Below are 57,671 nucleotides of genomic sequence, written 5' to 3'. Positions count from 1 at the left end.
CGGCTGCTGTATTAAGTGAGCTTCTTGGATTATTAATGATAAGAAAAATTATTAATATAGATATGTAAGAAAGGAGAGAGGTACATGCTTTATTTTGCATTTTTCATCTTCTTTTTGTCAATTTTTTTTCTTTCCTATGGAATACTAACAGCTATAAACGGTGACAAAATAAAAATTAAAAAGAGATTTACAGAGATTAATGAGCTGGATAATTTGAAAGAAGAAGAAATTGAAAATAAGACTTTTTCACAAAGAATGATAATGCCTTTTTATGAAAACTTTAGTAAGGTTATGCTTACCATAACGCCTCATCAAAAAATTGTAATGCTTAACAAAAAGTTAGAAAGAGCAGGGGTTTTAAAAAATAGTACTGCTCAAAAATGGATGCTTAAAAAGAGCATGATTATCTTGATTTTTTCTACAATTCTAGGAGTACTTGTGCTAATGGTTGATTTTAATATAATGAAAGTTATTGTTTTTACAATACTTATAGTGATAACTATTAATGCCTTCTTTAATTTTTATCTATCAAGAAGAATTCAAAATAGAAAAGATAAAATTTTAAAGGACTTACCTTATACTTTAGATTTAATTACAGTTAGTGTTGAGGCAGGTTTATCCTTTGACGGTGCTATAGCTAGAGTTATAAGTAATATAAATGGAGAACTTTGTGATGAATTTGCAAAGAGTCTTAAGGAAATTACTATGGGAATAGAGCGAAAAGCCGCCCTTAAAAATATGAGTGAACGTTGTGATGTAAAGGAACTTTCCATGTTTATTAGTTCGTTAATTCAGGCAGATGAATTAGGAGTAAGTTTAAGCAAAGTGATCAGAATTGAATCTGCAAATTTGAGAGAACATAGGAGACAGGTGTCTAGAGAAAAGGCTATGAAGGCTCCTATTAAAATGCTTTTTCCATTAATTTTTTTTATTTTCCCTACCATATTTATAATTATATTAGGGCCTGCCGTTATAAGGATGATTACTATATTTGCTAAGAGGTGATAATGTGGTCAAGACTTTAGTATATGAGTCAGAGGTTATAGCTGAAATATTTATAGCAGATAGTTTTGTTAAAAGATTTTTAGGGTTTATGTTTCGTAAAAAACCACATCATGAGGGGATTTTGATTAAGCCTTGTAACAGCATTCATACATTCTTTATGAAATTTTCTATTGACGTTTTGTTTGTAAGTGAAGACATGAAAGTGATAAAAAAAGTAGAAAATTTGAAACCTGGAAAGATTATAATGCCCCAGGGAAAAGCTAAAATGGTTATAGAAGGAATCACTGGAACATTTAAAAATGTTGAAGAAGGAAAATTAATAGAGATTCGTCAAAAAATTTACATAAAGTAAAAGAATATAATTTTTTTAGGATTCAGAATAAAGCTTCATGCCTTCAATGATACTTTTCTTTTTGATGTATGAAATAAAGTTATGAACAGCAGGAGGAAAAATCCTATTTTTCTTATAAGCAAGGTAAATTTTCCTAGAGTATTTAGGATTAGTAATTGTTAGTTTTTTTACTTTTGCATGTTTTAGTGCAGGTGCTTCTGCTATGATAGATATACCAAAGTTTGAAGAAACTAGAGCAGTAATAGCATATTCATCTGCGGCTTCACAAATTATTTTAGGTTTTATATTTATACTCTTCATTAAGTTAGAAATAAATTTTCCAAGACCAGAATCTTTGTCATATCCCACTAAAGGATAAGGTTTGATATCAACAAGATCAATATTATTAAGTTTCCCAAGAGGGTGGTTTAGTGGAACTATAACAAATAGTTCTTGTTCAATAATTGGCACAAAGGTTATATCTGGCTCCTCTTCTGAATAAGATGAAAAAATCAGGTCATATTTATCACTTTTTAAGCCTTTAATAAGCTCATTTGTAAATCCTTGGTTGAATGTAAAAGTAACATTTTTGTTCTCTTCTAAATCTAAAAAGTTACGTACTGTATTTGGAATGTACTGATGTGCTAAGGGAGAAATATATGCAATGTCAATATGCCCTGTATCACCACTGGCTAACTGCTTCATCTTTTTTTTTGCATTTTCCAATTCATCAAGTATTTTTTCTACATCTTTTAAAAATATACGACCATATTTTGTTAGTATGACATTTCTACCTTGCTTTTCAAATAAACAAAGACCAAGTTCTGATTCTAAATTTGTCATTGAATTACTTAAACTTGGCTGAGAAATATTTAGTTCAGATGCTGCTTTTCTAAAGTGTTCAAGTTTTGCAACAGTTCTAAAATAATATAATTGATTTAAATTCATATAATAGTTCCCTCCAATATACATTAAAAATAATATACCATAATTCATAGAAAAAAACTATCAATAATCATGAAAAGATGTATTAGAATTATCAAAGAGAATGAATTATAATATAATCATGATATGTTAAAAAAATAACTATTATGTCGTTAAAAATAATACGATTTTTGTAAATTAAAAAAATTACTTTTATTAAATTATAAATTTAGTTAAAAAATAAAAAAGATTGCATTTAATTTTTTTATGAGTTACGATAACGATTACTATAAAATCGGAAGGAATGAAAATATGAAAAGTATAGTAAAAGTTAAAAATGTAAAATTGGGAGAAGGAATTCCTAAAATTGCAGTACCTTTTATGGGAAGAACTAATGAAGAGTTAATAGATGATGTTAAATACTTAAAGGCAATCAGCCTTGATCTTGTGGAATGGAGAATTGATTACTACAAGGATGTAGAAGATATTGAAAAGGTAAAAGAAATTTTAACTAAGCTTAGAGTTCAATTAGATGATATTCCACTACTGGTAACTTTTAGAACTGCAAAAGAAGGTGGAGAAAAGGAAATTACTCCAGAATATTATGTTGAACTTAATAAGGCAATTGCATCAACTAAGAATGCAGATTTAATTGATGTTGAATTATTTATTGGTAGTAGCAAAGTAGTAAAAGAAATTGTTGATACAGCGCATGAAAATGGAGTAAAGGTAATTATGTCAAATCATGATTTTCATAAGACTCCATCAAAACAAGAAATAGTATCTAGATTGTGTAAGATGCAGCAACTAGGAGCAGATATACCTAAGATAGCAGTTATGCCTTCAAATCCTGATGATGTACTTGAGCTTTTAAGTGCAACTAATGAAATGAGACGTGATCATGACCAAACTCCAGTTATTACTATGTCAATGGGACCTCTTGGAGTTATAAGCCGTTTAGCAGGTGAAACTTTTGGTTCAGCACTTACTTTTGGTTCAGCTAAAGCAGCATCAGCACCAGGACAATTACAAGCAAATGAATTAGATAAATTACTTAAACTTATAACAGCAACTAAATAGTAGACTATAAGTAAAAATAAAATACGAATGGGAGAGGTTACTATGACAGAAAGAATTACAGGACATACAGAACTTATAGGATTGATTGCATATCCCATAAGACATTCAAGTTCACCAGCAATGCACAATGAGGCATTTGCAAAATTAGGACTTGACTATGCTTATCTTGCATTTGAAGTTGGAAATGAAGAACTTGAAGATACTATAAAGGGTTTTAGAGCAATGAAAGTACGAGGAGCAAATGTATCAATGCCCAATAAAACAGTAGTACATAAATATCTAGATAAATTGTCAGAGGCAGCAGAACTTTGTGGGTCAGTAAATACAATTGTAAATGATAATGGCGTTTTAACTGGACATGTTACAGATGGTATTGGATATATGCAATCATTAAAGGATAATGATATAGATGTAATAGGAAAGAAAATGACAATAGTAGGTGCTGGTGGAGCTGCTACAGCAATTCAAGTACAAGCGGCACTAGATGGAGTAGCAGAGATATCAATATTCAATAATAAGGATAAATTTTTTGAAAGAGCAAAGAAGACAGTAAAAGATATAAATGAAAGAACTAAATGCAAAGCTAAATTATATGATTTGGCTGATCTTGATAAATTAAAGGAAGAAATAGCAGATAGCTACTTGTTTGCAAATGCAACAGGAGTAGGAATGAAACCTTTAGAGGGTAAGACATATATTCCAGACAAAAGCTTTTTGAGGCCAGATTTAATTGTAACAGATACTGTTTATGCACCAAGAGAAACAGTACTTCTAAAAATGGCAAAAGAAGTGGGGTGTAAGAAGACAATGAATGGACTAGGAATGATGTTGTTCCAGGGAGCAGCAGCTTTCAAATTGTGGACGGGAAAAAATATGCCTATTGAACATATGAAGAAAGTATTAGACATTGAATATTAAAATAGAAATTGTATTTTAGTATTTTGCGAGAGGTATTGAGCTTTAAGCTCCTTACCCTTGCTATGTTGTTTTTTAAAGATAAGTTTCGGAAAATTCTGTATTTTAACTGAATATGTTTTTTCGTATGCACTTGAGAGCATCAAATTTTTTGTAGCATATACTTTTATCATATTTGTTAAGAGCAAAGTAGAATATATGAAAATGGAGGAATAGAAAATGACAAAATATAAAAATATTTTTAGTTCACTAAAAGTAAAAAATATGATATTAAAAAATAGAATAGTTATGCCACCAATGGGTACAAATTATGCAGCAGAAGATGGAGAAATCAATGAAGAACATATTAAATATTATGAGCAAAGGGCTAAAGGTGGAACAGGATTAATAATTATAGAGAATGTAGCTGTTGATTTCCCACTAGGTTCAAATGGAACCACACAACTTAGAATAGATCAGGATAGTTATATGCCTGGACTGTATAAATTAACTGAAAGATTACATAGATATGGTGCAAATGCTGCAGTACAAATCAACCATTCAGGTGCATCAGCAGTTCCATCTAGAATAGGTTGTCAGCCAGTTTCTTCTTCAAATATACCTTCTAAAACTGGAGGAGCTGTTCCAAGACCACTTGAAAAAGATGAGATATTAGATATAGTCCAAAAATATGGTGATGCAGCAAAGAGAGTTCAAATAGCTGGATTTGATGCGGTAGAAATACATGCAGGTCATTCATATTTGATAAGTCAATTTTTATCTCCTCTCTATAATAAACGTACTGATGAATTTGGAGGGAGCGTTGAAAATAGGACAAGATTTGGAAGAATGGTAATTGATAGTGTGAGAAAAGCAGTAGGCCCTAAATTTCCAATATTATTGAGATTTAGTGCAGATGAATTTTTAGAGGGTGGTAATACTCTAGAAGATACACTAGAAATATTAGAATACTTAAATGATGAAGTTGATATATTTGATGTATCTGCAGCTTTAAATGATTCAATACAATATCAGATAGACAAGGCAGATCTTAAAGATGGATGGCGTTCATATATGTCTAAAGCTGTAAGAGATAAATTCCATAAACCAACAATAACAGTAGGAAACATAAGAGATCCAAAAGTAGCTGAAAAAATATTAGCTGATGGAGAAGCAGATTTAATAGCTATAGGTCGTGGATTAATTGCTGAACCTAAATGGGTAGCAAAAGTTAAAAATGGACAAGAAGATATGCTTAGAAAGTGTATATCATGTAATGTTGGATGTGCAGGACATAGAATAGGTTTAAATAAGCCAATAAGATGTACAGTTAACCCGGATATTATATATGAAGATGCTTATAAAAAAAGAAAAGTTACAAAACAGACTAATGTAGTTGTTATAGGCGGTGGAACTGCTGGACTTGAGGCAGCTTGTACATCAGCAGAATTAGGATGTACCACATTTTTATTTGAAAAGAAATCCTATGTAGGTGGACTTGCAAGAGAAATATCAAAATTCCCAGCTAAGTACAGAATAGCTTATTTTCCTAGTTATCTAATAAAAAGAGCTGAAAACTTAAATAACCTAACAATATTTACAAATATCAAAGCTGATATTAAGAAAATAGAAAATCTTAATCCGGATTTAATAGTAAATGCAACTGGATCAAAACCATTACTTCCTCCAATAAAAGGACTTGAAGAAAATATAGGTAAAGAAGGAGGAAAAGTAGATTCAATTTTTGGTGTATTTAGTAAAATTAATGAATTTGAAAAAATGGATCTTATAGGTAAAAAAGTGGTTGTTATAGGTGGTGGAGCTGTAGGCTTAGATGTTATAGAATTTTTCTCAGAAAGAAAAGCAAAGACTTCAATAGTTGAAATGCTTCCTGTGCTTGGCAAAGATTTAGATGTAATATCAAAATCAGCTGTAAAGGAAATGCTGAAAAAATATGATGTTGATGTAAATACAAGTACAGCTCTTGTGGAAGTAAATGAAGATAACTTCAAAGTTAAAAAAGATGAGAAAGAAGTAACAATGAATTTTGATTATGGTTTCGTATGTCTTGGAATGAGATCACAAATTGAGGGATTAGAAGAAATACAAGAGTACTTTGGAGAAAAGGATGTTGAAGTAGTAAATATAGGTGATAGTGTTAGAGCAAGAAAAATAATTGATGGTGTTAGAGAAGGAAGAGATGTTATTCTCGCATTAGAAAAAATAGGTGTACTGTAAAGGTTTTATGATAATTAATCATATTTAATAACAAAATTTTTGATGGAAAGAGGAATGTATCATGACTAATGAATGCAAGAAAGGTACTTGTAAGCCGCCAATCACAGTAAGTTCATGGACATTAGGAGATCAATGTAAATTTGAAGAAAGAGTTAAAGTTGCAAAAGAAGCAGGTTATGATGGAATAGGTCTTCGTGCCGAAACATATGTAGATGCATTAAACGAAGGTTTGTTCGATGATGATATTCTTGATATTCTTAAAAAATATGATATGAAAGTTACTGAAGTTGAATATATTACACTTTGGGCTGAAGATAATCGTTCTTATGAACAAAAATACAAAGAGCAAATATGTTTCCATATGTGCGAATTATTTGGTGTCCAACATATAAACATTGGTTTAATGGAAACTTATAGTGTAGAACATACTGCACAGAAGTTAAGAGAATTATGTCAAAGAGCAGGCAAATATATTATTGGTGTTGAGCCTATGCCATACAGTGGTATTCCAGATATCAAAAAAGGTTGGGAAGTAGTTAAAGGTGCTGGTTGTGATAATGCCAAACTTATCTTGGATACATGGCATTGGGTAAGAGCAAATCAAGAAAATGATATTAAATTATTAGAAGGCATTCCAGCTGATAAGATTGTATCTATACAAATTAATGATGTTTATGAAAGACCTTATGCAAAATCTATATTAAGAGATGAATCAATGCATGACAGACTTGCACCAGGTACTGGAATTAATGCAACAGAAGGCTTTGTTCGTATGATCAAAGAAAAAGGAATCAAACCTGTATGTATCGGCGTTGAAGTAATAAGCGATGCTATTTTATCAAAAGGTGTTGCTGAGGCAGCTAAATTTACATATGACAATGCTAAAAAAGTGCTTGACAAAGCTTGGCCAGAGGTTTCTCCAAAGACAAAATAGTAAGTGCAATCAATCTTAAAAAGTGAAAGGATGATTTATTTTATGATATTTAAATCTATGTTTACGCCCATAAAAATTGGTCCTATAACAGTTCCAAATCGTTTTGTAGTTTCGCCTATGGGAAATAATTTTGCAAATACAGATGGGTCTATGAGTGATAAATCTTTGGCATATTATAGAGCTCGTGCTTGTGGCGGTTTTGGATTAATTACTTTTGAGGCTACTGTTGTTGATAAGAAAGCTAAGGGGGGAATTCGTAAACCCTGCTTATATGATGATAGTACTATAGAAAGCTTTAAACGTGTTATAGATGCATGTCATGAGGCTGGTGCAAAAATATCCATTCAACTTCAACATGCTGGAGCTGAAGGAAATGCAAAAGCTGCTGGGTATCCTTTAAAAGCTGCCTCTGCAATTCCAGCAGCAGTAGGTCGTGATATACCTATAGCTATGACAAACAAAGAAATTTATGAATTAATAGAGGTATATGGAGATGCAGCAGTACGTGCAAAAAAAGCAGGAGCTGATGCAGTTGAAGTACACTGTGCACATGGCTATTTAGTTAGCAGTTTTATTTCTCCAAGAACAAACAAGCGTGTGGATGAGTTTGGCGGATGTTTTGAAAATAGAATGAGGTTACCTCGTCTTATTATTGAAAATATACTTAAAAAAGTTGGACATTCTATGGCAATTATTTGTCGTATAAACAGTTCAGATGAGATGGATGGAGGGCTAGATGTTCACGACAGTGCAGCAGTTGCTGCTTATTTAGAAGAATGTGGTGCAGATGCTATCAATATTTCACGTGCGGTACATCTTCATGATGAGTATATGTGGGCACCTACGCTTGTACATGGAGGATTTAATGCTGAATTAGTTACAGAAATTAAAAAAGCAGTAAATATTCCTGTTATTGCTGTAGGACGTTTTACAGAACCATATTATGCAGAACTACTAGTTCGTGAAGGAAGATGTGATTTGGTAGCATTTGGACGTCAGAGTCTAGCTGATCCAGAAACACCTAATAAAGCTGTAGCTGGATGTTTGGATGAATTAAGTCCATGTATTGCTTGCCTTCAAGGATGTGTTTGTAACATGTATCGAGGAAAGCCAATAACTTGTCTTGTTAATCCTCTGCTTGGAAGAGAAGCTGAACTTAAGAAAGCAGATACTAGTAAAAAAGTAGTAGTTGTGGGCGGTGGAGTTGGTGGTATGCTTGCAGCATGGATATCTGCTAAGAGAGGACATGATGTAACTCTGTTTGAAGCAACTGATACACTTGGTGGACAAATGCGTTTAGCAGCTTATCCTCCAGGAAAAGGCGATATTACAAATTTAATACGCAGTTATATTACTAAATGCAAAAAGTATGGTGTAAAAGTTCGTTTAAATACAAAAGTAACTCCTGAACTTATAACTGAAGAAAAACCGGATGCAGTTGTTTTGGCTACAGGAGCAACACCGCTTATATTACCTATACCTGGGATTAATGAATCTGGATTAATTCATGCAGTTAATCTTCTTGACGGAAAAGATTCCTGTGGCAAAAATGTTCTTGTTGTAGGTGGCGGAATGGTTGGATGTGAAGTTGCTGATTTCTTAGCTGAATTAGGCCATGATGTTACTGTTATTGAGCTTCGTGATGAAGTTGGAGCTGATGTAATTTCAGAGCACCGTAAATTTTTAATGAAAGACTTTGATAAATACAAAATTAAGACTGTTACTGGAGCTAAAGTTGCAAAGTTTTTTAAAGGTGGAGTTTCATACACACTAGCAGATAATAATGAATACAAGTTAGAAGGATTTGATTCTGTTGTTCTTGCTATGGGATCACGTAACTATGATCCATTAAGTGAAGAAGTTAAAAAAGTTGTAAAAGAAACTTATGTTGTTGGTGATGCAACAAGAGCACGTAGAGCAATAGATGCAACAAGAGAAGCATTAGATGCAGCACTTAAAATATGATAACAAAATATTGAAGCAGTTTTAGGAGATTTTAAGTTGGGTTGGATTTTGTGTCCAACCTAACTATTGAAGGTAAAAAGTTAAGGAATTAACAATAAAGTAAAAATTACCAAGATGATAGATTTATATGAATTAAATAGATGAAACATTAAGAAACAACCTTTCCTTGAGAGAATGAAAGGAGAAAGTAAATGAATAATAAAAAATATTATTCGACGGCTTTGGCATTATATTTAGCCTATTTTATACATGGTATTGGAGTATCAATTTTAGGACAGTACAAGCAAAACTTTGTGGGTGTATGGGGTGCGAAAACATTAGCTAATGGTACTTTTGATGTAAGTGTAGTACTTGCTGTTATTGCCGCACTTGGATTAGGACGCCTTATTGGATATCCTTTTGCTGGGCCTGTTTCTGACAAGCTTGGAAGAAGAGTTTCTGGATTAATTGGTATAGTTTTTTATATCGCATATTTTGTAGGTATTATAATAGCACCAAATATGTATGTTGCGTATATATTTGCACTAATCGGTGGTGCAGCTAACTCATTTTTAGATACATGTATCACTCCATCATGTTTGGAAATTTTTATAAATTCAGGTGATGCTGCCAATATGTTTACAAAGTTTTCTATATCATTAGGACAACTTTTGCTTCCATTTGGGATAGGTTTTGTTTCAGCAAGCCATATGTCGTATAAAACAATCTTTATTGTAACGGCTATTTTACTTGTTATAGATGGTATTTTGATTGCAACTATGCCTTTTCCACCAATGAATAATAATGTCAAGGGTAAACCTAAAGAAAAAAGGATGAAATTTACAGTGACTAGTATTGCATTAATTTGTATAGGTTTTACATGCACTTCTACATTCCAGTTATGGTTAAATTGCAACCAAGAATTAGGAAAGTTATATGGACTTGCTAGCCCAGGACAAATTCAATCATACTATGCAGTAGGATCAATGCTTGCTGTATTAATAACAGCAGCTCTTGTAAAAGGATTTCTTAAACCAGTTAGAGTACTTGTTCTATATCCTTTACTTTCTACAATTATGCTTATAATTATATATTTTATACAGACAAAAACTATTTGTTTAATAGGTGGATTTGTAATTGGATTTACAGCAGCAGGTGGAGTGCTTCAGTTGGTTACGTCTACAGCAAATGCAATGTTTCCAGCAAATAAAGGTAAGATTACTTCTATAGTTATGATTGCATCTAGTGTAGCAAACTATGTTATTTTAAATATTGCAAGTGTTATAACAAAATCAGGTGGTGCAAATGGGCCAAGATATGTTGTATTATTCAATGCTGTAATCACTATTATAGGAGTTTTACTTGCAATATTTGTAAACAGGCAATATGCAAAATATGCAGTAGAACAATAGGAATAGAGTTCACTAAATAATATCTATTTCAAAAAATAATTGTTTGAAAATTTTTAAAACTTTAATTGTGAAAGTTAAAATTAATTCAAACAAATTTAATCAAGAATGGAGGAATAGCAATGGGATAATATGACACGAATAATTTAGAAAAAAGCAACTAAAGAAAGGTGGTTTACATGGTTTTTGAAATGTTTTGATGTTAAGTGAGTATGATGGTTATTGGTATAGGGATTGTATGTTAATTTTAAAATTATGTTAAATCAATAGTTAAATTAAATAATTTTTTATAAAGGAGGAATATATTAATGGAAACTTCAACAAAAAAAATACCTGGAGCAAGATGGCTGTATATTATGCCAGTATGTTTTATTACAACTTTTTTCTATTTTATAGATCGAAACATTATAAGCATAGCACTGCCAGGAGGTCTTCAGAAGGGGCTTGCATTAAATTCTACAATGGCAGGTTTAGTAGCAGGGGTATTTTCAATCGGCATATTGTTTCTTTCTGTACCAGCGGGGCAGATGGCTCAAAAAGGAAAAGTTAAAAAATTTGTTTCGTTTTGTATTATTGGATGGAGTGTATTTACTATACTTACTGGATTTGTTCAAAATGGATGGCAACTAGTGATAGTTAGATTTATTATTGGATTTTTTGAAGGTGCATTTTCTCCAGCAATCACTACTATATTTACATTTTGGTTTCCAGATAAACATGGGGAACGAAATAGAGCAAATTCAACCTATTTTACAGCTATTTCAATAGCAGCAGTTTCTATGGGACCTATTGGAGGAGCTATCATACAATTTTATGGATGGAGAAATTTATTTATCATACTTGGTGTATTAAGTTTAGTAGGTTTTGTTTTATGGCAACTTCTTATATTTGACAGACCTGGACAGGCAAAATGGTTGAGTAAAGAAGAAAGAGATTACATAGAAACAACTATACAGGAAGAACGTGAAGAGGCTAAAAAAGTAGCAGGGGATGTTAAGGTAAAAGGTGAAAAGTTGCCTTTAGGGCTTCTACTGCGTAACAAATATGTGTGGTGCTTATGTATCGTGGGTTTTACTGTGAATATTGGTCAGTTTGGATATACCATTTGGATGCCAACTATGATTAAAGCTATTACGAAAACTAATATTTTAAATGTAGGTTTTATATCTATAGTACCAAATATATTTACGGTAATTGGACTTTGGTTGTGGACTTATCTTGCAACTAAGATAAAGAGCAGGAGACTTACTACAGGTTTACCACTTATTATGTTTGCTGCATCTTTGGTAATAGCAAGTTTACCGTTAGGATTAAACCCGGTAATTAAAATTGCATTATTATGTCTTGTTAGTATATTTGTACAGGGACATATGCCAAGTTACTATTCAATACCATCTCTTGTACTGGTAAAAGAACTCGATGGCCCAACAAGAGGTTTGATGGCTGCGGCTATGGGATTAGGATCATTTGTTGGACCATATGCAGTAGGTTATTTAATTACATTAACTGGATCATCAAGTGTTGGAATGTACTTTTTAACAGCTATGCTTGTAATAGGAGGTTTGTCTACTCTAATATTACCAAAAAATATGGTAGCAGGTTCTTCAGAATCTAAATAAATATAAAGCTTATGATAACGTTTATAATCTATTGCCAAACTTTAATTATTAAGCGGTGATTATATTCTGTAATATTTATCCGATGGCTACCAGCCGTAATACACCCATCGCACACAGCGAAAGCGACTATCACCAAATCAAAGATTTGGGATATCTGCTTTTCTTATAAAGTGGGGGATAACGGCTGCTACGCCCCTGGATAACGATTTCTAAGTTTCAGATGGAGAAAAAACTCCACCTGAAATCAAGAACTCTGTTTATTTGCTGTGATAAGTATACAATAAAAATATTACTACAATTAGGAGGAGATTGTTATGTTGACTAATAATGATGGAATTGGTGTAGAAGTATCAAATGAGGCATTAATAATGTTGGATGTAGAAAAGGTTTTTAAAAAAACTTACTTAGATGTTCCATATGCCAATGAAAGTAAACATCAGAAAATGGATATAATTATTCCAAATGAAGGAGAAGGACCATTTCCAGTAGTTATTAATATTCATGGAGGTGCATGGTTCTTTGGAGATAAGAGAAATGTGCATACAAGATCAGCAATTCAGTTAGCTTTTGAAGGATATGCTGTTGTAACTATCAATTACAGATTAAGTGGTGATGCAAAGTGGCCTTCACAAATATATGATTGTAAAGCAGCTGTAAGGTTTTTAAGAGCAAATGCTGCTAAGTATAATATAAAAACAGATAAGATTGCAGTGTTAGGCAGTTCAGCAGGAGGTCATCTTGCTGCGATGCTGGGGGTCACAAACGGACGTCCTGAGTATGAAGATTTATCAATGAGTAATTCAGAATATTCTAGTGATGTACAAGCTGTAGCAACATGGTTTGGAGTTTTTGATTTTATTAATACAGAAAATCATAAAAGACAGCTTGTTAGAGAAGGAGAAACTTATAAATGTCAAGATGATGGTGTTGCAGATCGTTTAATGGGATGCAGCATGGAAGAAAACAAAGATAAATATATTTCAGCATCTCCAATTTATCAGATGAGAAAGAATATGCCTCCAATGTTAATTCAACAGGGTACATCTGATAAAGTAGTACCATATCTTCAAGCAATAGAGTTTTTTAATAAGTATATAAAGATTTGTGGAGATGAAAATGTACATATTGATTTGCTTGAGGGGGCTGGACATGGTGATGATGCCTTTAGAACTGATGAAAATATGTACAAAGTTCTCAGGTTTATGGATAAATATATTATGGGAGTTAAAGATAGGACATATGGTCCAATTCCTAAGATACCAATGGTTAAATCAAGTGATTCTTAGGTTCAGGTGGAGTTTGCTTATAAGGAATACTTTTTCTCCATCTGAACCTTAGAAGGACTTATCCAGGCGCGCAGCAGTGCTTATCCACCACTTTGAAGAAAAGCAGATATCCCAAATCTTTGATTTGGTGACAGTCGCTTTCACTGTGTTCGATGGGGGTGTTAGCAATGGTAGCAATCGGATAAATATTAGGAAGTTATTATTTAAGGGGTGACATATAATGAAAGTAAAATTACATCCTGGATACGAGGTTCTAGAAAATCTTCCATCTGATGTAAAAGAGGCAAACAAGTTGATTGAACCATTTAAGCATTGTGATATAGCGGATGATATTGAAATATATGATTCAAAAGTTCCTGGCATAGATGGTGAACCTGATGTGCCAATAAGGGTTTATAGAAAAAAAGGTAGCTCAAAATCTCCATTGGTTTTAGGAATACATGGAGGAGGATTTGTAGCTGGGAATATAGATAATGATAATGTTAGAGATGTGGGATTTGTAGATAATGTTCCATGTACTGTCATTTCAGTAGGCTACAGATTGGCGCCTAAGTATCCTTATCCAGCACAGCTTAAGGATTGTCTTGCTGCATTAACTTATGCACATGACCATCTAGATGAATTTGGTATAGATCCTGAAAGAATTGCAGTATTTGGGACAAGTGCAGGTGGTGCAATTGCAGCAGGTCTTTGTTTGTATTTGCGTGATCATAATGGTCCTAAAGTTTGTATGCAAATTTTAAATTTTCCTGCTATTGATTATTTAGCTAATACAACATCAGCTAAGCAGATGTTTGATGATGTGCCTATGGTTAAAGGTAATGGTTTATCTGGTGTATGGAAATTATATCTTGGTGATCATGGATTTAATGGAACTCAACCTCCATATTATGCAGTTCCTGCTTTAGCAAGAGATTTATCTGGTTTGCCAGCTACATTTGTTGTTACATTGGAATATGATCCACTTCGTGATGAAGGAATAGATTATGCTAGAAGATTGATGGAATTTGCAGTACCTACAGAATTGTATAGCCTGCCGCGTGTTTGTCATGGTTTTGATATGGTACCTGCTAATTTGACATTGTGGATAAGGGAAGGTATGTATAATTCCCTTAGACGTGAATTTAATATGCTATAAGTATACAAGCTTAAGAAGAATATATTAGAAATGATTTAAAAGATAAAGCTACTTTAAAAAATAAGGTGGTTTTATTTTTTTGTATAAATACACGTTATATTAATTGTCTTTTAATTATATAAATAATATAGAAAATTAAAAGGCAGAGTGATAGGTAAATGAATGTTCGAAACAAGGGTATATGTCCTTTAATCGTAGATAAGGAACGCAGTTCAAAGGCTTTTACTAGTGAAGCTATAGATTTAATTAAAAGGGGAAAGACGAAAAAATTAAATGCTATATGGCTTGAAGTAACAGGATGTTCAGGAAATATTATTTCTTTTTTAAATAGTGAAAATCCTGGACTCGATTATATTTTAGAAAAACTCATTAATTTAAAATACAACAATACTCTAATGACTTCAGAAGGTGAGTATGCTTTTAAACAATTCTTAGATACATTGGATACTGAATTTATACTACTAGTAGATGGAGCGGTATCTACTGCTCAAAATGGTTTTTATAATATTGTTGCCAATTATGAAGGAAAACCTGTTACTGCACTTGAAGCTGTAAAAATGGCAGGAGAAAAAGCAAAGTATGTTCTCTGTGTAGGAACTTGTGCATCCTATGGTGGAATTTCTGCCGCCAGGCCAAACCCATCAGAAAGCAAAAGTGTTAAAGAAATACTAAATCGTGAAGTCATAAGACTTCCAGGCTGTCCATGCCATCCGGATTGGGTAGTTGGAACTTTAGCACATTTAGTTGCTTTTGGCAAACCGCAATTGGATGAAGATGGAAGACCTCTTCTTTTTTATGGAATTACCATTCATGATAGGTGTACAAGAAGGGGATTTTTTGATAACAGAATTTTTGCAAAAAAATTTGGAGAAGATGGATGTATGTTTAAACTTGGATGCAGGGGGCCTGTAACTAAAACAGATTGTCCTAGGAGAAAGTGGAATGGATATGTGAACTGGCCTGTTGAAGACAATACCAACTGTATAGGATGTGCAAATTCTAGATTTCCAGATGGTATGGAACCATTTGTAAGGTATTAGTAAGGAGGGTGCTATGAAAAAGAAAATTACCATTGATCCAATTACGAGAATAAGTGGTTTTTTGGAAACTAAAGTGCAAGTAGAAAAAAATATTATAGTAGATGCTGAAACTAGTGGATTGCTTTTTAGAGGATTTGAAAAAATGTTAAAAAACAGACAGCCGCTGGATGCAGTATATTTTACAGAAAGAATTTGTGGGATATGTTCAACAGCTCATGCTGTGGCAGCTGCTACAGCTCTTGAAGATGCTTTGAAGATAAAAATTAGTGTAAATGATTCGTATATGCGTAATTTAATACATGGTTTTGAATTTATACAAAATCATATAAGACATTTTTATAATTTGACTATACCAAGTTATGTGAAGATGCCCAATATAAATCCTCTTTTTTCAGATCAATATGAAGATTATAGATTACCTTATAACTTAAATAAAAAGATAAGTGAAGATTATATTGAAAGTATTAAATACAGTAGGTTAGCCCATGAAGGATTGGCTACTCTTGGAGGAAAGGCTCCCCATAATCACGGAATTTTTGTTGGAGGAGTTACCATAAATATAGATCCATATAAACTTACAAAAGTTAAATCTATTATTTCTCAAATTAATGAATTCGTAAGTAGTGTTATGTTAGAGGACATGAACATAATTTCAAAATACTATGCTGATTATTTTAAAATGGGAAAAGCCTATGGAAACTTTATGACTTATGGAATTTTTGATAAGTATGCTGATCCTGAGATAAGTTATGTAGGACCTTCTGTCTTAATAAATGGACAAAAGCATAACTTTAATAGTAATAAAATTACAGAGAATATACTTTACACCTGGTACATGAATGATGATGAAACAATAAATTTATCTAAAGAAACAGGTTACAGCTTTATAAAATCGCCAACTTATGATGGCTATTCTATGGAAGTAGGACCTCTAGCAAGATTGATACTTTCAGGTGAGTATACTGGTGGAAGTTCATGTATGGACAGAAATGTTGCCAGAGTACTTGAAACAAAAAAGATTTTAGAAATTATGCAAGGACTTGCAGATAGAATTAAGCTTATTCCAGCAGAACAAAGAATATATGAAATCCCAGATAAAGCATTTGGTGCAGGATTAATTGACACAACTAGAGGATCCTTGGGACACTGGATAAGTATAGAAGATAAATTTATAAAGCATTACAATATTATAACTCCTACAGTGTGGAACATGGGGCCAAGAAATCAATCAGGTGCGCTTGGAATTGGAGAAAAATCTTTACTTGGAACGAAAATAAAAGATATAAAGCAGCCTATAGAAGTTGGGAGAATTATGAGGTCCTTTGATCCTTGTGTTTCCTGTGCAACTCATTTGATAAGTGATGCATATGAACCAGTGGACGTACAGGTTATAGTATGAAAGCAAAAGTTATTGCTCTAGGAAATATATTAATGGAAGACGATGGCATTGGAATTAAGATCCTGGAAAATATAAAAGAGGAACTTGCACATAACCATATTCAATCTATAATAGGAGAAACAGATGTGGAATACTGCATTTCCCAAGTAAAAGATGGTGATTTTATATTTATAATAGATGCTTCTTATAATGGAAAAGTTCCAGGTACGATAACAGTTGCCAGCTTACAAGATTATAAGTGCAAAAACAAATATTATACCCAGCACAGCTATAGCTTCATAGACATTATAGGAGTTTACTACAAATCATTAACTGGGTTTATTATTGAAATTGAAGCAGCTAGTGTAAGCTTTAAATTGGGACTTAGCCATAATTTACAAAGTAAGCTTAAGGATATTTCAAAAGATGTATTGAAAAATATTTTTCTGAGATTGAATGATAGAGCAGAGGAGGAAAAATAGTTGGATTTTTATTTAATGAAAAAGTTGAAGATAATTAGGCGAAAAATAACTTTTTATAAAAAAAGTAGTATGTTTGCTGTATGCCCTTTTATAAAAAGCTATTATGGACATCTCATGAATATTCAAATAGGGGAATTAGAAAAACTAATGAATACAATGAACAAAGATATAGTAAGACAGGAAAAACAATTTACTTTGGAAGAACTTTCAAAATACAATGGTGCTGGTGGCTCTCCGGCGTATGTTGCTGTAAATGGAATAGTGTATGATGTGAGTTTGTCTCCTGTATGGGGTGGAGGGACGCATTTTGGTCTGTATGCTGGAAAAGACTTAACTTTACAATTTAGGGCATGTCACAGTGGAGAAATAAAGATATTAAATGGTCTACCTAAAGTGGGAGAGTTAAAAATTTAATAACAAATTAGTTTTGAAAAAGGGGTAAATAATAAATGCATGATATGATTTTATTGAGTAAAATATCTAGGGCTTTAAGTGAATGCTGCAGTTCAAATAAGATTTTAAAGATAGGTAAAGTAGTTATAGCTGTAAATAGTTACAGTCATGTTAATGAAAATAATCTTTATGATTATTTGAGAAACTATAATGAAGACATAACTGATGAATCAACAGAAGTTAAAATTGAAATTGAAAATTTGCCTGATCAAATGGCAATAATTAAAAATATAGAAGGTTACCAATATGAAGATGAAAAGTAGAAATGATATTAGCAATTTGGAGGGCATAATTGAAGAGATTATTTGTGCTATTGTAAAACTATTTCTATAATCAAAAGTTGACAGGAAAACAGAAAGCAAATTATACTTATAATGAAAAGATGGTGAAACATATGAAAATATTGCTTATGAAAATTACCTTGAGAGCATCTTGGGTTCATTCATTAAAAGAAAAAAGAATGGTAGTAAAAAGCATAGTTCAAAAGTTAAAAAATAAGTTTAACGTATCTGTGGCAGAAGTTGATGAGCAGGATGTTCATCAAATGATAGTTATAGGAGCTGCAGGAATATGTGGAACTTCTGCACAAGTAGATTCAACAATGGAAAATATCATAACTTTTGTAGAAAATAATACTGACGCAGAAATAATAGATATTCAAAAAGAAGATGTTGAAGGTATATGAAGCAGCGTTTAATTAATAGTTAAGAATGAAGAATTAATAGTTAATGTGGATTTTTCTCCGTTACACTACAAAAAATATTTGATTAAGCTTTTCATCACTCGTTTCGCTAAAGCGAAATATTGATGAGTTATATAAATTTAAAGATTTTTTGCGATAGCTAAAAATCATCCTTCACTATTAATTTTTCATTATTAATTCTTAACTTGCGAGCTTTGCTTCACAAGGTTTTTATATTAAGTCAAAATATCGTATGTGTGAAAGCTGATTACTAAATAATAAGGGGTGTACATATGAAGAAAAAATTAATTGTTTTACTTTCTGTTTTTATGTTTGTATTTATATTTTTGGGAGTGAAAGCTAGTGCTGCTTCACCGGAATCTATAAGATTAGGTGGACAAGATAGATATGGAACCTGTTCACAAATAGTAAATCAAGGCTGGAAAAATTCCAACTATGCAGTTATTGTGAATGGATATAACTTTCCAGATGCTTTAAGTGCATCAACCTTAGCTAAAAAGTATAATGCACCAATACTTTTAAATGGCAGTGATAGACTAGAGAATACTACAATTGAGCAAATAAAGAGATTAAATGTTAAACAAGTTTTTATTGTAGGAGGCACTGGAGTTATAAGCAATGAAGTTGACGATGAACTTCATGAAATGAATATACCAACTGAAAGATTTTCTGGACTTAACAGAACTGAGACCTCTGTATCAGTGGCAAATCAAATAGGGATATATAATGGAATAATCTTAACTACAGATAGTGATTATACTGATGCACTTTCTATAGCTTCTATAGCTGCAAAATTGCAGATGCCAATTATATTAGTCCCAAAGGATTCAGTACCAGATTCAGTAAGTCAATTGGTAGAAAGTAAAAATATACCGGTAACTTATGTATTGGGTGGACAAGACATAATAAGTGATGCTGTGTCATCTAAGTTTCCAAATGTTAAGAGGATTTCTGGAAGCGATAAATATGAAAGAAATATAAATATAATAAATGCTTTTTCTGATAAATTTGATTTTAGTTCGATTTGTCTGGCTTATTCAGAAGACTTTGCAGATGCTTTAAGCGGATCAGCTTTTGCTGCATTAAATTCAAATCCGATAGTTTTGGTAGGAAGCAGTACAGCTCCTGTAACACAATGTTTTATAGAAAATAAAAGCTTTAGTAAGTTATATGTATTTGGCGGTGAAGCTGGGATAACTGGAGACATAGTGGCAACTTTGACAAATGGCAAAACGTCGGACAAGCCTCAACCATCACCTGAGCCACAACCGCAGCCGCAGCCAGAACCAGTTGACCCATCACCTGAGCCGACTACACCAACAGATACTTCTGCTTCCCATTCTGAGTTGCAGAAAAATCTTTATAATTATCTTAGCGATGAAGATTATAGACAATCAGTTTTAAATAGAGCTATTGAGCTTCACGGTGGTGACACAAGCAATAACTGTGTATATTTTCAAAGTGAAGCTTTGAGAAGATCAGGACTTACTGATTTGCCAGAGTGGGTATGTAATACTGTACAATTTACATCACAACTTTTACAAAGAGGGTGGACTAAGTGTGAGGATTTAGCAAAACTTCGACCTGGTGATATATGCTTTACAACGAATGGTCCAAGCCATACCTATACTTTCATGAAGTGGTGTGACCCAAAAAGTTATGATTATGCTTATATATGTGATAATCAATCTAATGAATATGGAGGAAATGTTTATCATAAGAGAAATGTGGATTTTGCTACAGTATTAAAAGATGCTATTGCTTATTTTATGTATGAAAACTAGATTCGTGGTATTTCTAAGTAAAAGACTCATAAAAGTGAAAAATATATGTGCCATTTTACAATAATGAATTTCCAAATTACGAATTGCAGGGCATTAAGTAGCATACTTGACATGAAAGAAATATTGTGAGAAAATTGCATTAAATAGTTATATATCATAATTAGAAAAGCAATTATTGATAAAAGAATATAAAAAAGATATAGGTGCATTATTATGCTGAAAAGGGAAGCCAGATGGAAAGTCTGCACGGTCCCGCCGCTGTGAAAAGAGGAGTCCTTATTATATGTCACTGGGAAACTGGGAAGGCTATAGGGATGATGATCTTAAGTCAGAAGACCTGCCTATGTTGCTTTAGGAACCATTAAACTCTACGAGTGATAGGGAGGTGACCTTTGTTATAGTATATTATTTCAGTTATTATAATTTACCCTTCCTAGGTTTCTCTAGGAAGGGTAAAATCGTTTACGAAAAGATTATTAAAAATTGGACGTCCTGTAACGTGATGAAGAATTAGGTGTTTTTTCTGCAGGATTGATAGTTGGACATTACTGGGGAAAGATGTTCGGCAAATTAAAGTCAAAGGGGAAGAATAAAATTATGGAACTAGCTTCATTTAGAAAAATGTATGATAAAAATAGTTTTTTACATTGTTTAGATGGGAGAGTCAAAACAGTTTTGTTTTTAAGTGGTATTATTATTGCTACTTTCCTTTCACATTGGTATTTGGTAACTTTTTTATGGGTGCTATCTTTATTTGGGTATTATACATTACATTTGCCATTGAAAAGGCTTGTAAAAAGATTACTCATACCTTTTGGAATAGCCTGGATTGTATTTATAAGTATGCTTTTTACTAATGGTAGTCATGTTTTAACTTATATCTCATTTGGAAGTTATCATTTATATATTTATAAAGAAGGACTTGACCTTGGAATTTTACTAATGCTTAGAATAATGGCAGCTGTTAGTTTAGCTTGTGTACTATCATTTTGTACGCCTATGATTGAAATACTTGAAACCCTTAGAATATTTAAAATGCCATCTATAATAGTGGACTTGGCAGATATGATGTATAGGTATATATTTATTATTGAAGAGACGGGAAAAAGTATGAGACATGCTCAGTTGAGTCGTATGGGATATAAGTCTAGTTGGTTTCATCAGATTAAAGATACTGCGGAAATAGCAGTCTATGTTATAATACAATCTTTAGATCGAAGTATAAGAGTTTATAATGCCATGCTGTCAAGGGGATATAATGAAGATAGTATAGAAGCTAAATTTTTTACATATCCAGTACCTTCTAAGGATTTTGGACTTGGAGTAGTAGGTGTAATTTTATTGATTGTTCTAATTATTGCAAATGTATTGATTTAAAGGAGAATGTTTATGGAAATTATTGATGTGTCTCAAGTTAGTTATGCTTATGGTGATGGGAGTATGGCACTTAAAGATATTAATATGAAAATAAAAGGTGGGGAGAAGGTAGCAATACTTGGCCCAAATGGTGCGGGAAAGTCTACACTTTTTCACCTATTTAATGGGATTTTAAAACCTACATCTGGAACTATCACTGTAAATGGTATGGAAGTATGTAAAAGAAATTTAGTAGAGATTAGGCGCAGTGTGGGAATGGTATTTCAGGATTCTGATGACCAGCTTTTTAACCCTACAGTCAGGCAGGAAATTGCCTATGGACTTTTAAACATGGGAGTTAATGGAAAAAAGTTAGAGGATACTATAGAGTGGGCTTTAAAAACAGTGGGAATGTCAGGTTATGAAGATAAAAGCCCTCACAATTTAAGCGGTGGACAAAAAAAGAGAATTGCACTTGCAAGTGTACTTGCTATGAAACCAAAAGTTATGGTATTGGATGAGCCAACCGCAGCACTTGATCCACGAGGAGTGCATAAATTAATTAGACTTTTGGATTCTATAAATAAAAAACTTGGAATTACTTTAATTTTTGCAACACATGACGTGGATACAGTTCCACTTCTTGCGGATAAAGTTTATCTTCTAGATAGAGGAAAGATTATAATGGGGGGAACTACTGAAGAAGTATTTAATAAAAAGGAAATTATTCGTAAGATTAATTTAAGACTTCCTAGAGTAGCACATTTAATTGAAATTTTAAATAAAGATGGAATTTTAAATGTGGATGATTTGCCCCTTACAATTGGACAAGCGAAAAACTTGTTGGAAAAAAGTAAAAATATTTTTTGAATTTTAATAATTTACAATTTTCACAGAATATATTTTATAGCTTATCTTATTTAAGAGAAGTTGTATGAGAATACTTAGTTGTGGTATTTTTATATAACTTCTCTTTTACTATTTAGCACACTTTTTTGTAAAATATTTTTAATGTTTAAGCTTTGAATTTAAATTAAATTAAACCTAAAGCTCAAATATACGAAAATAGAATTAATAGATTCAAATATGGAAGGAGAGTATTATGTCTATAAAAAGAAAAATACCAATACTAATAGCAGCTATTATTGTTGTTCTAATGTCCATAACGACTTTTTTTGTTAGCAATCGATCTAGCGGCATAGTGGAAGAGAAAACTAATAGTGAAATACTAGGGATAACTGGAAGCTCTTCAGAAACTATAAGTGTGATAATAGAAAAAGAAGCTTTGGCAGCTAGAATTTTTTCAGAAAAAAATGTAGTTAAAAATTTAATGAAAATAAATGAAGATTCTCCGAATAGTGAAGATTTTAATAAACAACAACAGGATATGAATTTAACGTTACAGGACTATGTAAAAAAATCTAAAAATCTTGAACACGCATTTTTAGTAGATACTAAAGGAAATATAATTTCAGATAGTGACAAAAGCTACATAGGTAAAAGTTTAAGTGATAGGTCCTATAATAAGCCTACCCTTGAAGGTAAAAGTTCTATAAGTGAGATAGTTCTATCAAAAATAAGCAATAAACCTATAATAGTTTTTACAAATCCGATTAAAGCAAATGATCAAATTTTGGGATATGTTGGAATGGCCATATATGGAACTAGTTTTTCAAAATATTTATCTGGTATCAAAATAAGTGAATTTTCATCTAGTTACAGTTTATTGATGGATAACAAAGGTAAAATAATTTATCATCCAACTAATAGCAAAATAGGTAAACCGATTGAAACACCTGAAATAAAAGCTATAGCTGATAAATTGAATAGAGGTGAAAGTATAAAAGGGGGTTTAGTGAAATATGTTTTTAACAAAGAGGAAAAAATAGCAGGTTATGGAGTTATACCTGAAACAAACTGGGTTATAGTAATAACTGCTGACAGGTCAGAGATGCTCAAAGATATAAGAGCTACAACTTATGCTATAATACTTATAGCAATGGTGTTGTCAATTATAGCTATAGGAATAGGTTATGCATTTTCATTAAAAATTACAAATCCTATTATAAAAATAGTTGATCTTGTAAATAAAACAGCTAATTTGGATTTAAAATATGATAAAAGTTTTGAAAAACTATACAAATATAATGATGAAGTTGGAACAATGTTTCGTGCTATGACAAACATGAGAAAAGTATTGAGGGAAATGGTTGAAAATATGAAAGAAGCTTCAGGCACAATAAGTTCTAATGCAATTATGGTTGAAAATTTAATTGCTGAATTAAAAGGGTATGCTGAAGAAACTGCATCAGAAAGTGAAAATCTTTCAGCAGGCATGCAGCAAAATGCAGCTACAGTAGAGGAAGTTTCAGCATCTTCTGATGAAATGAGTGGGACAGTGGATTCTATGGCTAAAAAAGCTGCAGATGGTTCAACTAATGCTAATAGTATTGCACAGAGGGCAGAAAATTTAAAACATGATGCTGTTAGATCGAATGAAAGTACTAATGAAATATATACAGTAGTGAAAAGCGATTTAGAAAAAGCTATTGAAAAATCTAAATCTATAGAAGAAATAAATTCCCTCTCTATTGATATACTTTCAATAACAGATCAAACTAATTTACTTGCTTTGAATGCTTCTATAGAAGCAGCTAGGGCTGGTGAAGCTGGTAAAGGCTTTGCTGTAGTAGCTGAAGAAGTTCGCAAACTAGCTGAAGAATCTTCGGCAACAGTTAGTAACATTCAAATTGTAGTTGGTAAGGTTACAGAAGCAGTAGAAAATTTGTCAAATAATTCTTCAAAAATTCTTAATTTTATTAATGAAACTGTTTTGAAGGATTATGATAAATTAGTAAAAACAGGTAATCAGTATAACGAGGATGCTGAAATAGTAAGCGATTTCATGGTTGACTTTAGTGCTGTAGCAGAAGAACTAAGTTCCTCTATTGAAGGAATAACTAATGCTATAGGAGAAGTAGCTAATACTGTGAGTGATGGTGCTAGAGGTGTCACTGAAATAGCTAGTAAGGCAAGTAGTATAAATGAAAAATTAAGTGACATAAAATCTACTGCTGAAGATAATAAAAAGAGTGCAGATAATCTGCAGGATATTATAAACAAATTTAAAATTTAACTTTTTTGTTATTAATTCAATAGAGTATTAATTTTGAAATTGCACAAAATTTAAATACACAACTAATAAGTACTTCAATAAAAATCTATCAAAATCCTAAAGGGGGAATTAATTATGGCAAGTAGAAGTAATAGAGCATTAGTTCCAGAAGCAAAAGAAGGTCTGGATAGATTTAAAATGGAAGCAGCAAGAGAAGTTGGAGTAGATTTAAAAGATGGATATAATGGTGATATTACAGCAAGGGAAGCTGGATCAGTAGGAGGACAGATGGTAAAAAGGATGATAGAATCCTATGAGCAGAATTTAAAGTAGTAAAATATTAAAAAATAGACCGGGCGATTGAAAAATCTCCCGGTTAATTTTTTATATGAAAGGTTTTGTGGTGGTATAATATATATATTTCAAAAATTAATTACTCAACTTTCGCAGTTTAAAAATATTGTGTCGCAATATTTTTAATTAATAGTTAAGAATGAAGAATTAATAGTTAATGTGGATTTTTTTACGTTACACTACAAAAAATCTTTGATTAAGATTTTCACTACTCGTTTCGCTAAAGCGGAACATTCCTAATCTATATAAATTTAAAGATTTTTGGCGATAGCTAAAAATCATCCTTCACTATTAATTTTTCATTATTAATTCTTAACTTGCGAAGCTTTGCTTCGCAAAGTTTTTATATTGAGTCAAAATTTTATATGTGCCAAAGTTGAGTTAAAGTTAAATTAAAGGAGGGATATGGGTTTATGCCTGAAAAATATTGGCCTGAAACGGTAGTATTATGGGGAGCTGGTGCTACTAAAAATTTGGGACTTCATCCTACAAGTGAGTTAATACAATTGGTCCTAAAAATTAGTAAAAATGATTTTTCATTTTTGGAAGATAAAGACGAAAAACTAGCAAGTGCTTTTAAAAAATTAGTAACAGAAGATCTAATTAAGGATTCTAAATTGTCAAAAGTTTATGACTTTAAGGCCCTTGAAACTATAATAAGTACAAATACTAAGTTTAATATGCATGAATTATTTACTATGCTGGATCAACTTATTGATAATAACATGGGCTTTAATGCATTTTGTGGTGGGAAAAGGAAATTCTTAAGAGTTGAGAGAGTACAGGCAGCTAAAAGATGTCTTATACTTCTTATTGAAGAATTGGAAAGATTGAGTATACAAAAGGTACCGGGATATATGGATGAAGAAAAAATGGAACCTTATTATCAATTTGGAAAAATTCTTGCCGAACTTATGGTAGAGGAGGCAAAAACATTTGAAAGCAGAGGATATAAGATGGATACAAGGAAGTTTTACCTTTATTCCTATGCTATAATATCCTTTAATTGGGATCCTGTAATACTTTGGAACATATTTAATGTGCACAAAGAAGTGAACATGGATCCTACCTATTTAGAAAATGGATTAAAGCTTCAGCTATATGATGATTTTGGAACTCAAATAGCTTCTGCTGGATTAGACGGTAATGAATGCGAAATACGATATACGACAAATGAATCTCAGTGCAAGGTTATAAATGATTATAGCTATCCTTCTAGAACAATGAGAATAGGTAAAGTATTATTTCCTCATGGAATGTTTGGATCAAGGATTTGTCCTGAATGTGGGAAATCTATAGTAACTTTTGCAGAAAAATGGGATAGATTATCTTCAGAAATTTTTGGCCCCTCTATTTTAAAACCTTTACAAAAAAATTGGAAGTATAGGACGCCTAAGGAAAAGTTAAATAAAAGAGGAGCAATAGAATGTCCTTATTGTGGACAGATAACCTATCCCTATGATATGACACTTATAATACAGAGCCTTTCTAAAAAAAAGAATATACCTGCCTTAGAAGAGTTAAAAACCGAGATGGGGCTTCTTATAAAGAATGCAAAACATATAATTTTTGCAGGATATAGTTTGCCTATAGATGATATTATGGTTAAAACTTTTTTTATGTCATCTATATCGGGAAATGATAAAGAAAAATTAAAATGTACTGTTATAAACTATGATGACAAATATAAAGGGACTGATTGGCTAAAGGGAGAAAAAATAGATGAGTACATAAGAAAATCTAAAAATAATTCTGTTGTAGAATGTATAAAAAATGTATGTGACATATTTCCTAAAGAAAATGTACGGGTTTATTTGAAAGGAATACCTGATGTATTTATGAAAAACGGAAAATGCAGTAAGGAAAAGGTAATAAATTTACTATATCCTAAAGAATGTTTTAAAGATGGCTTTCCAATAAAACGAGATTAATGATATATTTATGATTTATATATTGAAGTTTTGGTTAAACATGATAAAATTAAATCGTCAGTATTTATTAAAATAAAACTGAACTAAATTTTATAAAGGAGGGTCCGTGTTGTATCTACATAAGGCATTTTATTTCAAATGCCTAAGAACAACAACGGAAAAAATTATGGAAAGACAAATAAAAAGTCATTCAAAGTTTGGAATTAGACAGATTACTGTAATTGGAATGCTGTCTGGAATTTCTATTGTACTGGGAATCACAGGACTGGGTTTTATACCTATTCCACCGGTAAAAGCCACTATAATGCATGTACCTGTTATAATAGGTTCTATTTTAGAAGGACCTATAGTTGGTGCCTCAGTAGGGCTTATTTTCGGCATATTTAGTGTGATTCAGTCTATAACTGCACCTACACCAGTTTCTTTTGTATTTATGAATCCACTGGTATCAGTTTTACCTAGAGTACTCATAGGTATAATACCTTATTATGTATACAGGTGCTTGCGTATGAAGAAAAAAATTATTCCTATAGGAATAGCTTCAGCAGTAGGCTCATTTATGAATACTATTGGGGTTTTAGGAATGATATACGTTATATATCTTGGATCTTATGCAAAGGCTTTGAATATAAGTTCAAGTGCTGCCCAAAAGGGAATTATAGCTGTAGGTGTTACAAATGGTATACCTGAAATGATTTTATGTATACTTATTACAATATCTGTAGTTACTGCAGTTACCAAGATAAAACACAAATAGATGCAATTATGTTTTATCTTAAATTGATAATATAGAAATAAACCCTAAGCTTTTAGCTTAGGGTTTTGATATAGGAGGAAAAAAATGAAGGAAATAATATTTAATAGCATAGAGGGAATGAGAATAGGAAATTCTCAAAAATTAAATGGACCTACAGGTTGTACTGTACTTGTGTTTGAAGAAGGAGCAAGTGCTGGAGTTGATGTAAGGGGAGGTTCTCCAGGTACAAGGGAAACTGATCTCTTAAATCCTGTAAACTTAGTAGATAGAATTCATGCCGTAGTACTTGCAGGAGGAAGTGCTTTTGGGCTTGATGCAGCAGGAGGAGTAATGCAGTACTTAGAAGAAAAGAGTATTGGTTTTGATGTATCAGTTACAAAAGTGCCTATAGTTTGTGAAGCTGTTTTATTTGATTTGAATATAGGAGATTTTAGAGTAAGACCAGATAAAGCTATGGGATATGAAGCCTGTAAAAATTCAGAATTAAATTTATGTGAAAATGGAAATGTAGGTGCTGGAGCAGGTGCAACTGTAGGAAAGATACTTGGAAATGAACATGCAATGAAGGGCGGACTTGGAACTTTTGCAATTCAGGTTGGAGAACTTAAGGTAGGAGCTGTAGTTGCAGTTAATTGTCTTGGAGATGTAATAGATAGCAAGAGCCAGCATATAATTGCAGGAGCCTTAAATGAGGATGGAAAATCTTTTGCAGGCACTGAAAAAGTAATGCTTGAAAGATATTCTGAAAAGAAGAATTTGTTTAGTGGAAATACTACTATTGGGGCTGTGGTGACCAATGGAAATTTCACAAAAACACAAATGAATAAAGTTGCTTCAATGGCACATAATGGCTATGGAAGAGCGATAAGACCTGCCCACTCTATGTTTGATGGAGATACTATTTTTGCTGCGTCATGTGGAAAAGTGGAAGCTGATTTAAGTGTAGTTGGATTTTTAGCTGCTGAAGTTATGGAAAAAGCTATTGTAAGAGCTGTAAAAAGTGCAGATTCAATTTTAGAATATAAAAGTTATAAAGACCTTTAAGTATGTATAACTACATAAACAAAGTTCTTGCCATCAGATGGAGTTTTGACTCCACCTGATGCTTAGAAATCGTTATCCAGGGACGTAGCTGCTCTAATACTCCTACTTGGAGAAGTAGGAGTATTAGAGCAGGTAGTCATCGGATAAATGTAACTTTATATAGCATTTGTGATAGAATATAATTGTTAAAATGGTATAGTGATTTTAAGTAAAAATTAAACTATAACTATAACAGAATGGGAGATGGAATTTAATGGACAATGATAATGAATTAAATTCAATGAATGAAGTTATGGATCAAATTGATTCATCTATGAAAAATGTGAGAAATGGAGAAGTAGTAAAAGGTAAAGTAATTTCTGTAACTGATGAACAGGCTACGGTAAATATTGGTTACATAGTTGATGGAATATTGCCTAAAAATGAAATATGTAAAAATGAAAATGCAAATGTGGATGAAGTCCTAAAAGTTGGGGATGAGATATACGTTTATGTAATTAAAACAAATGATGAAGATGGAAATGTACTTTTGTCAAAAATTAAAGCAGATAGGGAGATATGCTGGGACAGACTTACTGAGCTGCTAAAGGATGATAAAGCATTTGAAATAGTGGTAAAACAAGTGGTAAAAGGTGGAGTAATCACTGATTTATATGGCCTTAGAGCATTTATACCGGCTTCACAACTTTCAGTTAAATACGTTAGTGATTTAAACGAATTTTTAGGAAAAACTCTTTTGGTGAAGATAATAGAACTGGATAAAAGTAAATCAAGAATTGTGTTATCTAGGAAAGAAGTAGAAAAGCTAGAGGTTGAAAAGAAAAAAGAAAAACTTTGGAGCAGCATATCTAAAGGAGATAAGGTGAAAGGAGTAGTAAGTAGGCTAACTGGATTTGGAGCTTTTATTGATTTAGGTGGTGTAGAAGGACTTGCACATATTTCAGAACTTTCTTGGAGAAGAATAAAAAATCCTTCTGAAGTAGTGTCTGTTGGGGATTGTGTAGAGGTATATGTGCTGAACACAGATAAAGATAAAAATAGAATATCACTTTCCTTAAAGGATACGAAAAAAAATCCATGGGATAATATAGATGAAAAGTATAATGTAAATGATATGATAGAGGGAACTGTAAGCAAGATTATAAATATAGGTGCATTTGTAGAAATTGAACCAGGAGTAGAAGGACTTGTCCATATTTCAGAAATATCTGAAGAACATATTGCAAAGCCATCTGATGTATTAAAAGTAGGTGATAGAGTAAAAGTAAGGGTATTGGACATAAATACAAAAGATAGTAGAATATCTCTTAGTATAAAAGATACAGTGGATAAGCCTAAAGATAATTTTAAACAGTATTTAGATGAAGATGAAAGTGGAGTTACCCTTGGGGATTTACTAAAAGATAAATTAAAAAACATAAAATTTGAATAAAAGTGTTTTCAAAATCATGAAATGATTATATAATTTAAAGACAATATACAAATTTATTAACACTTCCAAGTAAGATTTTGCAATATGATTATAATAGTAACAATTTAAATAGTAAAATATATTTTACAATCCCTGTAAATAAATGAGGATGAAAGTTGGTGCCCATATGGCCTTTGTATTAGCTGATATGATAAATATATCCGAACTTAAAAATTTAATGGAAAGATTTTATTCTATAACTTCAATAGCCTGTTATGTAAAAGATGTAAGTGGAGAAGTACTTAATATAAATTCACAAAAATACATACATATATTTGATAAATTAGGTGATAACAAAAAAGAAGAATATATATTAAATCAAATTAGAAACGAAAGGAAAATAGGAGTTTTCGAGGGATATAGTAATTTAGTTTACATAGGTATACCAATTACCATAAACGAAGAGAATATTGGCACAATTTTTTTAAACCCTGTTTTTCTTGAACAGTCTGATAAAGATTGTTTTAAAGTTAAATTTGAAGAATCTAACTTTGATGAAGGAAAATATAAGCTTCTAATAAAAAATACACCTGTTATTTCGGAAAGGTACATTGAAAAAATTACCCAGTTTTTTCATTATGGATTGATATTAGCACAAAAGACAGAAGATGGATTTATCACGGATTTGGATACAAATAAAAAGCTAAATCAAAGTTATGTAGAACTTTTTGGTATATATGAACAATTATGTGCATCAGAACGGCAGCTTAGATCTAAATATGATGGGATAAAAAAATTAGCCTATTATGATCAATTAACTAACTTACCTAATTGGAATCTTTTCAAAAAGGAAGTTGAAAAGAGAATAGAAAAAAGATCAGGGGATAATTTTTCTATATTCCAAATAGACTTGGATAATTTTAAAAATATAAATGATATCTTTGGGTATGAGTATGGAGATAAACTGTTAAGAAAAACAGGAGAGGTTTTAAGCCAATTGCATTTGGGTATGGTTGCAAGGATGGGCGGAAGTGAGTTTTTAATTTTAAAAAGTGGATATGATAATAAACAGCATTTGGAAAGCATAGCTCAGTGTATGATAAATACTATAAGTGGACTTTGGAATATAGATGGAACGGAAACCTTAATATCGGTTACTGTAGGAATAACTGTATATCCTAGAGATGGAGAAGAAGTTGCCACTTTACTTAGAAATGCAGATATAGCGTTAAATAGAACTAAATTGCTAGGTAAAAATTCTTATAAATTGTTTGAAGAATCCATGTACAATGAAATTTTGAAAAAAGTTGAGATGGAAAAAGAATTGAGGAAGGCAATAAAAAATAATGAATTTATTTTATACTACCAACCTCAAGTGGATATGGAAAATACAAAAGTAGTAGGGTTTGAAGCCTTAATTAGATGGAATAGTCCTAAGCTAGGATGGGTTATGCCTTTAGAATTTATAAATTTGGCAGAGGAAACAGGACTTATAATACCTATAGGAGAATGGGTCTTGAAAACTGCTTGTTCTCAAAATAAGATATGGAAGGATAATGGATATTCTTATGATTTCATATCCATAAATGTATCGCCAATACAACTTAAAGAAGATAATTTTGTATATACGGTGAAGAAGGTTCTGGAGGAAACAGAATTAAAACCAGAATACCTGGAAATAGAAATAACTGAAAGTGTTATGATGGAGTCTCTTAAAAGTAATCTTAAAGTGATAAATGAACTTAAAAATATGGGAGTAAAAGTTGCACTTGATGATTTTGGAAGTGGGTATTCTTCTTTGAACTATTTAAAAAGTATTCCAATAAATACGCTTAAAATTGACAAAACTTTTATAGATGGTATATGCAGTGATTATTATGAAGACATTATAACGGAAGAGATAATAAAACTTGCCCATAGAATGAAATTGGAAGTAGTAGCAGAAGGTGTTGAAGAAGAAAATCAGATTAAATCTTTGAAAGGTAAAAATTGTAATAAAATTCAGGGATATTATTTCGGAAAACCAATGCCGTCAGAAGATATAAAAGATTTTTTAAAAAAACAGCTTTAATGTAATAAATGCCATCGTATTTATTACATTAAAGCTGGCTTACCTTCTGGTAAGTCAATGACTTAACGTAGATTTTTAACTGTCACAAATAGTTCCAACACCAAAATCAGTATTATTCCAAAGCACTTCTATATTTTTTTCTCCATCCAAAAAGGAATAATTTTCTTTAAACCAATTTATCAATTTATCATCTCTTTCTATGCTTGTGGAATTTTGTGTAAATATATTTACGCATCCATATTGAAAATATTTAAGTAAGTAATCTATATCTTTTTTTATCATTTCAGTAGTCTGTCCTTTTATGCCAACTAAAAGGCATATGGACTTAAAATATTTGGCAACTTCAGCTGGACCAGAAAAAACAGCACCTTTACGTAATACCTTATTTCTAAAATTATCGTCAAAGGTTTCGATACCACATTTAAATATTATAGGTACTTTAAAAAAATTCTCCATTTCATGAAGCCTGTCTTTGTAAAGCCAGTGGCTTTCAAAAAATAACTTTTTTATGCCTTTTGAAACTACCACAGATTTAATGTACTCCAGTGTTTGAATTGGTAATTCAAAGCAGCTTCCTGAATTTATGATTTCCAGAGTTTTATATTTTCCTGTAACTTTTTTGAGAATGTTCTCATTAAAAATTATATTTGAATTAGTGTCTGTGCTGTTGTCATCTATGTAATCACAAAAACTGCAGTGTCCCCATATACAAGGAGAGGCTTTAAGTAAAACAACCTCCCTGGGATTTTTTTGTGTTACTAAGCTGTATCTTATCATATTAAAATCCTCCCTATTTAGTGCATTTATCTTAAAAATATGTTCAGCTTTAAAGATTTGCGTGTCTATAATACTACAAAATTAATAAGAATGTAAAGAAGAGTTATTTGCGTGATTAGAAAATTACTAACTGTAAGTTTTTGACTGCATTTTAAGTAACATTTATCTAAAAAATTATTTTTTTAGATAAATGTTACTTTTTTTTATAAATTGAGGAAGGAAAAAACAATATATTGTAGAATATATAAAATGAGCTATATAATTACAAAATTTTTACTAAGGAGTGGAGTATAAAATGAAAAATTTAAAAAAATCTTTATTAAGTAAGACAATGAAGGCAGTAGGTTCATTATCTTTATTTTTGGCAGCAATAGTTATAACTCCTGCATCATTGGGAATGGGACATCAACCAAAGTGTCCTGAAGATCTCTTAAAATAATACAGTAGGATATTTATAAATATTGTAGTTAAGATTTTAATATGATGTTAATTTTTAACTACAATATTTATTAAAAGGACATAAGCAGAGGAGATGGCATATGGATGTGGTAAAAGAAATAATATTAGATGGAATTGAAGCTTTACTTTTTTTGGGTATCTTTGAAACGCTTTATAATGAAAAAAAATTTGTGATGAACAATAAAATTAGAACCACTTTATTTTGCATAGTATATATTTTTGTAACTTATTGGAGTACATTTTATATTCCAGATGTTTATCATACACTTTTTCTTTCGATATTTGACATTTTACTATTATCATGCATTACAAAAATAAAAATATATTATTCAACGGTCGTGTATTGTTTATTTGTTACAATAATTCTGGCTACTGAAACTTTTGTGGAAATTATCGAAATGTTTATATTTAATGTAAATATAAATCAAGTTTTTTTAAGATCTGAATATGTGCGGATATTTTTGTCATTTTCTAAAATTCTACAAATAACCGTTGTAGTTATACTTTTGAAATTTAATTTTTATTTTACAAAACTTAAGCTATTTGAAAAAGAAGGCCATGTTTTTTCAAATTTAATAATTGAGATAGGGGTAGTTACTTTATTTGTATACAGTGTTAATTTAAGTATCTTTGATATAAAAAGCATACAAACTTATAATATCTTAATTTTTACCGTATATTTCGTATTTTTAATTTTAAAATTTAAGAATTTAAAGGAAAAACAGACCCTTGTAAACATAAATGCTAAGTATAAAGTTCAAGAAAGCCAAATTAAAAATATGGAAGAAATAATTAGTATAATAAGGCAGGAAAAACACGATTTTGCCAATCATATAAATGTCATACAAGGCCTATGCATGTTAAATAAGCCTAATACTGTTGAAAGAATAAATGACTATGTGTTAAAAATCTCAGATACTGTACATTCCTCTTTTAAATATCTAGATACAGGAAATGATTACATAGATGGATTGTTATCCATCAAAAACAATCATGCCATGAAAAATAATATAGATTTTGAAGTAATGATTGATGAACCTTTTGACTTGATAAAAATTAGACAGGATGAGTTGATAAGCATTATAAGTAATCTAGTAGACAATGCTTTTGAGGCATTCCAATCTAAAATATATACAGATTATAAAGAGATAGCTGTAAGTACCTTTAGGGAACATGAGGATTTTTGTATTGAAGTAGCTGACAATGGAGATGCTATTTCAGAAAATATGAGAAAAAAGATTTTTGATAAAGGCTTCTCTACGAAAACCAGCAAAAAAAAGTGATCATGGTTTTGGGCTGTATATTATTAAGCAGCTAGTTGAAAAAAATAATGGAAGTATATGTGTGGAAAGTAGTCCGGAAATTACTAAATTCACAGTAAGATTTAAGATAGAAGGATAGATAAATGGATAAACTTATAGGGGCTATAGTAAAAAAAATTTCTGAAACAAATCCTCAATTTTCTGATTTGGAACTAAAAAAGATGGAATATGGATTGCTTTGTATTTTTGATGAAATAACAAAAATTATTCCATATTTTATTATATTTTGGCTGTTTTCATTGCAGCGGTATTATATAGTTATTCTTATATTTTTTTGCCCAATTAGGATATTCTCAGGAGGGTATCATGCAAAAACCTATTGGGGATGTTTTTTCATTAGTTTTATTGTATTTTTATCTATAATAATTGTTGGAAAGTATGTTTCATTTAATACATATATATTGTTGATGTTGGAGTTTGTTTCCTTTGTACTTATTTGTATTTTTTCTCCTGTAGATAATATTAATAAAAGGATAAAAAGTAAAGAACGAAGAATGAAGCTTAAATATGTCTCTATGATAATTACGTCCTTTTTAATTATATTATGCTACTTTTTACCACATAAGTTTTTAAATACTGCAGTAATATCTATTGCTAGTGCAGCAGCGTTTATGATTGCTGGTAAATTTAAATAATTCATAATTTTATTTAGAGCTGGTATTTACCAGTTCTTATTTTTTTACTTTTAAATACAGTTAGTGAATACTATGGGGGTATTCCCAATAGATTAATATTTATAAGAATTTCCTTCCTTTCTATACTAATTTGAGAGAGGAGGGAATAATATGAGTGAAATTGAAGAAATATTGCAAAAAATAACTGAATTAAGAAAAGAACTAGAGAATTTAATTGAGCAAAAGAAAAATTTGATCGATCCAGAAGTGGTTGTTGCAAGTCAAATGTTGGATTCAATTTTAAATGAATACAATAAAATAGTAAAAAGTAAAACCGATAGTTAATAGAGCTGGCACATTAATTAATTAGTGTGCCAGCATTTATCTATAAAATTGCTATTGCAACAGCGACATATAAAAGTTAGCATACTAGGAAATAATAAAGGGTATCAAATTTAAAAACAAAAAAACTATTGACATTATATTTGTTATGTTTTATAATATATCTTGCAGTTACAAAAAATTCCCTAGTTTTTATAGGTAGAGGAATAAATTAGTACACTTAAGTATATAACCTGTAAATTAATGATTTCTAAAGTGTTTTTATTTTATGGATACTTATTCATATATAAGAAGAAGGAAATCTGTTTAACGTTGGGGTGTAGCCAAGTGGTAAGGCAATGGACTTTGACTCCATCATTCGTAGGTTCAAATCCTGCCATCCCAGCCAATGGTTTACTAGCTCAGTTGGTAGAGCACATGACTTTTAATCATGTTGTCCGGGGTTCGATTCCCCGGTAAGCCACCAATTTAATCAAGGTTGTAGTTTTGTGGTAAAGTTGTAACGAGGGAAAATCCTAATATTTATTTTTTATATATGCAGGTGTGGCGGAATTGGCAGACGCACTAGACTTAGGATCTAGCGCTTTACGGCGTGGGGGTTCGACTCCCTTCACCTGCACCATTGATTTACAAGAAAGTTCAATTTATAAATGATAAGAATGGCTTGTAAGTTACATACAAGTATAATAAAAGGATTTTATGCAGGAATTAGACTTATCATCTAATTCCTATTTATTTTATTATCTAAAAAATAGATGAAAGGACGATTGTGCGCATGGATGTTACCTGGCAGAGTATAATATTCGAACTTATGTTGCTATTAGTACTCACGGTGATTAATGCATTTTTTTCAGCCATAGAAATGGCTATAGTTGCTTTAAACAAAAGTAGAATTAATTATTTAGCAGAAGAGGGGAATAAAAAGGCAAAGAGGATATTGAAGTTGTTAAAAGAACCAAACAATTTTCTAGCTACTATACAGGTGGGAATAACTCTTGCTGGATTTTTAGCTAGTGCGTTTGCAGCTACTACCTTATCGCAGAAGTTTTCGTTTTTTTTGGTTAAACTGGGCGTTCCCTATAGTGACAAACTGTCTGTAATTATAATTACAGTGTTATTATCTTATGTTACTCTTGTATTTGGAGAATTATTTCCAAAGAGAATTGCGCTTCAAAAATCAGAAGCAATATCAATGGCATTAATAAATCCAACTTTGTTTATAAGTAAGTTGATGTTACCTTTTGTAAAATTACTATCAGGTTCTACCAATGTCCTTTTAAAAATATGTAATATAAGTACAGAAAATACTGAAGACGAAGTATCTGAAGAAGAAATTAGATCCATGATAGAACTTGGACAGGAAACAGGCGTTTTTAATCAATCTGAAAAGAAAATGATAGAGGGAATATTTAAGTTTGATGATAAACTAGCAAAAGAAGTTATGACTCCCAGAACAGAAGTATTTGTTATAGATATAAATGACATAGATTCAGGTACTATTGAAAGTATTATTGAAGAAAAATACTCTAGAATACCTGTCTATAGAGATGATATAGACAATATAGTAGGTATATTGTATGTTAAGGATCTGTTTGTGAAGCTTATGAAAACTTCTGCGGACAATATAGATATAGAACCACTACTCAGAACTCCCTATTTTATACCGGAAAATAAAAATATAGACGTACTTTTTAAAGAACTCCAAAGTACTAAAAATCATATGGCAATTTTAATTGATGAATATGGTGGATTTTCTGGAATTGTAACTATAGAAGATTTGATTGAAGAGGTAATGGGAAATATATTTGATGAGTATGATGATAATGACCAGTATATAAATAAAATTGATCAGGATACTTATTTAGTAAGTGGATTAGTATCAATAGATGAAGTAAATGAATTTTTGAATTTGGAATTGGAGTCAGATAATTCAGATACTATAGGTGGTTTTGTAGTAGAACTCTTAGGAAGCATTCCTAAAGAAGGAGAAGAAAATACCGCTGAATATGAAAATATAATTTTTAAAGTAGAAAAAGTAGATGAGAAGAGAATAGAGAGCTTAAAGATATATATTCCAAATGAAAGTCATAGTAATGAAAATTAAATGTGTAATTGTTGTGTAGTATATAGGTATTTTATGTATCTATTTTAAATATAGTTTTATTTTTCAAGAGAGGAAGATATGAAGATATGGGATTGAATAAAATATTTTTTAAAAAATTTTTACAGGGTGCTTTTTCAGACACTGTATCAGTTAAGTATTGGGATGGTTCTGAAGAAAAGTATGGAGAGGGAGACATAAAATTTAAAGTATGTATGAATAAGCCCATTTCTGAAAAAGACATATTGAGAGATCCTTTTCTTACTCTAGGAGAAGCTTATATGGATGGAGTTCTTGACTTTGAGGGGAATATTAGAGAAGTAATAGAATCAGTATATAAGAATAGAGAAAGTTTTTTAAATAAGGCTGATATATTTTCCAAAGTGTACAAAATACTTCCCAATACTTTAAAGAGAAGTAAAACGGATGTACAGTATCACTATGATCAGGGAAATGATTTCTACAGTTTATGGCTTGATAAAACAATGAGTTACTCTTGTGCATATTTTAAGCATGAAAATGATTCCCTTTATCAGGCACAATTGAATAAGGTAGATCATATATTGAAAAAGCTTAATTTAAAAGAGGGACAAACACTTTTAGATATAGGATGTGGATGGGGAGAACTCGTTCTCATGGCTGCAAAAAAATATGGAGTAAAGGCTGTAGGCATAACTTTAAGTAAGGAACAGTTAAAAAAAGCAAATGAAAGAATAGAAGAAAATAATTTACAGGGAAAAGTTGAAGTTAAACTTGCGGATTATAGAGAAATTGCAGATAAAAAAGAAAAGTTTGATAGAATAGTAAGTGTAGGAATGATTGAACATGTAGGAAGAAAAAATCTGTCTACTTATATGGAAGATGTAAAAAATATGTTAAATCCAGGAGGAGTGTCACTTCTTCATTGTATTACTGCACAAACAGAAGGAGAAGTGAATGAATGGATAAAGAAATACATATTCCCGGGAGGTTATATACCATCTATAAGGGAACTAGTCAGTTTAATGGCAGATAATGATCTTCACCTTGTGGATGTAGAAAGTTTGAGATTGCATTATTTTAAAACACTAAAATGTTGGGCTGAAAACTTTGAAGGTACTATGGATGAAGTTAAAAAAATGAAGGATACTAGATTTATAAGAATGTGGAGACTTTACCTAAATGCCTGTGCTGCTTCATTTCATTATGGGGTAGTAGACATACATCAGTTTGTATTTACAAAAGGACTTAACAATGAACTACCAATGACAAGAAAATATTTGTATGAAGATTAGAATTATTGTAAAATCAGGGTTGTAGACCCTGATTTTTTAAATGGCATAATTACTCATTAAAAAATTTAATTTGAAAAAGTGGGTGATGAAAATAAAATATAAAGAAATAAGAGAAATGCTTTTTAAAGATGAGTTTCAAGGAAATAGTCTTGTTATAGATGGAATAAGCGGCAGTGGTAAAACCTCTTTAGCACAAGAAAAATACAGACATATGATTGAATCTCAAAAAATTAAAAGTGAAGAGATTTTAGTATTTGTTATGAATTTAAATCAGGTAATGGCATGGAAGAGGAATCTTTCTTTTAATTTTTGTGGCCAGTGTAAAATAAAAACTTATGCTAACTTTGTAAAAGAAGAAGTTATAAAATATTGGCCAATTATTGAAAAAAACTGTAAGCTGATAAGAAAAAGTGAAATAAGGCCTGAATTTGTAAATTATGATACTTCAAAGTACATGATGGAAATGCTAATTGATTACTATAGAAAAAGAAAAGGATATTTTTTAGATATAACTGTAGAGTCTAAAAAAGTTGCTGGGACTTTTATTTCAAACATGAATCAAGCTGCATGTTCATTAATTGATATGGATAAAATAGGAGACAGGTTATATAATTCTTTAAAATTGAAGAAAAATGTAAATGCCCAAAACTTCGATAAGATGGATGAAGTAATAATGCATTACGCAAAAAGTTTTTTGAATTCAGGAACTATTGATATAGCTATGGCAATACAGCTTTATAACAAATATTTACTTAAAGATGAAGGTTATTTAAAAAAGCTTGAGGATATAAAATATGTGCTGGTAGATGATATGGATGAAATGTGTGCTGCTGAACTTAATTTAGTAGAAATAATTTCTGAAAATGCACATAAGTGTTACTTTTTTTCTAATATGGAGGCAGGGTTTTGTAATTCCTATGGTTCAGATATAGATTTTATAAAGAAAAGTAAATTTTTAAGCGGTGAACTTATAAATTTAGAGGAACATTTTTTATGTAGTTCTGAGTTTTGTCACATTTTAGAAAGTCCCAATAAATTCAAATACTCAGATAACATTTATATTGATATAGGGTCCTCTTTAAGAAGTGAAATGATTGAAAAAATAGGAAATAAATTAAAGGAACTTATAGATGATGGGACACCTCCGGAAGATATAGCTATTATATGTCCTATAAATGATTTTGTATTGAGTTATGAATTACGAAGTAGGTTTAAAGATGCACCTTTTGAAATCAACAATTTAGGAAAGAAAAGCAAACTGATGGATAATGCGTATGTTCACTGTATTATGATGATTATATGCATGTGTATTGAAGATATAGAATATGACTTTACAATGGATGATTATAGAAAACTTTTTTCAACGCTTTTGCTGACAGATGCAAAAACTTCATGGATTTTATCCAAGGAAGTTGTAAATTTTCGAAAGCTAGGGGATTTAATGGATACCCAAAAGAATATTATGGGAGAAGAAAGAGCCTCTAAATATAACTATATTGTAAAGTGGATAAGAAACTGTAGCAAAAATATTAGAAGTGACAGTATAGATATGCCAGAGCTTATAAGACTAATATTTTTAAATGTTATGATAGAACTCCCAGGTTCAAGAGAAAATATAGGCATATGTGAAAATTTAAGTGAATTGGCAGATAGATTTATAAATACTCTTGATAAATTTAAAACTATAGATAATTCATCACAAAAATTTGTAGATTTTATAATAAATGAGGCTGAAAGTTTTTGTCCCTTTAGAGACATAGAAAATATGTATTTTGAAAAAAGAGATATAATTTTGAGCAGTGCCTTTAATTTTCTAACCAGTAATATAAAAAGTTCTGTACAAATTTGGACTGATGTGACGAGTAATTTGTGGAGTCCTAGAAATATAAAAAAGTTTTCAAATGACTGTGTGTTAAAGAAGAGTTGGAATGAAAATGTTGTGTATACAGAGGAAATAGAAACAAGAAATCGAAGGAAAAATTTATATAGTGTAGCCAAAGCACTTTTAAGGAAGTGTAGTGGTAGAATATATTTGTATGGAAGTGAATATTCTGAAATGGGATATGAGCAAAATGGAGGATATATGGATATATGAAATTTAGAGATGATCAGCTGCCTATAATGAAATATAAAGGTGGTACTATGGCAGTTTCTGCAGTGCCTGGGGCAGGGAAAACCTTTATTACAGCGCAGCTTGTTTGCAAAATAATAGAAGAAAAATTAAACAAGCCTGGAAAAGTACTTGTAGTTACATACATGAATAGTGCTGTAAATAACTTTAAAAATAGAATTTCTCACATGCTTGAGGAGAGAGGAATAGATTCAAATAATGACTATGAAGTTATGACAATACACGGTCTTGCAATGAAAGTATTACAGGAGAGGCCGGATGCAGCAGGATTAGATGAAAATTTTAAGGTCATAGATGATTTACAGAAGATCTTCTATTTAGATAATGCTGTAAAGGTGTGGAGAAAACTGGGAGGAGAAAAGATATACAGAAGTCTTTTAAGTGAGTATGGTACTAAAAAATATGATGAAAAAAGTGAGAGATGGTGGAAAGATTTTTTACAAATATCAGACGTGCTTATAAGTGAATTAAAATTAAATGGAATAACTCCTGAAAAAGTAGAAGAAAACAGAGAGCCTTTAGGAAACAATAGCATAATTTATATTTTAAATTATATTTATTCAAAATATGAGAAAATGTTGAACCTAAATGGATATGTGGACTATAATGACATACTTGTACTTGCTTATAAGGTACTTATTTCAGATGAGGATTTGAGAAAAAAGTTTCAACAAAAATATAGTTTTGTATTTGAAGACGAATGCCAGGATTCAAATTTAGTGCAGTGCGATATACTGTCCATTATTTCTGAAAGGATAGGTGAAGATAATAAGAAAAGAGAATGTAATTTGGTTCGGGTAGGAGATTTAAATCAAAGTATAATGGGAAGCTTTACATCTTCAAATCCCATGTATTTTAAACAATTCCTAAGAAAAGCAGATAAAAACTATGTAATGAACAGAGCAGGCAGAAGCACAGTGGAGATAATGAATCTAGCTAATTTTTTAGTTGAATACACCGTAAAAAATCATCCAGAGGAAAGATGTAGAGAGGCACTTAGATATCAAAAAATACATCCTGTAGAAGATATAGAAGATTTGAAAAACCCCGAAGTTGATGGATATGGCATCTATGCATACAGCATGAGTTCCTGGGAAGATGTAAAGAGAAGGACTATAGGAGCAGTAAAAAGTTTTAGAAGAAAGCATCCAGATATGACGCTTGCCATATTAATTCCCTTTAACAGCCACGTAAAAGAAATAGCAGAAGAGCTTAGAAAAAATAAAATAGAATGTGATGAACTATCAAGCATATCTTCAGAGAGGCTTAAAATCATAAATATTTTGGGAAAAATATTAAGCTTTTTAGGAGAACCGGACAGCATCGTGAAATTTAGAGATTTGATGTATGAAATTATAGAGGGAGACAATGAAAAAAAGAATGTTATAATAAATAATATTACAAGTTTTAAAATTGAGGATATACTAAAAGAAAGTGTATTTAAGACTACATCTGTTTGTAAATTAGAGGAGATAGACAAGAATATATTTGAAGATTTTATATGTAAATTAAGAATAGTAAAAGATATATTAGACAATTTAAATATGCCTTTGCAAGAATTGATTCTATATATAGGTTGTGAACTTAAGTTAAAAAGTGAAGACAAAGCTATTTTTCAATATATAGCATCTTATGTAAGGTACAAAAATTATGGAAATAATCCTATGACTTTGAATGAAATTTCAGAAGAACTTCTAGATGTAAAAAGTTCTGCATTTGCACATATATGTAATGTAATTTATGATATTAGAGGATATGAGCCAGTTCCAGAAAAGGTTACAGTTACAACTTATCATAAATCAAAAGGATTAGAATGGGACTGTGTATTTTTATTATACTTAAATAATTATATATATCCCTATAGTATTAAAGGAAAATTTAGATCAGAACACTATTACTTTAAAGATGAATTTAAAAATCCCACAGCTATAGGAAAAGCAGAAGTACAAAAACTACTTCAAAATAACTTTTGCTACAATCCTATTATAAAGGCTAGGGAAGAAGTGATATGTGAAAAAATACGACTTTTATATGTGGCTATAACAAGGGCAAAGAAGTACTTAATGCTCATGGCCCACTATGATGAAAACAAAAAAGATTGTCCATCTAAGTATTTTGAAATCATAAAAAAGTTCATTTGTGAAAATAAACAGAGTTCTTAGCATCAGATGGAGTTTTGACTCCAGCTGATGCTTATTAACAGGCTTCTTAGTGCTTCAGCACTTAGAAGGCGTTATCCTTTAGGAAAAATTGTTATCCAGGGACGTAGCTGCTCTTTACTTCCACTTGGAAAAGTGGGAGTATTAGAGCAGGTAGTCATCGGATAAAATTTAGAATGTATAAGTGGTGAAAGTTTTGGATATAAGAAAATTAGAATATTTTTATTACAGTCAAAATTCTATAAATACATTTATAAAGTGTCCTCTTAAGTTTAGGTTGAAGTATTTGGAAAACTTATCTTGGAAGAGGGAAGGCTCCATAGAAGAGAATTATTATGAGAATATAAAGCAGGGACTGGATTTTCACTTAATATGTGAAAGATATTTTGCAGGGATTCCACTGGGGAAATTAAATGATGATTTAGTAAAAAAGGTAAATTCCTTAAAGGACACGTTTAAAATAGATAAAAGAAATCGTTATTTAGTAGAATATGAGGTAAAAATGACAAAAGAAGCTGTGAGACTTCAGGCAAAGTACGATTTGATAATAGTAACACCGGATAAAAAAATTGAAATATGGGATTGGAAGACGGAAAATAGAAAATTATCTATAGATGAGATGAAAAAAAGAGTTCAAACTTTAGTATATATGTATGTATTAGCTGAAAATGTTGAAAATATTTTTGGCTTTGAATGTAAACAGGAAGATATAACAATGAACTTTTGGCAGCCTCAATATGAAAATAATATTATAACTATAGAGTATAGCAAAAATGCTCATATTGAAAATGAAAAGTACTTGAGTAAAATAATAAGAAATATAAACTCCTATGATTTTTATAGTGCTAATACTAAACTTTACTCATCCCATTGTAAGTTTTGTGAATTTAATTATCTTTGCAATAATCAAAAAATTTATGGACAGTAATATATGGAAATAAATATATTTATTATGGATAATGGGCTTATAGGTAGGGTTTTGAGTACTATATTGTGAAATTTCACAATATTGCGTATAAACATAAAAAATCACTTTTTTCATGTATAATAAATCAGGTGTATTACGAAAAAGGGGATAAAAATATGGATATAAGTAACTTTGTTGTTTTGAAGGAGCATAAAAACGGGGACTTTGAATATGGGATAAAGCTAATACCAAAACGTGCAATGGACAAATTTGTAGATAGCATTTTCATTTCTAATGTTAGCAATATAGGAGGATGCAGCAATTATAAAATTTCCTTTCAAAAAAGATGCGGCTTCAATACTGTACTAAATGATTTTAAACTTGGAGAAAAAGATTTTTTAAGTTATATAGAATTTTTAAGTAAATTTAAGAGTTCTAGTTTTAAAAGCAGCAAGTTTAAAGTACGCAATTTTGGAGAAATAGAATTGACGTATTTGCAGAGTGATATGATAAAAATATCTTCAACAAATGGCTGTAATAGATTATTTTTTACTATATCAAAAGAAGAATTAGAATATTATATATGGATTTTAAAGAAAATCCATAGGGAAAATCTGGACAACTCTTTTAATGCTTATAAAAATCCTACTATGAATCCTATAACTAGCATGGAGAAAAGAAAGCTGTATACTGAAATTTTGTATATTTTGATAGATGGAGCTTTGGACAGCAATAATAAAGAATTATTTTACTCTCTGTGTAACAAGTTGAAAATAAGCTGCTGGAAAGTTAACTAATAGTTAGCTTCCTAGCAGCTTATTTTAATGTATAATTCACTATCGCTTCACCCTAAAGTGATATTCAGGGGTGTTTTCTGTAATTGCTTTGAATTCATATCCCAATTCTTTGTAGTGTTTTATTATTTTAGAGAGTACCACACAGGTGTTTTTATTTTGAGCGTCACAATGAGCAAGCAAAAATATTTTATTTGGATTGACGCACTTTCCAGTACCTTCTCTGTATAACTTGTCAATTGATGTATTGTAGTCAATGCCGTCGGACAAAGACAAATTCCAATCATATATCTTATAGCCTGAAGAATGAAGTTTTTCAAGAAGTGAATTGGTTAAGTGACCATTACTTCCCGTTGGAAATCTTATTATTTTAGGTGCAAATCCTACTACTTTTTCAATTTCGATGCCAGTTTTATTCATTTCATCGATAAAAGAATCAGAATTCGAATATATTTTACTTGATTTATGAGTATATGTATGGAGACCTATACTGTTACCTTCATTGAATATTCTTTTTACTATATCCTCTTTTCCTTGAATTTTACAGCCTATTAGAAAAAAAGTGGCCTTTACGTTTTCTTCTTTTAAAATATCAAGTATTTTTGGTGTAACTTCCGTACTTGGCCCATCATCGAAAGTAAGGTATATTGTTTTATTGCAGGAAATCTCTTTTGAGGTGTTCGGTGAAGATGCAGAAACTGTAGAATTTAAGCTTATACATAAAATATAGAATATGGTTAATAAAAAATATTTAACTTTCATTAAAATGTCCCTTCTATTCCTAGTTCTTATACATAATAGTATGTGTTCTTATAAATTTTTTATCCGTTCGCTATCATTGCTAACACACCCATTTTTCATCAAAATGGGTGATAAGCACTGCTACGCGCCTGGATAAGTTCTTCCCCTAAAGGATAACGTATTCTAAGTGCTAAAGACACTAAGAATACTGTTAATAAGGTTTAGCTGGAGAAAGTTATTCTTATAAGCAAGCTCCAGCTGTACCTAAGAATCACTTGATAAGTTTATAAGAGGAAAGTTGTAAAAATAGATTTTGTCTATAGCATATAAGTGTGATAATATATGTTATATTGGCTTTTTATGATATTTTAATTATTTTTATGTATACGAGGTGAAAGATAGTGGAAGTTTATTTTGACAACAGTGCAACAACTAGACCTTACGATGAAATAATAAATTCAATGGCAGAAACTATGAAAAATTATTATGGAAATCCCTCTTCTTCTTATTCTCTAGGATTGAAAGCAGAGTTAAAGATGAATGAAAGTAGAGATATAGTGGCACATACCCTAAATTGTAGTAGAGATGAAATAATATTTACTTCCGGTGGTAGTGAAAGCAATAACTTTTTAATAAGGGGTTTTATAAAACCTGGGCAGCAAATTATAACTACAAAGATAGAACATCCCAGTGTCTTAAATACCTGTAAAGCTCTTGAAAGAGAAGGAATAAAGGTTGTTTATTTGGATGTAGATGACAGTGGGAAAATAGATCTTGAAGAACTTAAAAGAAGCATTAATAAAGAAACTAGAGTAGTGAGTATAATGCACACTAACAATGAAATTGGAACGGTACAGGATATAGAAACTATAGGAAAGATTATAAAAGAAAAAAATAGTGGGGTAAAGTTCCATGTAGATGCAGTTCAAGCCTATGGAAAGTATGATATTGATGTTAAAAAGTGCAATATAGATTTGTTATCTGCAAGTGGACACAAAATACATGGACCAAGAGGAATAGGCATTGCTTATGTAAAAAAAGGCCTTAGACCTGAACCGCTTATATATGGAGGGGGACAGGAAAAAGGGTTTAGATCGGGCACTGAAAATTTGGCAGCTGTTGTTGGATTTTCAGAAGCAGCAGAGAAAGTATACAAAAATAGAAAAGAAAGTTTTAGTAAAGTAACATGTGTAAAAAATTATTTTATAGAAAAACTTAAAGTTATATCTAACATTAAAATAAATAGTGATGGAAATGACTATTCACCTTATGTATTAAGTGTATCTTTTATAGGCGTAAGAGGAGAAGTATTACTACACTTGCTAGAAGAAAAAGGTATATATGTATCCACAGGGTCTGCATGTTCTGCTAAAAATAACGAAGATAGTCATGTACTTAAAGCTCTGGGATTGAAGAAGGAAGAAACTAAGGGAACTATAAGATTTAGCTTTGATGAAGATAATTCAAAAGATGAAGTTGATTACACCTTAAATGTACTGGACGAATCTTTAAAATTTTTAAGGAGTGTGGGTAAATGAGAAAATTACTACTTTTAAAATATGCCTCAGAAATATTTTTAAAGGGATTAAATAAAGGCAAATTCGAGAAGAAGTTAAGGGATAATATAAAAAATGTTCTTGGGAAAACCAAATACGATTTTGTGGTAGATGAGGGAAGATGGTTTATAGGCTGCGATGATATGGATGAAGCTATTGCAAAATTAAAAAAGGTATTTGGAATAGCTGAAATTTGTATAGTAGATGAAGTAGAACCAGATATGGATAGTATAAAGGAACAATGCCTTAAAAGTATACAGCAAAATTCAGGAGGAACCTTTAAAGTAGTGACTAAAAGGGCAAATAAAAAATTCCCTCTTAATTCTATGGAGGTAAGTAGGGAAGTTGGAGCTCATATTTTAAAAAATACTGAAAATTTAACAGTAGATGTAAGAAAACCAGATTTTTTTGTAAATGTAGAGATAAGAGATAGTGCTTATGTATATTCAAAAAGGATAAAAGCCATAGGTGGAATGCCTTATGGAACAAATGGAAGCACAATGCTTATGCTTTCAGGAGGAATAGATTCACCAGTAGCTGGATATATGATGGCTAGAAGGGGAGTTAGGCTAAATTGTGTATACTTCCACAGCCATCCTTATACTAGTGAAAGAGCTAAGGAAAAAGTCAAGGAATTAGCTAGGATATTAAAGGGGTATACGGGTAGCATAAATCTTTATGTAGCTCCTTTTACAGAAATACAGATGCAGATAATTAAAAATTGCAGAGAAGATGAACTTACTATAATAATGAGAAGATTCATGATGAGAATAGCTTGCAAGTTAGCGGAGAAATACAATGTTGATTCGGTAACTACAGGTGAAAGCGTGGGTCAGGTGGCAAGTCAAACTATGGAAGGCTTAATTGTAAGCAATGATGTAGCAGATAGACCAGTCTTCAGGCCTCTCATTGCCATGGACAAAGTAGACATAATGGATGAAGCAAGAAAAATTGGTACTTATGAAACTTCAATACTTCCTTATGAAGATTGCTGCACTATATTTGTGCCAAAGCATCCAAAAACTAAGCCTAGAGTTTCCGAAATAAGAAAGGCTGAAAGTGTTTTGGATATAGAAAGCTTGGTAGAAGAAGCAGTTAAAAATACGGAACTTTTCAATTAAAAAAAGGAGGACAGCTTTACCTATTGTCCGATGACTACCCGCTCTAATACTCCCATACATTCTGTGATAGTCGCTTTCACAGAATGTATGGGAGTAAAGAGCGGCTACGTCCCTGGATAACGATTTCTAAGCATCAGGTGGAGTTTAAAACTCCATCTGATGCCAAGAACTCTGTTTATAGGGGCTGTACCTTCTTTTTAAATTATTCTTCGCATCCATGACAGCTGTCACAGCTGCTGCAACTTGAAGTCTGGGGCTTGAATACAGGTTCTAAAGTAAATCCTCCAAGTCCATTTTCACTTCCACACAGCAATATAAAACCGCTAAATTGTACAAACAGATCACTATCTACGATAAAAGTTATGTCTTTTACTTTTTGAATCAAATCATGATCTTTTTTTTCATCTACAGATATGTTAAAAGATGGTCCGTGGCAGGTCATGCCAGCCAAATATATTCTTATTGCACCAGAAGTTGCGTTATTCTCATCTAAAAATTTTTTGAATTCCTGGTAGGCTATATCACTTATTTTTAAAAAATCCATATAAAAAACCTCTCTTAAAATTATATTTTGTATACTCATTGTATCAAAAATCTTAAATTTGTACCATTAAAAATTGTGATAAAATATAACTTGTAATAATTCAAATTTAACTTTTAATGAATTGGAGAGATAAGTATGAATAAAAAGGATTTGGCAAGCATAAGGAAAGAGTTTAAACTAGGAAGTTATGTACTTCCTATTAAAGAGGTATATAGCGTATATTTAAAAAAGGATAATGGAGAAATAATAACTAGGGAACTGGAGCATTTTGAGATGATGGAAGTGGAAAAAAGAGAGTTATATTTGAATAATTTTAAAAAAGTGCTTACGGGAACTCTGGATTCTAAAATATTTGAATTGGACTTTAAAGAAAGCAGAGGCGATGAAGATGGTGAGCACACTCAAAATATATTATATCAAGCACTAAATTCTGGACAAAGTATAGCTGAATTTGGAGATAAAATAGTGGATAAAGTTTCTAAAAATTACACTTATGATACAGATGTAGTTATAAATTTTGTAAAAGCAGAATATTATAATGCAGATAAGAAAAAGGGAAACGAGGATTCTCCAGAGGAATATGTACATGCTATAGAATTTATATTGTGTAGTGTAAATAAGGTGGAAATTCCTAAAAAGGTATTAAAATTTGATTATGCTGAAATGAGATTTAAACCAAATTCTGCACTGGATATGGTTATAAATTTAAATTCACCGCTAGATGGATTTATGTTTCCAAGTTTTTCTTCCCAGTATGTAGATGTAAATAAAGTGATATATTATTCTCAAAAGGCAAAACAAATAAACAGTTCTTTTGTACAACAAGTATTAAATTGTACTATAAAGCCTACAGCAGTAGAAGAAAAAGAAAGTTTTAATGCTATATTAGGTACAGCAGCAGGGGGCAAAATAAATTCCGATACCATGCAGGAAATATATGAAAAAATGAATGAAAAACTAAGTGAAGAAGAAGAGGATGAGGAAGAAACTACCTTAGATATGAAACAAGTGACGGAAGTACTTGGAGAAAGCGGTATAGAAAATCCACAAGTTGTAAAAAGTGCATTTGAGGAAGTATGTGGAGGAGACTATGAATTTAAGGTTAGAAATATAATTCCTGATTTTAAAAGCAAATCTATAAAGATAGAAAATGAAGATACAAGTATAACTATAAATCCTCACGACTTAGGAAGTGTAAAACAGGTAGTAAATAGGAATGGCAGAAAGTGCCTACTTATTGAATTAAAAGATGATATGGTTGTAAATGGACTTAAACTTGAAACTGAAAAAATGGAGGATTATATATAGACTTTAGTATTTCCCCTATATTTAGGTGCTTAAAAAACTACAGTATTATGAGAAATACTTATATAGGTTTATGATAAAGTATGATATAATAAATTAAAAAATTTTTCTGACTTAATTTTGCATAAAGAAAATATTACTTAGAAATTAAGTTATTTAAAGAACGGTATAGATTGAAGGCTATAGGGTAAACAATTTAAATTATTAATTAAGGGGAGTGGGCGTATTGGAAAATGCAATATACATGCTTCAGAAAAAGTTAAAACAATCAAATATTGAATTTATATTTTCGGGAACATTTTCTCAAGGACTAATAGAAGAACTTGGAATGGCTCTAAAACAGAGAATGCAGCTTCAGCAAGCTAAAAAGAGGAAGATTAGCTCGGCTTTTTTTACTTTTGTTGAACAAACACAAAATATTAAACAATATGAGGTATCAAAAGAAAATACAGAAGATTTTTTGGCTATAGTTGGATCTGGTGTAATAGCTATTTCAAAAACTGATTCAGGATATTGTGTAAACTCAGGTAATACTATATTAAACAGAGATATTTCAAGTTTGAAAGAAAAGCTAGATAAAATAATATCTATGAATGATGAAGAGCTTACTAATTATTTTAGAGAAGTATCAAGAAGAGAAGTCGATATGAATAGGGGAAGGTGCGGGCTTGGTTTGATTTAAATTGCAAGAAAAGCCACTAAAAAAGTTGAGTATAACTTTGAGAGAATAGATGACAGTTACTCTTATTACACATTAACTGTTACAGTATGAGGTGAAAAATGAATAATTTTATGGTTAAAAGTACAAAAAGTACTCCCTATGTAGAGTTTAGTTCAGAATATAATGAACTGATTTTTAAAGGAGAGTCTTATCCAGAAAATGCATATAGCTTTTATGAACCCATTTATAAATTAATGGATGAATATTTTATTAATTTTCAAAAGTTAACTGTAAATTTTCAACTTTCTTATATCAATACTAGCAGTATAAAGTGTTTAATTATATTGTTTGATAAGCTCAATACTAATTATAAAAATGGAAAAGAAATTATTATAAACTGGTATTATGATGAAGATAATGGTTTTGATTATGATATGGGACAAGACTTTAAAATGGATATAGATATTCCTTTTAACTTTATTGCAGTTAATGATGAGGAATAAGAAATGAAGAAAAAAGAGTCACCTAAAGAATTTAGCCGATCTTATATAAAAAATATTTTTAGAATAATTTTTATATCTGGTATAATTATATCTTTTGCAGTAATTGCTACAGCCTTTTTAGGATATATAAATATAAAAAATTCTCTTATAGCTAAAGCTAAGTCTCAAGATATTGTTTTTATGGTAAAATCAATGGCATCTAAGATAGATGGACGTATTAGCAGAGCTGTTGAAACTTCTTATATTTTTGCAAGAGATCCCTTGAATGTAGAGTGGGTGAATGGAGAAGAAAAGGATCAAAAGGTTGGAAAATTGGTTCTAAGTAATTTGGGCAGTATTGCAACCTCCTATGATTACAATTATTTTTTTATAGCAGGAGTAAAAACAAAAAATTATTATTTTAGGCAAAGTTTAAATAAAAACGATAAAAATTTTATAGTGTTGTCGGAAAACAACCCTGAGGACAGATGGTTTTTTGAAACTCTTAAATCTAAAAAGCAAATGAGTTTTAATGTAAATTATGATCGTGTAATGGATGATACTTTCCTTTTTGTAAATACAATTATGGGAAGTGTAGAAAGTCCTGTTGGTATAACAGGTGTTGCTTTAAGTCTCAACAACATAACAAAGGAATTTAAAGAATTTAAAGTAGGTAAAAAAAGCAACCTATGGATGGTAAATGAAAAAGGTGTAATTAAACTGTCTGATAAAAGAGAAGATGTAGGAAAAAAAGTTGAAGAGTTTTTACCAAAAGATGTTGTTAAGCAGATCCAAAATCGACCTATAAATGTTAAAGTAGCACAATATTATGATTCTAATAATGAAATTATGGACTATGCTTACTGTAAGTTAAACTCCACGGATTGGACTTTATTTTATGAAATCCCCAGAAAAGAAAGCATTTCGCTTATTGACTCATTAAGAATTAATACTATAATAACTGTAATTTTAGTTTTGTTATTTTTTATGCTTCTATATTACTTTATTTCTAAAAAAATTGCCAATCCATATAAGCAAGCTATGCTGATTAATGAGGAACTTGAAAATAAGGTTAATGTAAGGACTCAAGAGTTAAAAGAGTCTAATGAAAAGGTAAAAGATAGCATTGAATATGCTAAAAGGCTGCAGGAGTCCATATTACCTTTAGATAAGGAAATGAAAAGAGTCTTTAAGGATAGTTTTGTGATTTGGAAACCTAGGGATATAGTTGGAGGAGACTTTTTCTGGCTAAGAGAAATTGATGATATGATTATATTAGCAGTAGGGGATTGTACAGGACATGGTGTTCCAGGTGCACTTATGACTATGACTGTAAATGCAATATTACATAATATAGTAACTACTATAAATAGTGATGATCCTAGCATAATATTAAAAGAACTTCATGCCGACCTTAAAGAAACTTTAAATAAAAGCTCTAATCCTCAAAGTGTAGATGATGGACTGGATATAGCATTATTTTGTATAGATAAAAAATCTAATGTGACGTATTGTGGTGCTAATTTGGATTTATATATTAAGCGTGATAAAGAAGTAAAAATTGTTAAACCTCAAACTAGAGGAGTAGGATATGATTATATAGAATTAAACCAATCTCTATGTAGTGAGGTTATATCAGCCGAGGAAGGAGATATACTTATTGTTAGTACTGATGGTTTTATACATCAGAATGGAGGGTCAAAAAACTATCCTTTTGGGAAGAAACGTTTGTATAACATGATACAAAAATGTGAAGCTCAAGATTTGGATTCAATGAAAATTGAATTTGAAACAACATTTAAGAATTACATGGGAAGCAAAGAACAGAGAGATGATATTACTGTTTTTGCATTTAAAGTAAAATAACTATAGATGTGGGGGGGAAAGTAATGTCAGGTGATTCTGATTTTTTCGAAGCTGAAAAAGCATTGATTAAAGAAGCCCGAGAATTAATTAATGGTAAAAAGTGTGATAAAGAAACTTTATTGAAAAGTTTTACTATTCTTACTGAACAGTTTGATAAACTCATAAGAGATGTGGAAAAGATAATAAAAATTAGTGATGGTCAACAAGAATACCTTCATAGAATTCAAGGTGATTTAAAAAAGGAAATTGAAGATAGAATAAGAGCAGAAGAAAAACTAAAATATTTTGCAGCTATAGATTCACTTACGGGATGCTATAATAGAGGTATGGGATTAGCATTTTTAGATAATGAATTGAATGCTGTAAAGAGAAATAAGAGTTTCTTTTCCATATGTTATATAGATGTAAATGGATTGAAATATGTAAATGATAATTTTGGACACTTTGAAGGCGATGAACTTCTTGTAATGGTTTGTAGATTTATAAAAAAAGTTATAAGAAGTAATGATATTTTATGTAGATTAGGAGGAGATGAATTTTTAATTATTTTTTCAAATAGCAAAAAGGAAAATGTAGAAAAAGCTATAGAAAGAATTAATTTTGACATAAATTCAGAAAATGAAAAGAAGCTGAAGCCTTATTCTGTTTCATTTAGTTATGGAATATTTCAAGTGGATTATGGTAATAGTTTAAGTATTGATGAAATTATACAAAGGGCAGATGCAAAAATGTATGAAAATAAACAAAAATGTAAGAAACTAGGCTAACATTGAGATCTATATAAGGTTTACAGCTTGAAAGTTAATTTATACGAATCATGTAATGACAAATTTCATCACGTTAAAAACTTTAATAAGTCTAAAGCTCGGTATTTTGAAAATCTAAGAACCTTAGCTAAACTCATACTTCAAACATATCTAAGTTCCTAAGATTTTCTAAAATACCTCGCTAAGACTTATGGAAAAGTTTTCAAATGTGCTTTCAATTTTGTCATTACATTTTATGTATAAGTTTAAATTTCAATTGGAAACCGTATGGGTATACTAACTTAAAAATCAACTTATACGCAGGCATATTTTTACAATAATGAAGCTCTTTTAAATATTTTGTATATAAGGCTTAGGTAAAAATTTTTGAAAAATCTAGAACTTTTGAATTGTTTGAGGTACGAGTTTTCAAAAGTTCTCAGTATTTTTTCAAAGTTTTTTTCTTAGCCTTATCAAAATATTTAACGAGCTGAAGGTTGTAAAAAATATCCATAGTATAAGTTGATTTTTTTGATTAGAGACTCTATAGGTTATTTATCCGATCGCTACCATTGCTAACCCCCCCATCGCACTCTGTGATAGTCGCTTTTCTTCAAAGTGGGGTATAAGCACTGCTATGCGCCTGGATAAGCTCTTCCCCTAAAGGATAACGTATTCTAAGTGCTAAAGACACTAAGAATACTGTTAATAAGGTCCAGATGGAGAAAAGTATTCCTTAGTAGCAAACTCCACCTGAACCTAAGAATCTCTTGATAAATGAGGAATATTCAGCATGCAATTTTAATTTATCCTCTGCACTTGCAAAAGAAAAGTTTATTCCATTTTCCGTAACTTTTTTAATATCTTCAAGATCAAAATTTTGATATTTTACAAGATATTCAAATTCCTTAGTTATAGTAGTATTTGATACAGTTGTATTATCTGTATTTACTGTTACAGCAAGTCCATAGTCTAAATATTTTTTTATAGGATGTTCTTCATAAGAATTTACAGCAGAAGTATTTACATTACTAGTTATACACATTTCTAATGGAATTTTATTTTTTGCCAGATATACGAGGGTATTTTTATCTTTATAGGCATAAGTTCCATGGCCTATTCTTTCAGCATGCAATAATTTTATAGATTTCATTATATTTTCTACTATACCCGTTTCACCAGCATGTACAGTACGGTGAATATTATAGTCCTTAGCCAAATCAAAAGGCTTTGTGTGTATTTCAGGTGGGAAGTCTGCTTCGTTTCCTGCTAAATCCAGAGCAACTACTCCTTTACCTGCATATTTTTTGGCTGAATTGATAAGTTTTATGGCTTTTTCTACAGGTTCATGTCTTAAAGCACATATAATTAAATTTGACATGATATGTAGGTTACTTCTTCCATAATTCATAGCAGAAATCACAGTTTCTATAACTTCATCTAAAGTTAATCCACCATCTAAATGGTTTAAGGGAGCAAATCTTATTTCAATGTACTTTATATTTTCTTTTAACGCATCTTCTAATAATTCTAGAGTAACTCTATATATGTATTCTTTTTTCTGCATTATTTTTATAGGTAAATAGAACTTATTCAAATATTCTTTTAAGGAATTACATTTGCCTAATATTTTAACTTCTTTCTGAAAGCTATTTAAATCATCATTTATAGTAGGAATATGTTCTTTTTTTGCAATATCCAAAATGGTTTCAGGTCGTATACTGCCATCTAAATGACAATGGAGATCTGTTTTTGGAATAAGTTTAATAAGTTTATTTAAGTTCATTAGTGCCCTCCTATTTTTTATTTTATTGGAATATTTATGGAAATTTTATATTATAATACCATTATTAATAAAATTTTTCAATATAAGTACCATATTTTATAGCAATTTATATAAAAATATATTTTTAACAAGTATTGTAATTTATTAAAGAAAGTAATACAATAAAAAATGTTGGTAAAAAATTTTCACGGGGATGGTAGATTTATGGAACAAATGGAAAAAATTAGAAAAGAATTAAATGAATTAGTTATTTTAAGTAATGATTTGTGTAGGGGAGAAGTATTAAGGCTAAGTCAGGAATTGGACAAGTTAATTTATTTACATTATAGAAATATGAATAATTGTAGAGAAAATATGAGATCATCTCTAATTTCTTAGAGGCTGAACAAATTTTTCATATTAGATATTAAATATGTTATTAAAAACTTATCCAGGTGTATCTAGGCATGATATTTGTAGAAATGTATTAAAAACGAATGGAAAAGTTAGATAATTTATTTAAGTGAAGAATATATGTTCTGTATTTATTACTTTATATGATATAATAATTTTTGTTCCGTTGGAACATGACAGCAAGGTTCAATTATTTCAAAATGGATTTATAAAAATTAATTTTAAAATAATATTGACAAAATAAAAAACACATGATATACTATAAAAGTTGTTGAAGTGAGACAGCAAAATGATCCTTGAAAATTAAACAGAGGAAGATATAAGTATAACTTATTTAGAATAAACCAGCAATTCTTTTGAGCTGCGAGAGCAGCTAAAAAAGTAATTTCGTAATTTTGTGTATTATATTTTGCTAACAAGCTGAAATGTAATATATTAAAAATTGGTAGTAGCGAGCAAGACAAGGAAAAGTTTGAATGAGGAGCGGAGTTTACTTAAGTAAATGAGCACCGAAATGAAAGCTTTGACGCAGTATTGTGAAGCTAATAGCAATTTTCTAAAATCAATAATAACGAGTAGTTCAAGGAAAACCTCGAGCGAGGAGCGGAGTTTACTTAAGTAAATGAGCACCACAGCGAAAGGTTTGACGCAGAAATGCGAAGTTAGTATTGATTTTCTATAGAGCCATATAAACTTTTAAATTAAGAGTTTGATCCTGGCTCAGGACGAACGCTGGCGGCGTGCTTAACACATGCAAGTCGAGCGATGAAGCTCCTTCGGGAGTGGATTAGCGGCGGACGGGTGAGTAACACGTGGGTAACCTACCTCAAAGAGGGGGATAGCCTCCCGAAAGGGAGATTAATACCGCATAATAATCAGTTTTCACATGGAGATTGATTTAAAGGAGTA

51 protein-coding genes, 3 tRNA genes, 1 rRNA gene, 1 pseudogene and 1 riboswitch (1 of these 57 running past the window's edge) are annotated in these 57,671 nt (G+C 30.8%); of the genes and pseudogenes, 51 read left to right on the top strand and 5 right to left on the bottom strand.

Features of this window, described 5'->3' with window-relative positions; translation table 11 throughout:
• The 3 genes in view from CLRAG_RS17355 to CLRAG_RS17345 are tightly spaced (at most 16 nt apart) and all read left to right on the top strand, a layout consistent with a single transcriptional unit that may run on beyond the window.
• Positions 1–68 carry the final stretch of a type II secretion system F family protein gene (locus tag CLRAG_RS17355; protein ID WP_065079555.1) on the top strand. 895 nt of this gene lie to the left of the window's left edge, so only the last 68 of its 963 coding nucleotides appear in the window; the start codon falls outside the window, past its left edge; the stop codon is at positions 66–68.
• 16 nt (positions 69–84) lie between these two features.
• On the top strand, positions 85–1,005 hold the full coding sequence (locus CLRAG_RS17350) for a type II secretion system F family protein (protein ID WP_065079554.1): 921 nt from the start codon (positions 85–87) through the stop codon (positions 1,003–1,005).
• Between the two features lie 4 nt (positions 1,006–1,009).
• Positions 1,010–1,357, top strand: a complete 348-nt coding sequence (locus CLRAG_RS17345; protein WP_242872172.1) for a DUF192 domain-containing protein — start codon at positions 1,010–1,012, stop codon at positions 1,355–1,357.
• A gap of 15 nt (positions 1,358–1,372) precedes the next feature.
• On the opposite strand, the gene CLRAG_RS17340 is transcribed toward CLRAG_RS17345, so the two are convergent.
• Positions 1,373–2,284 carry a LysR family transcriptional regulator gene (locus CLRAG_RS17340; RefSeq protein ID WP_065079552.1) on the bottom strand — a complete coding sequence of 304 codons (912 nt, stop codon included), beginning with the start codon at positions 2,282–2,284 and terminating at the stop codon, positions 1,373–1,375.
• A gap of 288 nt (positions 2,285–2,572) precedes the next feature.
• Here CLRAG_RS17340 and aroD point away from each other — a divergent pair, with 288 nt between their 5' ends.
• The 25 genes from aroD (at position 2,573) to CLRAG_RS17215 (ending at position 32,681) form a co-directional block, all read left to right on the top strand.
• The gene (gene aroD / locus CLRAG_RS17335; RefSeq protein ID WP_065079551.1) at positions 2,573–3,340 is read left to right on the top strand and encodes a type I 3-dehydroquinate dehydratase; all 768 of its coding nucleotides are present in this window, start codon (positions 2,573–2,575) and stop codon (positions 3,338–3,340) included.
• A gap of 42 nt (positions 3,341–3,382) precedes the next feature.
• On the top strand, positions 3,383–4,258 hold the full coding sequence (locus CLRAG_RS17330) for a shikimate dehydrogenase (protein WP_065079550.1): 876 nt from the start codon (positions 3,383–3,385) through the stop codon (positions 4,256–4,258).
• 216 nt (positions 4,259–4,474) lie between these two features.
• The gene (locus CLRAG_RS17325) at positions 4,475–6,472 is read left to right on the top strand and encodes an oxidoreductase (protein WP_065079549.1); all 1,998 of its coding nucleotides are present in this window, start codon (positions 4,475–4,477) and stop codon (positions 6,470–6,472) included.
• A 61-nt stretch (positions 6,473–6,533) separates the two neighbouring features.
• Positions 6,534–7,406 carry a sugar phosphate isomerase/epimerase family protein gene (locus tag CLRAG_RS17320; RefSeq protein ID WP_065079548.1) on the top strand — a complete coding sequence of 291 codons (873 nt, stop codon included), beginning with the start codon at positions 6,534–6,536 and terminating at the stop codon, positions 7,404–7,406.
• Positions 7,407–7,448: 42 nt separating this feature from the next.
• Positions 7,449–9,371: an oxidoreductase gene (locus tag CLRAG_RS17315; RefSeq protein ID WP_065079547.1), complete on the top strand. Its 1,923-nt coding sequence runs from the start codon at positions 7,449–7,451 to the stop codon at positions 9,369–9,371.
• A gap of 191 nt (positions 9,372–9,562) precedes the next feature.
• Entirely contained in the window at positions 9,563–10,762 is a 1,200-nt protein-coding gene (locus CLRAG_RS17310; protein WP_065079546.1) for an MFS transporter, read from the top strand.
• A 305-nt stretch (positions 10,763–11,067) separates the two neighbouring features.
• Positions 11,068–12,378, top strand: coding sequence for an MFS transporter (locus CLRAG_RS17305; protein WP_065079545.1), 1,311 nt, complete (start codon positions 11,068–11,070; stop codon positions 12,376–12,378).
• Between the two features lie 314 nt (positions 12,379–12,692).
• A complete protein-coding gene (locus CLRAG_RS17300; protein ID WP_065079544.1) occupies positions 12,693–13,664 on the top strand; it encodes an alpha/beta hydrolase in 972 nt (323 codons plus the stop codon).
• A 220-nt stretch (positions 13,665–13,884) separates the two neighbouring features.
• Complete coding sequence (locus CLRAG_RS17295) at positions 13,885–14,802, top strand: alpha/beta hydrolase (RefSeq protein ID WP_065079543.1); 918 nt, start codon at positions 13,885–13,887, stop codon at positions 14,800–14,802.
• 158 nt (positions 14,803–14,960) lie between these two features.
• Positions 14,961–15,842, top strand: a complete 882-nt coding sequence (locus CLRAG_RS17290) for a hydrogenase small subunit (RefSeq protein ID WP_065079542.1) — start codon at positions 14,961–14,963, stop codon at positions 15,840–15,842.
• Between the two features lie 13 nt (positions 15,843–15,855).
• Positions 15,856–17,241 (top strand): nickel-dependent hydrogenase large subunit, encoded by a 1,386-nt coding sequence (locus CLRAG_RS17285; RefSeq protein WP_065079541.1) that lies wholly within the window; start codon positions 15,856–15,858, stop codon positions 17,239–17,241.
• Entirely contained in the window at positions 17,238–17,702 is a 465-nt protein-coding gene (locus CLRAG_RS17280; RefSeq protein WP_065079540.1) for a hydrogenase maturation protease, read from the top strand. Before CLRAG_RS17285 ends, CLRAG_RS17280 begins: the two co-directional genes overlap by 4 nt.
• Complete coding sequence (locus CLRAG_RS17275) at positions 17,703–18,116, top strand: cytochrome b5 domain-containing protein (protein ID WP_242872171.1); 414 nt, start codon at positions 17,703–17,705, stop codon at positions 18,114–18,116.
• Positions 18,117–18,151: 35 nt separating this feature from the next.
• On the top strand, positions 18,152–18,418 hold the full coding sequence (locus tag CLRAG_RS17270) for a hypothetical protein (RefSeq protein WP_065079539.1): 267 nt from the start codon (positions 18,152–18,154) through the stop codon (positions 18,416–18,418).
• A gap of 131 nt (positions 18,419–18,549) precedes the next feature.
• Positions 18,550–18,840 carry a DUF503 domain-containing protein gene (locus tag CLRAG_RS17265; RefSeq protein ID WP_065079538.1) on the top strand — a complete coding sequence of 97 codons (291 nt, stop codon included), beginning with the start codon at positions 18,550–18,552 and terminating at the stop codon, positions 18,838–18,840.
• 290 nt (positions 18,841–19,130) lie between these two features.
• Positions 19,131–20,642, top strand: coding sequence for a cell wall-binding repeat-containing protein (locus CLRAG_RS17260; protein WP_065079537.1), 1,512 nt, complete (start codon positions 19,131–19,133; stop codon positions 20,640–20,642).
• Between the two features lie 184 nt (positions 20,643–20,826).
• Positions 20,827–21,001: riboswitch (cobalamin riboswitch) on the top strand.
• Positions 21,002–21,239: 238 nt separating this feature from the next.
• Entirely contained in the window at positions 21,240–22,019 is a 780-nt protein-coding gene (gene cbiQ, locus CLRAG_RS17255) for a cobalt ECF transporter T component CbiQ (RefSeq protein WP_065079536.1), read from the top strand.
• A 12-nt stretch (positions 22,020–22,031) separates the two neighbouring features.
• Positions 22,032–22,868: an energy-coupling factor ABC transporter ATP-binding protein gene (locus CLRAG_RS17250; protein WP_065079535.1), complete on the top strand. Its 837-nt coding sequence runs from the start codon at positions 22,032–22,034 to the stop codon at positions 22,866–22,868.
• A 232-nt stretch (positions 22,869–23,100) separates the two neighbouring features.
• Positions 23,101–25,134, top strand: a complete 2,034-nt coding sequence (locus tag CLRAG_RS17245; protein WP_065079534.1) for a methyl-accepting chemotaxis protein — start codon at positions 23,101–23,103, stop codon at positions 25,132–25,134.
• A 114-nt stretch (positions 25,135–25,248) separates the two neighbouring features.
• Entirely contained in the window at positions 25,249–25,446 is a 198-nt protein-coding gene (locus CLRAG_RS17240) for an alpha/beta-type small acid-soluble spore protein (RefSeq protein WP_013239496.1), read from the top strand.
• Between the two features lie 434 nt (positions 25,447–25,880).
• Entirely contained in the window at positions 25,881–27,398 is a 1,518-nt protein-coding gene (locus CLRAG_RS17235; RefSeq protein WP_065079533.1) for a hypothetical protein, read from the top strand.
• Positions 27,399–27,564: 166 nt separating this feature from the next.
• Positions 27,565–28,155, top strand: a complete 591-nt coding sequence (locus tag CLRAG_RS17230; protein ID WP_065079651.1) for an ECF transporter S component — start codon at positions 27,565–27,567, stop codon at positions 28,153–28,155.
• An 84-nt stretch (positions 28,156–28,239) separates the two neighbouring features.
• Positions 28,240–29,199, top strand: coding sequence for a P1 family peptidase (locus tag CLRAG_RS17225; RefSeq protein ID WP_065079532.1), 960 nt, complete (start codon positions 28,240–28,242; stop codon positions 29,197–29,199).
• A gap of 253 nt (positions 29,200–29,452) precedes the next feature.
• Positions 29,453–30,631: a 30S ribosomal protein S1 gene (gene rpsA, locus CLRAG_RS17220; RefSeq protein WP_065079531.1), complete on the top strand. Its 1,179-nt coding sequence runs from the start codon at positions 29,453–29,455 to the stop codon at positions 30,629–30,631.
• 148 nt (positions 30,632–30,779) lie between these two features.
• Positions 30,780–32,681, top strand: coding sequence for an EAL domain-containing protein (locus CLRAG_RS17215; protein WP_083985791.1), 1,902 nt, complete (start codon positions 30,780–30,782; stop codon positions 32,679–32,681).
• 75 nt (positions 32,682–32,756) lie between these two features.
• Here CLRAG_RS17215 and CLRAG_RS17210 read toward each other — a convergent pair whose 3' ends face one another.
• Entirely contained in the window at positions 32,757–33,458 is a 702-nt protein-coding gene (locus tag CLRAG_RS17210) for a radical SAM protein (protein WP_065079530.1), read from the bottom strand.
• A gap of 295 nt (positions 33,459–33,753) precedes the next feature.
• Between CLRAG_RS17210 and CLRAG_RS20285 the strand changes: the two genes are divergently transcribed.
• From CLRAG_RS20285 to CLRAG_RS17150, 14 genes and pseudogenes are all read left to right on the top strand, one after another.
• A complete protein-coding gene (locus tag CLRAG_RS20285) occupies positions 33,754–33,897 on the top strand; it encodes a cyclic lactone autoinducer peptide (protein ID WP_083985790.1) in 144 nt (47 codons plus the stop codon).
• Between the two features lie 100 nt (positions 33,898–33,997).
• Positions 33,998–35,318 (top strand): annotated as a pseudogene (locus CLRAG_RS17205) (sensor histidine kinase).
• A 4-nt stretch (positions 35,319–35,322) separates the two neighbouring features.
• A complete protein-coding gene (locus CLRAG_RS17200; RefSeq protein WP_065079529.1) occupies positions 35,323–35,874 on the top strand; it encodes an accessory gene regulator B family protein in 552 nt (183 codons plus the stop codon).
• A gap of 150 nt (positions 35,875–36,024) precedes the next feature.
• A complete protein-coding gene (locus CLRAG_RS17195) occupies positions 36,025–36,198 on the top strand; it encodes an aspartyl-phosphate phosphatase Spo0E family protein (protein ID WP_065079528.1) in 174 nt (57 codons plus the stop codon).
• 310 nt (positions 36,199–36,508) lie between these two features.
• A tRNA-Gln gene (locus CLRAG_RS17190) sits at positions 36,509–36,583 on the top strand.
• A gap of 2 nt (positions 36,584–36,585) precedes the next feature.
• Positions 36,586–36,661 (top strand) — tRNA-Lys (locus CLRAG_RS17185).
• 71 nt (positions 36,662–36,732) lie between these two features.
• A tRNA-Leu gene (locus CLRAG_RS17180) sits at positions 36,733–36,817 on the top strand.
• A gap of 153 nt (positions 36,818–36,970) precedes the next feature.
• Positions 36,971–38,299, top strand: coding sequence for a hemolysin family protein (locus CLRAG_RS17175; protein ID WP_065079527.1), 1,329 nt, complete (start codon positions 36,971–36,973; stop codon positions 38,297–38,299).
• Positions 38,300–38,391: 92 nt separating this feature from the next.
• A complete protein-coding gene (locus tag CLRAG_RS17170; RefSeq protein ID WP_065079649.1) occupies positions 38,392–39,570 on the top strand; it encodes an SAM-dependent methyltransferase in 1,179 nt (392 codons plus the stop codon).
• 85 nt (positions 39,571–39,655) lie between these two features.
• Positions 39,656–41,665, top strand: coding sequence for a UvrD-helicase domain-containing protein (locus CLRAG_RS17165; RefSeq protein ID WP_065079526.1), 2,010 nt, complete (start codon positions 39,656–39,658; stop codon positions 41,663–41,665).
• Positions 41,662–43,863: an ATP-dependent helicase gene (locus tag CLRAG_RS17160; RefSeq protein WP_065079525.1), complete on the top strand. Its 2,202-nt coding sequence runs from the start codon at positions 41,662–41,664 to the stop codon at positions 43,861–43,863. The genes CLRAG_RS17165 and CLRAG_RS17160 overlap by 4 nt, the downstream gene beginning before the upstream one ends.
• A gap of 27 nt (positions 43,864–43,890) precedes the next feature.
• Positions 43,891–44,028 (top strand): hypothetical protein, encoded by a 138-nt coding sequence (locus tag CLRAG_RS20985; protein WP_207644833.1) that lies wholly within the window; start codon positions 43,891–43,893, stop codon positions 44,026–44,028.
• 19 nt (positions 44,029–44,047) lie between these two features.
• Positions 44,048–44,788: a PD-(D/E)XK nuclease family protein gene (locus tag CLRAG_RS17155; RefSeq protein WP_242872170.1), complete on the top strand. Its 741-nt coding sequence runs from the start codon at positions 44,048–44,050 to the stop codon at positions 44,786–44,788.
• Positions 44,789–44,943: 155 nt separating this feature from the next.
• Complete coding sequence (locus CLRAG_RS17150; protein ID WP_065079523.1) at positions 44,944–45,564, top strand: IDEAL domain-containing protein; 621 nt, start codon at positions 44,944–44,946, stop codon at positions 45,562–45,564.
• 39 nt (positions 45,565–45,603) lie between these two features.
• On the opposite strand, the gene CLRAG_RS17145 is transcribed toward CLRAG_RS17150, so the two are convergent.
• Positions 45,604–46,323 (bottom strand): polysaccharide deacetylase family protein, encoded by a 720-nt coding sequence (locus tag CLRAG_RS17145; protein ID WP_065079522.1) that lies wholly within the window; start codon positions 46,321–46,323, stop codon positions 45,604–45,606.
• A 380-nt stretch (positions 46,324–46,703) separates the two neighbouring features.
• Between CLRAG_RS17145 and CLRAG_RS17140 the strand changes: the two genes are divergently transcribed.
• Positions 46,704–47,840, top strand: a complete 1,137-nt coding sequence (locus CLRAG_RS17140) for a cysteine desulfurase family protein (protein ID WP_065079521.1) — start codon at positions 46,704–46,706, stop codon at positions 47,838–47,840.
• On the top strand, positions 47,837–48,979 hold the full coding sequence (thiI, locus tag CLRAG_RS17135) for a tRNA uracil 4-sulfurtransferase ThiI (protein ID WP_065079520.1): 1,143 nt from the start codon (positions 47,837–47,839) through the stop codon (positions 48,977–48,979). The genes CLRAG_RS17140 and thiI overlap by 4 nt, the downstream gene beginning before the upstream one ends.
• 202 nt (positions 48,980–49,181) lie before the next feature.
• On the opposite strand, the gene CLRAG_RS17130 is transcribed toward thiI, so the two are convergent.
• The gene (locus CLRAG_RS17130) at positions 49,182–49,523 is read right to left on the bottom strand and encodes a HesB-like protein (protein WP_065079519.1); all 342 of its coding nucleotides are present in this window, start codon (positions 49,521–49,523) and stop codon (positions 49,182–49,184) included.
• Positions 49,524–49,658: 135 nt separating this feature from the next.
• Here CLRAG_RS17130 and CLRAG_RS17125 point away from each other — a divergent pair, with 135 nt between their 5' ends.
• The 5 genes from CLRAG_RS17125 to CLRAG_RS17105 all read left to right on the top strand — a co-directional run bounded on the left by CLRAG_RS17125 (position 49,659) and on the right by CLRAG_RS17105 (position 54,604).
• Complete coding sequence (locus tag CLRAG_RS17125) at positions 49,659–50,831, top strand: DUF4317 domain-containing protein (RefSeq protein WP_065079518.1); 1,173 nt, start codon at positions 49,659–49,661, stop codon at positions 50,829–50,831.
• Between the two features lie 223 nt (positions 50,832–51,054).
• Entirely contained in the window at positions 51,055–51,510 is a 456-nt protein-coding gene (locus CLRAG_RS17120; protein ID WP_242872169.1) for a SiaB family protein kinase, read from the top strand.
• Between the two features lie 98 nt (positions 51,511–51,608).
• A complete protein-coding gene (locus CLRAG_RS17115) occupies positions 51,609–51,992 on the top strand; it encodes a DUF1987 domain-containing protein (protein WP_065079517.1) in 384 nt (127 codons plus the stop codon).
• 3 nt (positions 51,993–51,995) lie between these two features.
• The gene (locus CLRAG_RS17110; RefSeq protein WP_065079516.1) at positions 51,996–53,837 is read left to right on the top strand and encodes a SpoIIE family protein phosphatase; all 1,842 of its coding nucleotides are present in this window, start codon (positions 51,996–51,998) and stop codon (positions 53,835–53,837) included.
• A gap of 23 nt (positions 53,838–53,860) precedes the next feature.
• Positions 53,861–54,604 (top strand): GGDEF domain-containing protein, encoded by a 744-nt coding sequence (locus tag CLRAG_RS17105; RefSeq protein ID WP_065079515.1) that lies wholly within the window; start codon positions 53,861–53,863, stop codon positions 54,602–54,604.
• A gap of 715 nt (positions 54,605–55,319) precedes the next feature.
• Here the strand turns inward: CLRAG_RS17105 and add are convergent.
• A complete protein-coding gene (gene add, locus CLRAG_RS17100; RefSeq protein ID WP_065079514.1) occupies positions 55,320–56,369 on the bottom strand; it encodes an adenosine deaminase in 1,050 nt (349 codons plus the stop codon).
• Between the two features lie 204 nt (positions 56,370–56,573).
• Between add and CLRAG_RS17095 the strand changes: the two genes are divergently transcribed.
• Both CLRAG_RS17095 and CLRAG_RS17090 read left to right on the top strand, forming a co-directional pair.
• A complete protein-coding gene (locus CLRAG_RS17095; RefSeq protein ID WP_013239468.1) occupies positions 56,574–56,747 on the top strand; it encodes an aspartyl-phosphate phosphatase Spo0E family protein in 174 nt (57 codons plus the stop codon).
• 712 nt (positions 56,748–57,459) lie between these two features.
• Positions 57,460–57,671, top strand: a 16S ribosomal RNA gene (locus CLRAG_RS17090); the annotation flags it as partial.

Source organism: Clostridium ragsdalei P11, assembly GCF_001675165.1.
Lineage (GTDB): Bacteria > Bacillota > Clostridia > Clostridiales > Clostridiaceae > Clostridium_B > Clostridium_B ragsdalei.
Note: the sequence above shows the minus strand (reverse complement) of the source record. Positions and strands in the feature narration are given on the sequence as shown.

Bases quoted from the DNA above. Each gene is read 5' to 3' on its own strand.
- CLRAG_RS17350 (WP_065079554.1), top strand. From the start codon at position 85: ATGCTTTATTTTGCATTTTTCATCTTCTTTTTGTCAATTTTTTTTCTT.
- CLRAG_RS17340 (WP_065079552.1), bottom strand. From the start codon at position 2,284: ATGAATTTAAATCAATTATATTATTTTAGAACTGTTGCAAAACTTGAA.
- aroD (WP_065079551.1), top strand. From the start codon at position 2,573: ATGAAAAGTATAGTAAAAGTTAAAAATGTAAAATTGGGAGAAGGAATT.
- CLRAG_RS17330 (WP_065079550.1), top strand. From the start codon at position 3,383: ATGACAGAAAGAATTACAGGACATACAGAACTTATAGGATTGATTGCA.
- CLRAG_RS17325 (WP_065079549.1), top strand. From the start codon at position 4,475: ATGACAAAATATAAAAATATTTTTAGTTCACTAAAAGTAAAAAATATG.
- CLRAG_RS17320 (WP_065079548.1), top strand. From the start codon at position 6,534: ATGACTAATGAATGCAAGAAAGGTACTTGTAAGCCGCCAATCACAGTA.
- CLRAG_RS17315 (WP_065079547.1), top strand. From the start codon at position 7,449: ATGATATTTAAATCTATGTTTACGCCCATAAAAATTGGTCCTATAACA.
- CLRAG_RS17310 (WP_065079546.1), top strand. From the start codon at position 9,563: ATGAATAATAAAAAATATTATTCGACGGCTTTGGCATTATATTTAGCC.
- CLRAG_RS17305 (WP_065079545.1), top strand. From the start codon at position 11,068: ATGGAAACTTCAACAAAAAAAATACCTGGAGCAAGATGGCTGTATATT.
- CLRAG_RS17300 (WP_065079544.1), top strand. From the start codon at position 12,693: ATGTTGACTAATAATGATGGAATTGGTGTAGAAGTATCAAATGAGGCA.
- CLRAG_RS17295 (WP_065079543.1), top strand. From the start codon at position 13,885: ATGAAAGTAAAATTACATCCTGGATACGAGGTTCTAGAAAATCTTCCA.
- CLRAG_RS17290 (WP_065079542.1), top strand. From the start codon at position 14,961: ATGAATGTTCGAAACAAGGGTATATGTCCTTTAATCGTAGATAAGGAA.
- CLRAG_RS17285 (WP_065079541.1), top strand. From the start codon at position 15,856: ATGAAAAAGAAAATTACCATTGATCCAATTACGAGAATAAGTGGTTTT.
- CLRAG_RS17280 (WP_065079540.1), top strand. From the start codon at position 17,238: ATGAAAGCAAAAGTTATTGCTCTAGGAAATATATTAATGGAAGACGAT.
- CLRAG_RS17270 (WP_065079539.1), top strand. From the start codon at position 18,152: ATGCATGATATGATTTTATTGAGTAAAATATCTAGGGCTTTAAGTGAA.
- CLRAG_RS17265 (WP_065079538.1), top strand. From the start codon at position 18,550: ATGAAAATATTGCTTATGAAAATTACCTTGAGAGCATCTTGGGTTCAT.
- CLRAG_RS17260 (WP_065079537.1), top strand. From the start codon at position 19,131: ATGAAGAAAAAATTAATTGTTTTACTTTCTGTTTTTATGTTTGTATTT.
- cbiQ (WP_065079536.1), top strand. From the start codon at position 21,240: ATGGAACTAGCTTCATTTAGAAAAATGTATGATAAAAATAGTTTTTTA.
- CLRAG_RS17250 (WP_065079535.1), top strand. From the start codon at position 22,032: ATGGAAATTATTGATGTGTCTCAAGTTAGTTATGCTTATGGTGATGGG.
- CLRAG_RS17245 (WP_065079534.1), top strand. From the start codon at position 23,101: ATGTCTATAAAAAGAAAAATACCAATACTAATAGCAGCTATTATTGTT.
- CLRAG_RS17240 (WP_013239496.1), top strand. From the start codon at position 25,249: ATGGCAAGTAGAAGTAATAGAGCATTAGTTCCAGAAGCAAAAGAAGGT.
- CLRAG_RS17235 (WP_065079533.1), top strand. From the start codon at position 25,881: ATGCCTGAAAAATATTGGCCTGAAACGGTAGTATTATGGGGAGCTGGT.
- CLRAG_RS17230 (WP_065079651.1), top strand. From the start codon at position 27,565: ATGGAAAGACAAATAAAAAGTCATTCAAAGTTTGGAATTAGACAGATT.
- CLRAG_RS17225 (WP_065079532.1), top strand. From the start codon at position 28,240: ATGAAGGAAATAATATTTAATAGCATAGAGGGAATGAGAATAGGAAAT.
- rpsA (WP_065079531.1), top strand. From the start codon at position 29,453: ATGGACAATGATAATGAATTAAATTCAATGAATGAAGTTATGGATCAA.
- CLRAG_RS17215 (WP_083985791.1), top strand. From the start codon at position 30,780: ATGAAAGTTGGTGCCCATATGGCCTTTGTATTAGCTGATATGATAAAT.
- CLRAG_RS17210 (WP_065079530.1), bottom strand. From the start codon at position 33,458: ATGATAAGATACAGCTTAGTAACACAAAAAAATCCCAGGGAGGTTGTT.
- CLRAG_RS20285 (WP_083985790.1), top strand. From the start codon at position 33,754: ATGAAAAATTTAAAAAAATCTTTATTAAGTAAGACAATGAAGGCAGTA.
- CLRAG_RS17200 (WP_065079529.1), top strand. From the start codon at position 35,323: ATGGATAAACTTATAGGGGCTATAGTAAAAAAAATTTCTGAAACAAAT.
- CLRAG_RS17195 (WP_065079528.1), top strand. From the start codon at position 36,025: ATGAGTGAAATTGAAGAAATATTGCAAAAAATAACTGAATTAAGAAAA.
- CLRAG_RS17175 (WP_065079527.1), top strand. From the start codon at position 36,971: ATGGATGTTACCTGGCAGAGTATAATATTCGAACTTATGTTGCTATTA.
- CLRAG_RS17165 (WP_065079526.1), top strand. From the start codon at position 39,656: ATGAAAATAAAATATAAAGAAATAAGAGAAATGCTTTTTAAAGATGAG.
- CLRAG_RS17160 (WP_065079525.1), top strand. From the start codon at position 41,662: ATGAAATTTAGAGATGATCAGCTGCCTATAATGAAATATAAAGGTGGT.
- CLRAG_RS20985 (WP_207644833.1), top strand. From the start codon at position 43,891: ATGCTTATTAACAGGCTTCTTAGTGCTTCAGCACTTAGAAGGCGTTAT.
- CLRAG_RS17150 (WP_065079523.1), top strand. From the start codon at position 44,944: ATGGATATAAGTAACTTTGTTGTTTTGAAGGAGCATAAAAACGGGGAC.
- CLRAG_RS17145 (WP_065079522.1), bottom strand. From the start codon at position 46,323: ATGAAAGTTAAATATTTTTTATTAACCATATTCTATATTTTATGTATA.
- thiI (WP_065079520.1), top strand. From the start codon at position 47,837: ATGAGAAAATTACTACTTTTAAAATATGCCTCAGAAATATTTTTAAAG.
- CLRAG_RS17130 (WP_065079519.1), bottom strand. From the start codon at position 49,523: ATGGATTTTTTAAAAATAAGTGATATAGCCTACCAGGAATTCAAAAAA.
- CLRAG_RS17125 (WP_065079518.1), top strand. From the start codon at position 49,659: ATGAATAAAAAGGATTTGGCAAGCATAAGGAAAGAGTTTAAACTAGGA.
- CLRAG_RS17115 (WP_065079517.1), top strand. From the start codon at position 51,609: ATGAATAATTTTATGGTTAAAAGTACAAAAAGTACTCCCTATGTAGAG.
- CLRAG_RS17110 (WP_065079516.1), top strand. From the start codon at position 51,996: ATGAAGAAAAAAGAGTCACCTAAAGAATTTAGCCGATCTTATATAAAA.
- CLRAG_RS17105 (WP_065079515.1), top strand. From the start codon at position 53,861: ATGTCAGGTGATTCTGATTTTTTCGAAGCTGAAAAAGCATTGATTAAA.
- add (WP_065079514.1), bottom strand. From the start codon at position 56,369: ATGAACTTAAATAAACTTATTAAACTTATTCCAAAAACAGATCTCCAT.
- CLRAG_RS17095 (WP_013239468.1), top strand. From the start codon at position 56,574: ATGGAACAAATGGAAAAAATTAGAAAAGAATTAAATGAATTAGTTATT.